At 42.3% G+C, this 43,938-nt stretch carries 39 protein-coding genes and 1 riboswitch; of the genes, 24 read left to right on the top strand and 15 right to left on the bottom strand.

What is annotated here, in order from left to right; translation table 11 throughout:
• The 3 genes from ABJL82_RS13395 to ABJL82_RS13385 all read right to left on the bottom strand — a co-directional run.
• On the bottom strand, positions 1-347 hold a 347-nt coding region (locus tag ABJL82_RS13395), incomplete at its 3' end, for a response regulator (RefSeq protein WP_347275201.1).
• A gap of 48 nt (positions 348-395) precedes the next feature.
• Complete coding sequence (locus ABJL82_RS13390) at positions 396-2,843, bottom strand: ATP-binding protein (RefSeq protein ID WP_347275200.1); 2,448 nt, start codon at positions 2,841-2,843, stop codon at positions 396-398.
• A 92-nt stretch (positions 2,844-2,935) separates the two neighbouring features.
• On the bottom strand, positions 2,936-3,640 hold the full coding sequence (locus ABJL82_RS13385) for a DUF3047 domain-containing protein (RefSeq protein WP_347275199.1): 705 nt from the start codon (positions 3,638-3,640) through the stop codon (positions 2,936-2,938).
• A gap of 692 nt (positions 3,641-4,332) precedes the next feature.
• Between ABJL82_RS13385 and ABJL82_RS13380 the strand changes: the two genes are divergently transcribed.
• From ABJL82_RS13380 to ABJL82_RS13370, 3 genes are all read left to right on the top strand, one after another.
• Positions 4,333-4,608 (top strand): OadG family protein, encoded by a 276-nt coding sequence (locus ABJL82_RS13380; RefSeq protein ID WP_347275198.1) that lies wholly within the window; start codon positions 4,333-4,335, stop codon positions 4,606-4,608.
• A gap of 57 nt (positions 4,609-4,665) precedes the next feature.
• Positions 4,666-5,793, top strand: coding sequence for a sodium ion-translocating decarboxylase subunit beta (locus ABJL82_RS13375; protein ID WP_347275197.1), 1,128 nt, complete (start codon positions 4,666-4,668; stop codon positions 5,791-5,793).
• Between the two features lie 239 nt (positions 5,794-6,032).
• The gene (locus ABJL82_RS13370; protein ID WP_347275196.1) at positions 6,033-7,850 is read left to right on the top strand and encodes a biotin/lipoyl-containing protein; all 1,818 of its coding nucleotides are present in this window, start codon (positions 6,033-6,035) and stop codon (positions 7,848-7,850) included.
• Between the two features lie 8 nt (positions 7,851-7,858).
• Here ABJL82_RS13370 and ABJL82_RS13365 read toward each other — a convergent pair whose 3' ends face one another.
• Positions 7,859-8,602, bottom strand: coding sequence for a biotin--[acetyl-CoA-carboxylase] ligase (locus ABJL82_RS13365; RefSeq protein ID WP_347275195.1), 744 nt, complete (start codon positions 8,600-8,602; stop codon positions 7,859-7,861).
• 380 nt (positions 8,603-8,982) lie between these two features.
• Between ABJL82_RS13365 and ABJL82_RS13360 the strand changes: the two genes are divergently transcribed.
• From ABJL82_RS13360 to ABJL82_RS13325, 8 genes are all read left to right on the top strand, one after another.
• Entirely contained in the window at positions 8,983-9,315 is a 333-nt protein-coding gene (locus tag ABJL82_RS13360) for a LysR family transcriptional regulator (RefSeq protein WP_347275194.1), read from the top strand.
• 2 nt (positions 9,316-9,317) lie between these two features.
• Positions 9,318-9,761 carry a TOBE domain-containing protein gene (locus tag ABJL82_RS13355; protein WP_347275193.1) on the top strand — a complete coding sequence of 148 codons (444 nt, stop codon included), beginning with the start codon at positions 9,318-9,320 and terminating at the stop codon, positions 9,759-9,761.
• Entirely contained in the window at positions 9,761-10,633 is an 873-nt protein-coding gene (locus ABJL82_RS13350) for an ATP-binding cassette domain-containing protein (protein ID WP_347275202.1), read from the top strand. The genes ABJL82_RS13355 and ABJL82_RS13350 overlap by 1 nt, the downstream gene beginning before the upstream one ends.
• Before the next feature lie 185 nt (positions 10,634-10,818).
• Positions 10,819-12,195 (top strand): porin, encoded by a 1,377-nt coding sequence (locus ABJL82_RS13345; protein ID WP_347275192.1) that lies wholly within the window; start codon positions 10,819-10,821, stop codon positions 12,193-12,195.
• Between the two features lie 77 nt (positions 12,196-12,272).
• Positions 12,273-13,133, top strand: coding sequence for a molybdate ABC transporter substrate-binding protein (modA, locus tag ABJL82_RS13340; RefSeq protein WP_347275191.1), 861 nt, complete (start codon positions 12,273-12,275; stop codon positions 13,131-13,133).
• A complete protein-coding gene (locus ABJL82_RS13335) occupies positions 13,070-13,912 on the top strand; it encodes an ABC transporter permease (protein ID WP_347275190.1) in 843 nt (280 codons plus the stop codon). The genes modA and ABJL82_RS13335 overlap by 64 nt, the downstream gene beginning before the upstream one ends.
• A 270-nt stretch (positions 13,913-14,182) precedes the next feature.
• Positions 14,183-14,422 carry a hypothetical protein gene (locus ABJL82_RS13330; RefSeq protein WP_347275189.1) on the top strand — a complete coding sequence of 80 codons (240 nt, stop codon included), beginning with the start codon at positions 14,183-14,185 and terminating at the stop codon, positions 14,420-14,422.
• 425 nt (positions 14,423-14,847) lie between these two features.
• Positions 14,848-15,942: a methyl-accepting chemotaxis protein gene (locus ABJL82_RS13325; protein ID WP_347275188.1), complete on the top strand. Its 1,095-nt coding sequence runs from the start codon at positions 14,848-14,850 to the stop codon at positions 15,940-15,942.
• Between the two features lie 524 nt (positions 15,943-16,466).
• On the opposite strand, the gene ABJL82_RS13320 is transcribed toward ABJL82_RS13325, so the two are convergent.
• The 3 genes from ABJL82_RS13320 to grpE form a co-directional block, all read right to left on the bottom strand.
• Positions 16,467-18,071 (bottom strand): PDZ domain-containing protein, encoded by a 1,605-nt coding sequence (locus tag ABJL82_RS13320; RefSeq protein ID WP_347275187.1) that lies wholly within the window; start codon positions 18,069-18,071, stop codon positions 16,467-16,469.
• Positions 18,072-18,103: 32 nt separating this feature from the next.
• Entirely contained in the window at positions 18,104-19,705 is a 1,602-nt protein-coding gene (locus ABJL82_RS13315) for an Hsp70 family protein (RefSeq protein WP_347275186.1), read from the bottom strand.
• A 98-nt stretch (positions 19,706-19,803) separates the two neighbouring features.
• A complete protein-coding gene (grpE, locus tag ABJL82_RS13310) occupies positions 19,804-20,454 on the bottom strand; it encodes a nucleotide exchange factor GrpE (RefSeq protein WP_347275185.1) in 651 nt (216 codons plus the stop codon).
• A gap of 982 nt (positions 20,455-21,436) precedes the next feature.
• Here grpE and proC point away from each other — a divergent pair.
• The 3 genes from proC to ABJL82_RS13295 all read left to right on the top strand — a co-directional run bounded on the left by proC (position 21,437) and on the right by ABJL82_RS13295 (position 24,841).
• Positions 21,437-22,252 carry a pyrroline-5-carboxylate reductase gene (gene proC / locus ABJL82_RS13305; RefSeq protein ID WP_347275184.1) on the top strand — a complete coding sequence of 272 codons (816 nt, stop codon included), beginning with the start codon at positions 21,437-21,439 and terminating at the stop codon, positions 22,250-22,252.
• A 1-nt stretch (position 22,253) separates the two neighbouring features.
• Positions 22,254-24,266, top strand: a complete 2,013-nt coding sequence (tkt, locus tag ABJL82_RS13300) for a transketolase (RefSeq protein WP_347275183.1) — start codon at positions 22,254-22,256, stop codon at positions 24,264-24,266.
• 92 nt (positions 24,267-24,358) lie between these two features.
• The gene (locus tag ABJL82_RS13295; protein ID WP_347275182.1) at positions 24,359-24,841 is read left to right on the top strand and encodes a hypothetical protein; all 483 of its coding nucleotides are present in this window, start codon (positions 24,359-24,361) and stop codon (positions 24,839-24,841) included.
• Positions 24,842-25,228: 387 nt separating this feature from the next.
• Here the strand turns inward: ABJL82_RS13295 and ABJL82_RS13290 are convergent, their stop codons facing one another.
• Entirely contained in the window at positions 25,229-26,059 is an 831-nt protein-coding gene (locus tag ABJL82_RS13290) for a hypothetical protein (protein WP_347275181.1), read from the bottom strand.
• Between the two features lie 35 nt (positions 26,060-26,094).
• Positions 26,095-27,570, bottom strand: coding sequence for a DHH family phosphoesterase (locus tag ABJL82_RS13285; protein WP_347275180.1), 1,476 nt, complete (start codon positions 27,568-27,570; stop codon positions 26,095-26,097).
• Between the two features lie 464 nt (positions 27,571-28,034).
• Between ABJL82_RS13285 and ABJL82_RS13280 the strand changes: the two genes are divergently transcribed.
• Entirely contained in the window at positions 28,035-29,159 is a 1,125-nt protein-coding gene (locus ABJL82_RS13280) for an RNA ligase (protein WP_347275179.1), read from the top strand.
• A 287-nt stretch (positions 29,160-29,446) separates the two neighbouring features.
• On the opposite strand, the gene xerC is transcribed toward ABJL82_RS13280, so the two are convergent.
• A complete protein-coding gene (xerC, locus tag ABJL82_RS13275) occupies positions 29,447-30,337 on the bottom strand; it encodes a tyrosine recombinase XerC (RefSeq protein ID WP_347275178.1) in 891 nt (296 codons plus the stop codon).
• Positions 30,338-30,714: 377 nt separating this feature from the next.
• Between xerC and pabB the strand changes: the two genes are divergently transcribed.
• The 3 genes from pabB (at position 30,715) to ABJL82_RS13260 (ending at position 33,881) form a co-directional block, all read left to right on the top strand.
• Positions 30,715-32,151: an aminodeoxychorismate synthase component I gene (gene pabB / locus ABJL82_RS13270; protein ID WP_347275177.1), complete on the top strand. Its 1,437-nt coding sequence runs from the start codon at positions 30,715-30,717 to the stop codon at positions 32,149-32,151.
• Positions 32,130-32,981 (top strand): aminodeoxychorismate lyase, encoded by an 852-nt coding sequence (gene pabC, locus ABJL82_RS13265; RefSeq protein ID WP_347275176.1) that lies wholly within the window; start codon positions 32,130-32,132, stop codon positions 32,979-32,981. The genes pabB and pabC overlap by 22 nt, the downstream gene beginning before the upstream one ends.
• A gap of 507 nt (positions 32,982-33,488) precedes the next feature.
• On the top strand, positions 33,489-33,881 hold the full coding sequence (locus ABJL82_RS13260; RefSeq protein WP_347275175.1) for a hypothetical protein: 393 nt from the start codon (positions 33,489-33,491) through the stop codon (positions 33,879-33,881).
• A gap of 192 nt (positions 33,882-34,073) precedes the next feature.
• Here ABJL82_RS13260 and ABJL82_RS13255 read toward each other — a convergent pair whose 3' ends face one another.
• Positions 34,074-34,529, bottom strand: coding sequence for a universal stress protein (locus ABJL82_RS13255; protein WP_347275174.1), 456 nt, complete (start codon positions 34,527-34,529; stop codon positions 34,074-34,076).
• Between the two features lie 126 nt (positions 34,530-34,655).
• Complete coding sequence (amrS, locus tag ABJL82_RS13250) at positions 34,656-35,666, bottom strand: AmmeMemoRadiSam system radical SAM enzyme (protein ID WP_347275173.1); 1,011 nt, start codon at positions 35,664-35,666, stop codon at positions 34,656-34,658.
• Positions 35,667-35,940: 274 nt separating this feature from the next.
• Positions 35,941-36,034, top strand: a riboswitch (cyclic di-GMP riboswitch).
• 290 nt (positions 36,035-36,324) lie between these two features.
• Between amrS and ABJL82_RS13245 the strand changes: the two genes are divergently transcribed.
• The 3 genes from ABJL82_RS13245 (at position 36,325) to ABJL82_RS13235 (ending at position 38,330) form a co-directional block, all read left to right on the top strand.
• Entirely contained in the window at positions 36,325-36,984 is a 660-nt protein-coding gene (locus ABJL82_RS13245; protein WP_347275172.1) for a DUF1559 domain-containing protein, read from the top strand.
• 133 nt (positions 36,985-37,117) lie between these two features.
• A complete protein-coding gene (locus tag ABJL82_RS13240) occupies positions 37,118-37,747 on the top strand; it encodes a DUF1559 domain-containing protein (RefSeq protein WP_347275171.1) in 630 nt (209 codons plus the stop codon).
• 184 nt (positions 37,748-37,931) lie between these two features.
• Complete coding sequence (locus tag ABJL82_RS13235; RefSeq protein ID WP_347275170.1) at positions 37,932-38,330, top strand: hypothetical protein; 399 nt, start codon at positions 37,932-37,934, stop codon at positions 38,328-38,330.
• A 201-nt stretch (positions 38,331-38,531) separates the two neighbouring features.
• On the opposite strand, the gene ABJL82_RS13230 is transcribed toward ABJL82_RS13235, so the two are convergent.
• The 3 genes from ABJL82_RS13230 to nadD are packed head-to-tail and all read right to left on the bottom strand — an operon-like array spanning position 38,532 to position 40,101.
• Positions 38,532-38,906 carry a DUF393 domain-containing protein gene (locus tag ABJL82_RS13230; RefSeq protein WP_347275169.1) on the bottom strand — a complete coding sequence of 125 codons (375 nt, stop codon included), beginning with the start codon at positions 38,904-38,906 and terminating at the stop codon, positions 38,532-38,534.
• Positions 38,907-38,937: 31 nt separating this feature from the next.
• Positions 38,938-39,459: a hypothetical protein gene (locus tag ABJL82_RS13225; RefSeq protein ID WP_347275168.1), complete on the bottom strand. Its 522-nt coding sequence runs from the start codon at positions 39,457-39,459 to the stop codon at positions 38,938-38,940.
• A 24-nt stretch (positions 39,460-39,483) separates the two neighbouring features.
• Positions 39,484-40,101, bottom strand: a complete 618-nt coding sequence (gene nadD, locus ABJL82_RS13220; protein WP_347275167.1) for a nicotinate-nucleotide adenylyltransferase — start codon at positions 40,099-40,101, stop codon at positions 39,484-39,486.
• A 134-nt stretch (positions 40,102-40,235) separates the two neighbouring features.
• Here nadD and larC point away from each other — a divergent pair, with 134 nt between their 5' ends.
• From larC to ABJL82_RS13205, 3 genes are all read left to right on the top strand, one after another.
• Positions 40,236-41,438: a nickel pincer cofactor biosynthesis protein LarC gene (larC, locus tag ABJL82_RS13215; RefSeq protein WP_347275166.1), complete on the top strand. Its 1,203-nt coding sequence runs from the start codon at positions 40,236-40,238 to the stop codon at positions 41,436-41,438.
• 5 nt (positions 41,439-41,443) lie between these two features.
• Complete coding sequence (locus tag ABJL82_RS13210; RefSeq protein ID WP_347275165.1) at positions 41,444-43,366, top strand: tetratricopeptide repeat protein; 1,923 nt, start codon at positions 41,444-41,446, stop codon at positions 43,364-43,366.
• A 178-nt stretch (positions 43,367-43,544) separates the two neighbouring features.
• Entirely contained in the window at positions 43,545-43,703 is a 159-nt protein-coding gene (locus ABJL82_RS13205) for a hypothetical protein (RefSeq protein WP_347275164.1), read from the top strand.
• Positions 43,704-43,938 lie beyond the last annotated feature (235 nt).

Raw genomic sequence — 43,938 nt, 5'->3', positions numbered from 1 at the left:
CCTAATATTTCGCTATTGTTCCATGGTTTTGTGAAGAAGCGGTATACACCGCCCTCGTTTTTTGCCCTCACGACAACATCCAGGTCGGCATATCCGGTTAGCATAAACTTGACCGCATCCGGCGATAGTATCGTAGCCCTTTTCAGCACCTGTAAGCCGTCCATACCCGGCATCCTGTAATTGGTGATTATCAGATGGATATTTTCACATCTAACAATCTCCAGTCCCTTTATTCCGCTATCTGCGAAAAATACCCTGTAGCCTTCCTTCTCTTCTTCCAGGATTCTTTTTAATGTTGCAAGAATGTTTTTTTCATCATCAACAATGAGTATTGTCTTTTGCTTCATGTGCTTACCTCAGAAAAAAAATTTACAATCCTCAGACTGCAGACTGTATTATACTGTAACAGGCAGCTTTACGGTAAATGTTGTTCCTTTGTTTACTTTGCTGTCAACCTCTATTGCACCATTGTGGCTTGTTATTATGTTGTAAGCAATGGAAAGTCCCAGGCCCGTTCCCATGCCTGCTTCTTTTGTGGTAAAAAAGGGTTCAAATATTTTTGGAAGATCTTGTTCCTGTATACCAGGGCCGTTATCGCTAATCACAATAAAGATGGAAAGGTCTTTTCTATACGTAGTTATTCTTATCTCCCCCATTTCCTTCAATGCCTGCGCCGCATTCAGGATGATATTCATGAAGGCCTGCCCTAATTGGCGCCGGTTGCAATGTATCGGGGGGATATTGCCGTAGGACTTTATCAATTTGGCTTTGTACTTAATCTCGTTCCTGATAATATTCAGGGAGTCCTCGATCTCCGCATTAATATTAGCCGGTTCCAGTTTATCTTCTGCCCTGTGGGAGAAAATCCGGAGGGAGTTAACAATACTTTGAATCCTCCTTGTGCCCTCCAGAGATTCGTTTATGCTTTTTTCCATTTGAGAGGCAATGTTTTTCCTGTTGCCCCGGGGGCGGGCTTGCGGCTTTGTTTCCATCTTCAACTCCTCAAGCATCGTCTTGATGACGACAAATTTATTTTGCATCCACTCCAGGTTGCTGGATATATAGCCAACCGGATTGTTTATTTCATGGGCAATACCCGCCGCCAATTGACCAAGAGAAGCCATTTTTTCGGATTGCAGCAACTGCATCTGCGTCCGTTCCAGTTCTGCCAGCAGGGATTGAAGGCGGGTGTTTGACTCTCCAAGTTTTTGTTTTTCTTCCAGTATCCTTTGCTCCAGCAATTTTCTCTTTGTTATGTTCCTGAAATGGGGCTGTATTCCAAATTGTGTCCGGTTTAAATCCAGTTCGCAAACCAGCGCATTTCCGTCCTTCTTCATAACTCCCACCTCAAACATAGGATATTTTTCTCCGGGATTTAACCGCCATGCGCTATCAAGGGCCTCTTCAACTATGGGAACATCTTCATTTCTGAAGATACTGACGATTTTCTTAGAGAGCAAATCTTTTTGCGTGTAGCCAAATAACTCAGAGACCCTGCTATTCATATTGTTGACCATATTGCCCTCTTTCAATGTGACCATAGGGTCGTTAGCCGCATCAAAAAGGTCCCGCAATTCATCACGCGCCTTTATCAAATCTGTAGTCATACGATTAAACCCCTTTGTGAGTTCTCCGATCTCATCCCTTGACGTAACGCGTATGTGATTTCCTATATCGCCTTTTGATATCTTGCCCATTGCCGCCATCAATGATTTTAAGGGATTGACAATCCTGCCGGATATGAGAAACGCTACGGCGGAAATAACAAACACGCTGGCCACTATAATAATGATAGAGTAGTTTCTTGCCCTGTATACAGGCTTAAATGCCTCTGCGACATCCGCTTCCACCAGCAATATCCATCCCATGGGTTTTATATATTTTGAAACGCCGATGACAGGTATTCCCCTGTAATCCTCATAGATGCCTGCCATCTCCCTGCCTTCGTTTATCAAAACATTAACGGGCAAGGTGTTCACCGCCTGTCTTAACATGACATTATCTATGAATCGGGAGGAGGTCAGCATGAGCCTCTGTTTATTGACAAGATACGCCTCGCTTGTTTCGCCGCGGCGTGTCAGTGTGGTTAATTCAAGAGGACGTCTTATCGTATGATTTCTTTTATATGAAGTATCAGCATCTTGCGTGTTAAAATAAGGTTTTTCCGGCACTATGTTTGTTTTTCCCTCACTATACGCCTCGGGCGTATGTTCAGGACGCAATAAGGCAGATGCCTCTTGTTTGGCGCCCACGGTGATATCCTCCAGTTCGGCGGCAAGTATGCGTATCCCGATCATGCCTAAAAATTCGTTTGTATCCTTATTTATAACGGAAGAGCAAAAGGTTAAACAGTATTCTCCCGTAATGTCACACAGATAAATATCCTTTGCGAACGTGCCGCCTTTTGTTGCTAAGGCAGAAAGGTCATGCGACATATCTTTGCCAACACGTTGCACGTTGCTGGATGCCACTGCTATGCCCTTTGTATTTGTCGTAAAGGTCTCGCGGAATCTTGGTTCGAGGCCGGTCTTGTATTGCAAATATTTACTCAGCGCCTGGGCAGCCGCAGTATTTTTCGTATCGTTGTTAATGCTTTCAAGATGTTCCCTGATAAAACCATCGGAGGCATAGTGTTTTGCCGAATTCTCGCCGTAAACTAAAAAGGCATTGATATGTTCCGACAGAGCTGCGCCCACCAGCGACATTTCATTAAACAACTCTGTCTCCAGCAGTTTTTTGCTATGCAGATAGTGAATGCAACATAACAGTGTTGCGGGAATAAGGGATATGCTTACAAAATACAGAAGCAGCTTTTTCCCTAAAACACCAAGTACATTTTTCATAAAAAACCTTGCCCTGTATGTGTAAAAATCTTACATAAAAAGGTTTTTACCCATGAATACCAGCTAAGGAAACATTTTTAAACGGGTAATAACTATGGGAATCGGTTCAGGGCGATATCTGAATACCACGCCTCCACCTTTCCATGTGTCCGGTCGGCATTGGTTTGGATCCCGACATAAACAATGCCGGGGGGTTCTTCTCCATACTCACGCAAATAATCCTGATGGTGATGTACCTTGTAATCAAGCCACCTGCCTGTAGCAGATTCTCCGCTCTGAACAATAATTATTCTTGCCCTGGCCTCGCATGGATTTTTATACCGCTCTCCGGTAGGAACATTGTTTCCAAACGCATAAATCAGTATTTTGTAATTATATGGAATGGAGAAAAAGGTCTTTCCGTACACAATGCATACTGCCGCAGGATAATCATCGCCGCCAGCTTCCTTTTCCCTGCTTTCGGGCAGAATGTTCGACGCCTTCCATCTCCAGCTTAAAAAAGGATATTCCACAGGATTAATACGAACGGGACGAAAAATAATTGTGCCGCTGTCGCTGGCATTTACATGAAGAATGCCTTTCCCCTCCACTTCAAGCAATTCAGGCATAAACCGGTTTCGTATTTTCCGGCAAATCCCCTTATGGCTTTTCCACCCAATTGGCTCGCCTTTATTAAATTCCTTTTTGGTGAAGGATGTTATGAGGAAAGAATCTTGTGTCGCCATTCCTGAACTATGGTCCATGAAAGAAAAGAGTACAATAATTATGGATATACCGTAAACGCAATATTTTATCATGAAAGGCAACAGTATATAAATGAATTTGTTGTGCAGGCAATAAACAGAAAAATTATACCTTGCCGAATAACACATTTCTACCGTTTTCCGGATACGCCAAAAGTAAAAACTACATAGCGCAGCAAAGCTGCAATCAAAATGTAGAGACGCACGGCTGTGCGTCTGTCCTTCAACCACAAAGAACATGAAGAAAAACTTTAAAAAAGGAGTTTTAACAGGTAATACTATTAATGATTTACCATAAACTAAAAACGAAGTAGGGGCGAAGCATTTGCTATAAATTGTTATAAATAAGTTTATACCTAAACGGGCAAATGCTTCGCCCCTACACTATGCGGCAAACATCGTTATTGTTGGAATTTTTCAAAAAACTAAAGTGTTACAAAATGAAACATCCACTTTTAAACAGAAAATATATAAAACCATCTGTTAAAAACCCTAAAAATGCAACGCCAAAGAGACCCCTATCGAAAGCGTAACCAATTAATATCATAAGCGATATGATTTTTGTGAGTCAAACCAGGGATAAAAGCAATCATAGTGTTAAAAGGAACTTTGTAACAGAAGATTTGGCAAATACTGGCAGGTAAACCGTAAAAAATAATTGCATCTTAATAAAAAAAAATATAGGATATTAAAATTTTAAAATCAACCCATAACATATCCGGAAAATAAGAACAGGGAAAGCAGTTATGAACTCAGGGGTTCAAAATATAGTCAACGGACAAGGAATTATGATCACAATCAGCGGCATGCTGATTGTGTTTGCCGCACTCGCGATAACCAGTTTTTTTATTTATCTCCTTCCTGTTTTTTTAAGAATATTTGCCAGCATACTTCCTGCGGAAGAAACTTCGCATCATATACCGGCATTTTACTCAACGCCTGAAGACGAGGCGCTTGCGGCAATCGGCTTTGCCCTGCATAGTGAAGCGTGCGGCAGTATGGTTGGCAAAGAATCATTTTAGTAAATTGCTTTATCTCAGGGTACAAGGGAACATGGTGTCTTTTTTTGTGAGGGCTTAATGGAGATTCTCTTCGAATTTCTTAAGACAACAGGATTTGCAATGATGACGTGGGGCAATGCCCTCATGATCATTGTCGGGATTTTTTTTGTAAGTCTGGCAATTATTAAAGATTATGAGCCATTACTGCTTTTGCCGATAGGATTTGGTGCGATAGTGGGAAATATTCCTTCCATTGACAGCATGGCGCTCAACGTATATCAGGAAGGGAGTGTTCTGAGTTTTCTTTACCTTGGGGTAAGCAAAGGAATATATCCGCCGCTTATTTTCCTTGGGATCGGCGCTATGACGGATTTTTCCGCCATGTTGTCAAATCCAAAGCTTGTGTTGCTTGGGGCGGCGGCGCAGATAGGCATTTTTCTTACCCTCATAGGCGCTCTCTATTTAGGGTTTAGCCCCTCTGAGTCGGGTGCTATTGGCATTATTGGCGGAGCGGATGGCCCGACGGCAATATTTTTATCGTCAAAGCTGGCACCGCATTTGTTGGGATCCATTGCGATTGCCGCCTATTCCTATATGGCCCTGGTTCCGGTTATTCAGCCTCCGATAATGAGATTGCTCACTACGAAAAAAGAGAGGCTCATTCGTATGAAAGAACCGCGGCATGTATCGCAGAGGGAAAAAATTATTTTCCCCATCGCCGTGTTTCTGATTTCCGCTTTGATTGCGCCAGGTTCAATAGTGCTTATCGGCATGCTTTGCCTTGGCAACCTTTTGAAGGAAAGTTGTGTAACAGAGCGATTGGCGAACACCGCACGCAACGCCATGATAGATACGGTGACGATTATTCTTGGATTTTCCGTGGGCGCAAGCGCGCAGGCACAAACCTTTTTAACAGCACAATCTCTTCTCGTTTTTGCATTGGGCGCCCTTTCTTTTAGCATAGCAACGGCAGGTGGCGTGGTTTTCGCAAAATGCATGAATCTTTTTCTAAGGGACAAGATAAACCCTCTCATTGGTGCAGCGGGCGTATCCGCCGTGCCTGACTCAGCACGCGTGGTACAGATGGTTGGCCAGAAGGAGGACCCGCATAATTTCCTCCTTATGCACGCAATGGCGCCAAATGTTGCAGGCGTGCTTGGGTCGGCGATTGCCGCCGGAATCTTGTGGTCGGTGTTTGTGAAATAATAACAATTTAGTTTTTTGAAAACGTAGGGGCGAGAGGTGAAGCACGAGAGACTACAGGCGACAGACGACAGGCGAAAGACGAAAGACGAAAGACGAAAGACGAGAGACGAGAGATGAGGGATGTCCATCGTCTTTTGTCCTTCGCTCCTATACCCTGCGGCAAACAACGTTGTTATTGGAATTTTTTCAAAAATTAAAGTGTTACGTGAAATAATCTTTTTCTGTTGCTAAGATACAAAATGACGAAAAAAGTTCAATTTATGTGTACGGCATTCAGGGACGGGTTTCAATCCGTGTATGGCGCCCGTGTTCTTACCAGGGATTTCCTTCCGGCTTTGGAGGCGGCAAGAGACGCCGGTATTTCTTATTTTGAAGCAGGCGGAGGCGCTCGTTTTCAATCGCTTTACTTCTATTGCAATGAAGATGCGTTTGCCATGATGGACACGTTCCGTGAAACCGCCGGCCATGGCGCTGACCTCCAGACTCTCTCCCGGGGCGTCAATGTCGTGGGGCTGGAGTCTCAGTCTGGCGACATTATACGGATGCATGCCCAACTCTTCAAAAAGCACGGTATTACAACGATCAGGAATTTCGATGCGCTCAATGATGTGAGAAATCTTATTTTCAGCGGCAAATGCATTGCTGAGGCGGGGCTGAAACACCAGATATGCATCACCATGATGGAATTGCCTCCGGGATGTACCGGCGCGCACGACCCGGATTTTTATATAAGAATACTGCGTCAGATATTGGACGAGGGAATACCATTTCACTCCTTGTGTTTTAAGGATGCTTCCGGCACAGCCGTGCCGTCAAAGGTATATGAGACCATAAAACGGGCGCGAAAAATACTTCCTGAAGAGATGTTTATTCATTTTCATACGCACGAAACGGCGGGTATCGGCGTAAGCGCCAACAAGGCGGCCCTGGATGGCGGCGCTGATGCTATCGACCTTTCCCTGTCGCCCTGTTCCGGCGGAACATGCCAGACCGATATTTTGGTTATGTGGCATGCACTGAGAGGTACCGGATATGAGCTTGACGTCGATATTGACAAAGTCCGCGAGGCGGAAGAGGTTTTTAAGGAATGTATGAAAGATTACTTTCTTCCCCCTGAGGCAACGTCCGTAGAGCCGCTTATTTTATGGAGTCCCATGCCTGGCGGCGCCCTTACGGCAAATACCCAGATGCTTCGCGATAACGGCATTATGGATAAATATCAGGAGCTGATCAAATCCATGAGTGAGGTGGTCAAGTTGGGCGGATACGGAACCTCGGTGACCCCCGTTTCCCAGTTTTACTTCCAACAGGCATTTAACAATGTTCTTTTTGGCCCCTGGCAGAAAATCGCTCCGGGCTATGGCAAAATGGTGTTGGGTTATTTCGGGAAGACCCCCGTGCCGCCAGATCCGGAAATAGTGAAAATAGCGGCAGAACAGCTCAAACTGGAACCAACCGTGCGTTCTCCGCTTGAAATAAACGACGTGGATACGAAAAAGAGCGTTAGACATGTCCGGGAAATACTTAAAAAGGAGGGCATTGCAGAGACGGATGAGAATATTTTCATCGTTGCCACATGCACGGATAAGGGGCTGAAATTCCTTAAAGGAAAAGCGGAGATTGGGATTCGCCTGGTGGAGAAAAAGGGTGGACAGATTGCGGTCAATGAGGAACAGAACCGGCAAGTCAGGTCGCAGGAATACCTGCTGACGGTGAACGGAAAAGATTATTCGGTTACGATTGAAGGAAACAAGGCAAAGGTAAATGATAAAATCTATCAGGTAGAAATTCGTAAAACGCCGGATACAGGAACAGCCTTAGGCGTAAAAAAAATTAAGGGAGAAGGCATTGCGGTAAAGGCTCAAATGCCTGGGAAGGTGGTTCGGTTTACCTCAAGGATTGGCGATTATCTTCATTCCGGGCAGTCAATGTTAGTTGTTGAGGCAATGAAAATGGAAATACACGTTTCAAGCCCTGCAGAGGGAACAGTAATTGATATAAAGGTAAAAGAAGGCGACCAGGTTGCCACCGGACAGGTGCTTGCGTTTATAAACTAAGAAGCAGTTTATTCTACTTCGCCCGCCCAAACATCACATAATGAACCATCATCACCGCGAAGGATGATTTGTCCTTTCTCCCCAAATCCCGTCAAAATACCTGATCTTTGTTCCTTTCCCTCTCCCACGGTTATATGCTCTCCAACGAAACAGCAGCGCGCAAGCCATTCATCACGTATGGCGGGGAACCCGCCTGCTTCCCAACGGTCGATCCTCTGAGGCAACATTTCAAGAATGGTACCGAGAACATCCTTGATAAGATGTTTTTTCCCGGTCTCAATGCGAAGAGAAGTTGCGGGTTTTTTCATAGAAGAAACCTGCGGCTCCTGCATATTCACATTGACCCCCACGCCAACAACGATGGTAGCATGTCCGTCCGGACGTTTCACGCTACTCTCCTCGGAAAGAATACCCCCGATTTTACGTCCCCTTACAAGAAGGTCGTTTGGCCACTTTGTTTGTGTCGTGAAACCGAAGGTATCCAGGGCGGAAGCGATTCCCAGTGAAATTGCCATGGAGAGTGAAGCAAGCCCCGAAAGGTCATGCCGGGTATACAAAAGAAAGGAAAAGGTGAGATCTTCTCCTGGCTGGGAAAGCCAGTGATGATTACTTCGTCCATGACCGGCAGTTTGCTCAAGGGCGGCCAATACAAATCCTGCGGGAATATCTTTTTCATCCTTAAGCCAGTCCAGAAGGACAGTGTTGGTAGATGATAATTTGTCGTGCCATTCAGGTTCCAGAAATTTTATCATGGTTTAGCAAGTGAAAAAATTGTCAACAATGGCAATTACAGGTGAAAATCCGTCCATAATCAAATTATTATAGTATTTGCCAGAGTATCTGCAATATCTATTTTCAAAACTGTGCAACGCATGTTACGCAGTAAGAAAAATATTCAATGCTCAATGCTCACTAAAAACAAATTATCATTGATATCGCTATGTCTATTATGGCATAATGCTTAATCAGATTTTATATACAGGAATTTCCATCTTGTGGGGTCAACTCAAGTAGTGCGACGAGCCTCATCGCACTACAAATGACAATTTCCCTTTGATCTCCTGGCGGGTTCAGGTTTTGCAATCTAATCGCGCAAAGGATATGTACGTGAAAGCCGCAGAAGGGGTAATGTATGAAAGTAAAAATAAAAATATGGCTGGAATGCGGGGATGGCGTTGCATTTGCGGAAGGCAGGAGATTGCTGCTGGAGGCGGTAGACCGGCTTGGTTCTTTAAATGCAGCGGCAAAGGAGATGGGGATGTCATATCGTGCGGCATGGGGGAAAATAAGGGCTACTGAAAAGGTGTTGGGGACTAAATTGTTAAAAGTTACCACGGGGGGGAAGGGCGGCGGCGGCGCGGTACTGACGGAGGACGCGAAAAGACTGATGATAAATTTTAATACCTATAAAAACAGGCTTAACACTTTAGCGGAAAAGGAATTTAAGCGCATTTTCGGAAAATAACTATGGCCTGCAAACTTAATGGCAAAATAATGAAAATCAATAAGGGCAGGATTCATACCCATATTCAAATCATGTGGAAAGACATCCCTCTGAGCGCCGTTATCACAACAGCTTCATGCGACGATATGAATCTTTTCGAGGGAGACGCTATCAGTGTGCTTATGAAAAGCACAGACCTGATACTGGCAAAGGCATTTCGAGGCATATTGAGCGCCAGAAATTTTATAACAGGAGTTGTTGTAACCATTCTCCGGGGCGATGTGCTGTCAAAGGTTATTTTTGAATCTCAGGGAGACACCCTCTGCGCAATTGTCACCAATGCTTCATTAGAAGAAATGAATATACAAACAGGCGAAGAAATAACAGCAATTGTCAAATCAACCGAATTGATTTTATTTAAAAATAAAAAGGGCATCTCAATGAATGGAGAAGGACGCAATTGTTAGTGGTCAACCTTCAGAAAAAATGGCATGCCTTTCAACTCGATGCTGCATTTAAAATACCCACGGGGGAGATTACCGTTTTATTTGGTCCGTCAGGTGCGGGAAAGTCGAGCATATTGCGATTTGTCTCCGGACTGTCAACGGCGGATAATGGCAGCATTCAAAACGGAAACGACGTCTGGTTTGACAAGCAAAACAATATAAATCTTCCCCCTCAATACCGGTCGGTTGGTTTTGTCTTTCAGGATTATGCGTTGTTCCCGCACCTGACGGTTGAAAAGAATGTATTATATGGGGCAAAAAAAAGACATGAGGGGGATAAGGTAAAAGACCTGCTTGCGCTTGTCGGGCTCTCCGGTTACGAGCGTTATTATCCGTCTCAATTGTCAGGCGGACAAAAACAAAGAATAGCGCTTATCAGGGCGCTGGCAAGAGAACCCGATATTTTGTTAATGGACGAACCGCTTTCCGCAGTGGATTGGCAGACGCGCAGGCAATTGCAGGATGATCTGAAGCGCATCCTGCGCCAGCTTAAGGTAACAACCCTGTATGTGACACATGATATTCCGGAAACCTATAAAATGGCCGACAACGTTGTTGTGATACATTCAGGCAGTGTAATAAAACAGGGGACTCCGGAAGAAGTTTTTTTGGGGAAAAGGCTTAGTACGCGTGTGCAGCTTGCAGGCAAAGTCATCAATATTGAATATGATACTATTATGGCAATTGTAACCATCCTGCATGCAGAGCAATATTTTAAGACGCTGATTGACAGGGAAGAAATAGAGGAAATGAATTTAAAGGAAGGCGACGATGTAATAATCGGCGCAAAATCTTCTGACGTGGTTATATTCAAGGCGCTGTCAATTATATAAATTTTTACCATCGTTATGCCAGATATGATATAACGTATTTTCAGAAGTGGCTGTATATTTATTTTCTAGTGTAGTTTTATTTTTGGAAAGGAGAGTTTTTTGTGTTTGGTAAGAAATTTAAGCATGTTCTTTGGCCTTTATTAACAGTATATAGTATATTTGTCGTTGGTACGATGCGGACTTGCATGGCATATGAGGGCGAATTGAATGAATTAAAAGGGCAGTTAAAACAGATGGAAGAGGCGTTTTTGTCTCAGCAAAAAATGATGAAGCAGATGGAGACATTAGCGTTAAGCCAGCAGGAGCAAATCAAAGAATTGAAAAATCGTGTCGAGACTATGAGTGAAAAACCAGTGACAGTTGCAAAAGAAGAAATTAAGGAAAATGTAAAGCAAGAGGTAGAGAACTACCTGGCATCGGATGAGGCGCGGGAAATACCGGGATTAGGTTTGTCAGGCGCTTCGCTAATGGAGTGGCGCAGGACAGAAGCTGACATCTGCGACGTCTCCTATACACCTGATGATAGCAGTTATGCATTGCACATAGGAACATCGGATGACAAGTATTCATTAAATATCGGCGGCAGATTGCAGATGCGGTATCAGTTTAACGACAAGGATGAAGATTTTGGAGGGGTAGATACGCAAAATATTGACGTACGCCGCGCCAGGGTCTATATGGGCGGAAACATCTATAGCAAAATGCTTCATTATTACTGGGCTATAGACGCAGACAGCTTTAATGTCAGCTTAAGGGATTTTTACGTATACTTTACCCCTTATAAAGAATTGAATGCAAAAATTGGATATTTTAAGGTGCCGTTCAACAGAGAAAGGGTTATATCCTCACAAAGACTGTTGTTTCAGGATAGAGCTATTGCCAGCGATACCTTTGATCAGGACCGTGATTATGGTCTGGATATTTACGGAAAACCTTTTGACGGACACATTGAATACCATGCCGCAATCTTTCAGGGCGCCGGAGAAAACCCGGCAAAAAGGATTACCGGAAAGGATGAAAATCTTGACAACGAACTTATGTACGTGCTAAGCCTGAGATATAATCCGCTTGGGAAATTTAATTATTACGACGGAACTGACCTGGGATATTCCGAGACCCTTAAGGCAACTATGGGAGCATCTGTTGCCTTTAATGGAAAGGAGAAAGATGTAAAACGTGATGATGCAGACGTAATAGTGGGTGTGGCTGATTTCGGGCTAAGGTACAGGGGCTTTTCATGGGATAGCGAATACTATATGATGACAGAAAATCCTGAGTCTAATAGTGGAGGAGATTCAATAGAATCAGACGGATTCTTTACACAGGCCGGTTACTTTGTTATACCCAAAAAACTCGAGATAGCCGCCCGCTATTCCATGGTTGACCCGGATGACGATGTATCAAACGATATTCAGAGGGAGTATACAGCGGGAGTAAATTATTATTTCCGAGGTCACCGGTCAAAGATACAGGCTGATTTTGGTACTTTCATCACTGAACAAGGCAGCGAGCAGGATAAAAGAGAAAACAAGTACAGATTACAGTACGAAATTGCATTTTAATATAATGGCTGTTATGTTCTACTGTTATGGAACAAAATTTATTATTCTCACTTAACAATATAATAAGGAGTTAATATATGGTTTTCAGATTATTTTTTACCTGTACTATTTTTTTAACGGCAATGTTTTTCATTGCAACAGATGTTAGGTCTGAAAACGAAGAAAGGCTTCTGCTCTTCGTAGGCGCGGCAAGCAAGCCTCCTGCTGAGGAGGCGGTGAAGCTGTTTGAAAAAAAGACGGGCGTCAGGGTCGAGGTAATATTTGGTGGTTCGGGATATGTTCTCTCGCAGATGATACTGGCAAAGAAAGGAGACATTTATTTCCCGGGTTCTTCAGATTATATGGAAAAGGCAAAAAGGGAAGGCTATGTATATCCTGAAACCGAAAGGATTGTTGTGTATCTTGTCCCTGCAATAAATGTACAAAAAGGCAACCCGAAGCATATTAAAGGCCTGGAAGATTTGGTGCGTCCCGGCATGAAAGTCGCCATAGCAAATCCGGAGGGCGTGTGTGTCGGAGCGTACGCGGTGGAAATAATTGAAAAGAATTTCACAAAAAAACAGAAAAAAGACTTTAAAAAAAACATTGTAAATTATACGGAGAGTTGCGCGAAAACACTGACGGTCGTCTCTTTAAAACAGGTGGATGCGGTAATAGGGTGGAGTGTTTTTCAGCACTGGAACCCGGAGACCGTTGAAACAATTCCCCTAAAGAGCAATGAAGTTGTGCGTGTGGGTTATATACCTATCGCGGTTTCAACCTTTACTCAAAAGAAAGTGCTTGCAGAGCAGTTTGTTGATTTCATCATTTCTGAAGAAGTACGGTCAATATACAAAAAATATCAATATTTTTCATCGGAACAGGAAGCCTTCGCATGGATAGGGCAGAAGCCCGTTGGCGGCGAATATGCCGTTCCGGCGGAGTGGACCATGAAATGAGATTTAAAAGACTTTGTATAATGTTTGCTTTCTGCTCGTTTTTCCTCTATGCCGGGCTTATTGTATCCCTTGCCTACTTTTTCAGGGGATCCCTTTTTGCAGAGACGCTTTTTAATGAGAGAACTTTTTATTCCATGCGCCTCAGCGTGTCGGCGGCCACCATCGCGACATTGATTTCTTTGTGCATTGCCATCCCCTCCGCCTATGCATTGTCGCGGTGTCATTTTCCAGGAAAAGGCATTATAGATACAATGCTCGAACTACCTATGATTGTTTCTCCTGCTGCGCTGGGCGCCATGCTTCTCATTTTTTTCAGCAACCCTGCCGGAAGCTGGCTGCAGCAACACGGAGTGCAATTCGTGTTTGCCTTCCCGGGGATTATACTCGCCCAATTTATCACTACTGCCGGAATTGCAACGCGGTTAATAAAGGCTGCAATGGACGAAATACCCGGCAAGTACGAGGATGTTGCCAGTTCGCTTGGCGCATCGCCGCTAAAGTCGTTTTTAACGGTCACGCTTCCCCTGAGCAAACGGGGCATTATTGCCGGTGCTATTTTAACATGGGCAAAGGCGCTTGGAGAATTTGGCGCAACTATCACCATTGCAGGCTCAATGGCAATGAAAACAGAAACAATTCCGATAGCAATATTTATGAGTCTTTCCAATGCAGATATCGAAAGAACCGTAATTCTAATTTTTATCCTTATTGGAATAGGCATAGGTGTGCTGTATGGCACAAGGTTATTGTTGGGAAGAATGCCCTATGATTGGAAATAGTATATTTTGTGTAACTATTCAGCGTACTTTCAATATGAGGCCTGAAAGAAACAATTCCTTTCGCCCTTTCAGTGCTAATAACGGTATTCTCCATTTTCAGGGGGCTTCACCCCCTGCTATACGCTTTCGCCCCTTTTGGGCTATGTTCGGTAATATTCCATCATCTACGCTGAATAGTCACAAAAAATGATTTGAAATTCTAAATAAAAGCATCTTTCGTATCTCACATTTAGTGCTACATTTTAATTCTTTTTAAAAAAAGGATCATTTATGGAAAATAAAAATGTATTACCCAAAAAACCGGGACGTTGTCCGGCAATTTCTGTTTGCGAGCACATAGGCAATCTCAGAAAAGATTGTGTTGATTTAAAACACCTCTCTTTTCTGGGCACAAAAGACATCGAGCCGTGCCTGGCAAGCATTGTAATACTTTTAGGCAAAAGCATTGGAATTGAAATAGGGCATCTCCCTTCAAAAAACCAGGGAAATGAGGGCGAGTTAATACCTTAGCAGCAATTTCTTTGCATTTTTCGGCAAAATATTTAATTATTCCTCCTGCCTCGGTAATCTACAGTCGGCGGTTGACCAATGACCAATGACCAATGACCAGTGACTGTCAAATGATGAAATAGGTCAGTTTACCGAAAAAGGTGGTTGATTATTGCCAAATAATGTGGGCTTCCTATCAAACCATAATGTTAAAAAAAAGCCTTCCGCCATTTTTTCCAACCGGTAAGTATATCACAATAGGCGCTTTTGCGGATCCGCCGTTCTTTATTTGGTATATTGATCAATCATGTGGTATAGTTATTGCTCCAAATTCGCTATATATAAATTATTTAGTATTTATAATTAGCTTGCGGCGAAAAAATATTGAAAAGACTTGTACCTTTAAGGTACAAAAAAATAATTATCTTTTCGTGGAGTCCCCCCCTATGATAGCCGAAAAAGAAATAGAAAAAGAATTGACCGCTTCGCCAAATGGCGATGAAAACTTCAGCCCTGAGCGTATTACCGGCCTTGCATTACAATTGTCTTCAAAGATGGACAGCGCAATCAAAGACATTCAGAGAATCACCTTCCAATCCAGAATTTTGTCGCTTAATGCAAAAGTTGAAGCTGCCCGTGTGGGAGAAGTCGGAGCGGCATTTTCTGTGGTAGCATCGGAAATGGGTTTTTTATCACAGGAAATTTCCAGTTTGGTGGAGAATTTGGAAGGCGAAGCCTCGAAAGATTTTAAGGAAATTGCAAAGATAAATGAGCATATTTCCACGAATTACCGGGGGCTGCGGTTATCGGATCTGGCATTGACAAATATAGACCTGATTGACCGGAATTTATATGAAAGATCGTGTGACGTCCGTTGGTGGGCTACGGACAACAGTCTTGTTGACGCCCTGACAAAAAAAACATCTGAGGCATACGATTACGCTTCAAAACGGATGGGCATTATCCTTGACTCTTACACGGTATATTTCGATCTGGTTTTGTGCGATGCAGAAGGCATGATTGTGGCAAACGGGAGGAGCGAACACTACAATTCCATCGGAGAATCTGTATCCCGGTCAAAATGGTTTATGGAGGCCATGAAATGCAGGACAGGGGATGATTTTGGCTGGGGAGTGGTTCACAGATCCCCGCTTGTGAATGACGAACGCGTCTTAATTTACACGACAGCCGTGCGTGAAAATGGCGATAAATACGGAAAGATTATTGGCGCCCTTGGCATTATATTCAAATTTGATGCACTTGCCCAAACGATTGTTGAAAACACGCCTTTGAGCAAAGAAGAAAAACAAAAAAGCCGCGTCTGCATCGTTGACGAAAAAGGGCTTGTCCTTGCAGATACACATTGCAGGAATCTGGAAGACACTATCGATTTCACCGGCAAATTCAAATTGTTTGAAGATAAAAAAGGATTTATTCTTGCGGAGTACAATGATTCAAAATGCTGTATTGCTCATGCCAAAGCCCCTGGATATGAAACGTATACAACAGCCTGGCATTCTTTAATTATACAGGCGATGTAATACCATAGATGAAGTATTTCAAAAATAAATGCCTTATTAATGAGTAAATCTGACAGGGAAAGACCTCTCCTTTTTGACAGTCCGTGACTGTCAAACACCTCCTAGTGTGTCAGAGACTGATGGTTTATTTGAGGCGGTAGCGTTGGAATACACTCACCTCCCCTTCCTACCGCCTCAAGAACCATCACTAATCTAACGTTTAGTACCTTATAAGTAATATTTTTGCATTTTTTGGCAAAATATTTAATAGTGAAATACGAAATTCGAAGTACGAAATACGAAACAAATTCTAATGACAAAATGACTTGAAATTCTAAACAAATACATCTTTTGTACCTCGCATTTCCTGCTTCATATTTGTTGCCTGCCCGTGCGTGATCGCACACAGACAGGGATGTTTTGAATTTTATGCTTTGTAATTCGGATTTGTTTCGTATTTCGTACTTCGAATTCGTATTTTTTATTTCCTGCTATGTCAGCTTAGGAATTTAGAATTCTGAAGTTTTCTTATCCTCCTTATACTCTTATTCAGCAGGATCGACGGTAAGATAAAGTGAGATATCGCCTTTTTTTATATGCAGGAGTATTTTTTCACCGGCATCTGCAGAGATCAATGCCCTTATAAATTCAGAGACATTAGAGATTTTATTTCTGTTTATTTCCGTAATGATATCCCCTTTTTCTATATTATATTTTGCCGCCGGGCTTTCCGGCCGCACATCAATAACCAATACTCCGTCACCCCCATTTCCATTTTCGGATACGTTTTGTACCATTATGCCAATGTTTTTTTCAGGAGGTATCGTTTCCGGCGTCGTGGCAGAAAATGGTTCAGTTGGTCGTTCGCCAAGAATCACATTTAGCCCCATTTCCTTACGGTCTCGTATGATTTTCATCGCAACATGCTTCCCTGCTCCTGCTTGTTCCACCATGAAATTCAGGTGATTCGCGTGCCGTAACTTCGCCCCGTCAAATTCAACGATGATATCTCCGCTCCGTAGTCCTGCGTATTCCGCGGGAGAGTTGCCCAGCGCCTCCGTCACTATGGCCCCTTCTGTAATGTCAACACCAAAAGCCTCCGCCAGTGCGGGGTCAATCTCCTGGATTGTTGCGCCCAGCCACCCCTTATAAAATGGAGATACTTCTTCCTGCACCGAAATATCATGCATTTCCTCGTTTTTGGGAATATACGGCTCGGGGGCAACTATTGCCGGAGGAAAATTCTTGCCTTTGTTTAAAGCAACAACAATCATCGCCGCTACAGTTACCATTGCCACACCGCCAAGGACAGCCGTTATTGTCTTGCTTTTTCCTTGCGACGCTTTCCCGACAGGCTTTCTCCCCTTGCCAAATAATTCATAGTCGTATTTCCTTCTCCGGTCATGATTGAGCAGTATATCAACGGCCTCCTGCAAGATATCTATTTTTCGCAGGGCAAAGTCTCTGAATTTTGGATTTGAACTCAGGCTTTCCCAAAGAGACATTTTCCTCTTATATGCCTCCCGTATTTCCTGATTTCCGGCAGTTGCGTCTATTTCCAAAAGAGCATAATAGTTTGGGAGCTCCGGTTGTTGATAAGCGCCGGACTGTCTGACGACAATAATTGGCTTTGAATGAGAAGATGATTGATGTTGCCTTACCCCCATCTTGTCTGTTTCTGTTGTTATCATATCGGAAGCTGTTGCCTGGCTAAGTCCCAGGGTATCAGCGTAATTAAGAAGTATCTTTTTCCCTTCCTGCGTGAGCGCGTTGTCGCTTGCAACAATATGAATCATTTTTTTAAATTCTTCTCCCGCCTTTTTACCGCTGTCGGTTGAGAGTTGTTTGTCGTATGCTGATTTTTTTGAAGGATTGGTCAATACTGCATACGCCTCCTGCAGTTTTCCCATTGCTTCGACAGAGGCAGGCCCGGTTTCTTTTGTTTTTGTGTTGGCGGGGTTTGTGTTGTATCGTTTGTTTACTTCGCGCCACCAGTCATATCTTTGCTGAAAAGATTTTGTTATATTTTGGGCGGAATAATTTTCGCCGAACCTTAATCCCAAACGCTCATAGTGGTTTTTAGATGGGTCGATGGCGCTTTTCCATTCATTGTTATGGAAATACTTATCAGGATCAAACGACGTAGCCATGGCTTGTTTTTCTGTTTGTTGAAAGTTCTGTATTAACTTGTTATTGTGGCCTTTTCAATGTTCATACTTGCGGCTTTTATTTCCTGGGCGGTCAGACCGCCGGTATGTTCCACCGTTATTACTACCTCTTTTCCTGATGGGAGATGAATACCGTGTACCTCCAGTATTCCAATATCATTGTATTTATAGGCCACCTCGATGGGACTGCCTTTTGGTGAAGGGGGAATATCCCGTATCGAACCTTGCGCAATCATATTGCAGTCCAGGGGATCGCAGGTATCGTTTTCTCCCATAATTCCGCCTTCCATAATCCGCAGAAGAATGGAAGTCTGGTTGTCGGTGAGTGTTTTAAAAATATCCTTTTTTTCAAACGGCAGGGGAGTAAACCTTGGTATCATTAGAAAATTCCGTTCGTTCCCGTCTCCGTCAAATGCGATGATGCCCAGATTGTGTGAAGCGACTTTTTGCACTTCCACTCCGGCAAGCCTCTTAACCACCTCACCGGGCATATCGCCGCTGGAAATAGTTAACATCGCGGCGTGCCAGGCTGCGCCAAGGGCTACGCATTCATCAGGGTTTAGTTCATCGCTAGGCGTTTTTCCGCTTATTTCTGCAATCATATTCCTTATCATGGGCATTCTTGTAGAACCGCCTACCAGGAGAACCGCCCCAACGTCTTGCCACGTCATGTTTGCATCGCTCAACGCTATTCCGCATAATACCCTGCAACGGTCAACGAGAGGTTTTGTAATTTCTTCAAACGTGTCTCTGGTCAATTCTACCAGGAGGGTATTTCCCGCGTGCACACACATAATTTTTGTCTTTTCGCGTTTTGTGAGTTCTTCTTTTGCCTTAATTGCGCGTAATTGCAAATCCTGATACGCTGAAAGGTCATCCAGTGGGTATGTTCCGTATTTTTCCTTAAAAATCTTTGATACATACCGGATGATTTCATCATCCCAGTCCTTGCCACCAAGCAAGTGGTCGCCATTAACCACCACTTCCCGTATTTTTCCACCTTTGATTTCAAGGATAACCACGTCAAATGTTCCACCGCCAAGGTCAAAGACAAAGACATTTTGATCCAGTTTGAGTTTATCGAGTCCATAAGAAAGCGCGGCGGCCACCGGTTCGTCAATTACTGCCAAAACGTTAAATCCCGCAATGACGCCAGCCTCTTTGGTTGCAGCCCTTTCGGGATCGCCAAAATAGGCCGGACATGTAATTACCGCGTCCGTTATCATTGTTCCCAGCCGCGCTTCGGCGTCATTTTTCAGTTTTTTCAGGATAAACGCTGAAATTTCCTGTGCGCTGTATTTTTTCTCCTCATGTTCAAAACACCAGCCCTTTACCAGTATATTCCCCTGTTCATCCTTTTTATCTTCTTTTGGTTTTCCCATTTGTCTTTTTATAAACTCAACGACCTTGTTTGGTTCCGCTACAGCATTCTGTTTTGCAATTTCTCCTACAATAATATCATTCGCCTTTTCAATAAGCACTACAGAAGGCGTGATACGGTCTTGTTCGGGACTGGGAATAATCTCTGCTTTGCCGGTGTCCTCATTAATGTGCGCAATGGCTGAAAAAGTAGTGCCCAGATCAATTCCCACTACGGTTGTTTTTTTAGGCGACATAGTTCTCTTCTCCTGTTTTTGTTTTTTTCGGAGCATCGTTTTTCAGAAAAACCGACACGGTTGCTTTTCACCGGCTAGGATGCGTGCCGCACGCGGCATCATTCTTTAAGATATTTCTTTATTATCACTTCCTCTGGCCTCAGCGTCTTATCGTTCAAGCAAAAACCCGGTTTTACAATCTTCACCACCTGGTTATTTTCGCTTTCTATGCTGGTTGGCACCGTACCTATCGTTTTGTGAAGTTTATAATCAAGAAAATCCGGGTGTTTGTGATACAGTTCTACCTCTCTACGATACAGAATTTCCAGAAGCCCTTCCTTTATCGTATGCAGATTATGCCTCATTGCGGCAATCTCTTCCTTTGTCATATCCTTCTTCTCATCGAGAACCGAGAGTACCTGCATAAAATCATCATAAAGCATAATCAAGTCAATGAAAATAGGTTTTTGCGACTGGAAAATGAAATTGTCACGATATAGTTTCAGTTCTTCGTGGAGTTTCTCAATGGTTTTTTCTTTTGTTTCATCGTAAGACAAGCGGGTTTCAATCAGTGATTTCACTTCTTCCAATAACGCGTTGTGGGATGCAAGCATTTCTGTAATGGTGGTTTGTTCTGTGCCATTTTTCAGCATTACGCTTTCCGGGTCAGAAGCCTCGTTTTTTCCGGAATGTTTCATATCACCCTGCTGTTTCACCGGATTGCTATTTTCTGTATCTTCAGACATAATCGGTTTTCCAATACCTTTCATTAACACCCCCTCTTTTCATGCATTTTATTTCATATCGCAGCAAAGCCGCAACCAAAATGTAGAGACGCACGACCGTGCGTCTGTCCTTTAGCCACAAAGGGCACAAAGAACATAGAACATAGAACACGAAGGAAAACTTACAAAAAAGAAGCTTTTACAGGGCAATACTATAGGGAACGGGAAGCCAAAAAAGAACGCCATTAAGCATTGGTTTATAAAGAGTTATATCACCTCAAAACGCATATATCAACAAGAAACCATGAAAAGGGTCAAGTCTTTAGTCCTGGCAGCGGCCTGCGCAAAATTATATCGTTAATGGTGTTACGAAGTTTTTTATCTGTGCTAATATTCGCGGGTTCACTTTGTAACCTGAACCAAACGTTTTATACTTTCAATCAAACCTTCTATTGGCAGAAGAAATGACAAATAAATTCCAAATTCCAAACAGGGATTTTGGTAACACTTTAGTTTTTTGAAAAATTCCAATAATAGCGATGTTTGTCGCATATTGTAGGGGCGAAGCATTTGCTATAAATTGTTATAAATAAGTTCATACCCAAACGGGCAAATGCTTCGCCCCTACTTTTCCAATTTTGTTATTTGAGCATTGGAGTTTTACCGCAGTACATGGCTCCATTATCCGCATAAACTCATCGGTTCAGGCTTCGTCGTGAGCTCAGCCGAACGGTTACACGCCTGAACCCGCCGGGAATCGTGTAATGTTTACGCTGAATAGTTACAATGTTTTGGGCATTCAAACATTTGAATTTGGGATTTGTTTCGAATTTCGAATTTCGAAATTTGAATTTGTTCTTACCCACGCAGTATCGGGCAATCCATCCTTGACCTTTTTTTATTCTGCGATATAATCCACGGGTGAAAATTAATCCCTTATTTTTTTTTCTTTAGAGAGCGGGAACAAAACATTCTCCTCAAAACACACTAAGGTGTTTCAAAAACTAAATTATTCAGGAAATGCATAATGTTAAAAGAAAAGTTTGGCTTTATCGGCGGCGGTAAGATGGCGGAGGCGCTTTGCAAAGGCATTATCAAGGCAGGCCTTAGCGCCGGCAGCAACATTATTGTTAGCGATATCCTTACAGAGCGACGCCGTTTATTAAAAGAAGAAATTGGCGTCCAAACCACACAAAACAATCATGATATTGCCGCCTTTGCAGACGTTATTATCCTCGCGGTGAAGCCGCAAATTATAGGTGAAGCGCTTGAGAATATAAAAAACGACATAACTCCCAATCATTTAATCATATCCATCGCCGCAGGCATTCCCCTGCGTTTTATTGAATCAAAACTCAGAGAAAACGTTCGTGTTATCAGAGTCATGCCTAATACACCATGCCTGATTGCTTCTTCGGCGACGGCCTTCGCACCAGGAAAACATACAACGGAAAGCGATACGAAATTGGCGCACGCGATATTTAATGCCGTCGGAAAGGTTTTTCAGCTTGAGGAAAAATATCTGGATGCAGTAACGGGGGTAAGCGGGAGCGGGCCTGCCTATGTGTATATGTTTATTGAGGCATTATCAGACGGCGGGGTAAAAATGGGGCTTCCAAGAGAAATAGCAACGGCCCTTGCGGCGCAGACAGCATTGGGCGCAGCGAAAATGGTGCTGGAAACCGGGCAACATCCCGCACAGTTAAAAGACGCCGTCACCTCGCCCGCAGGAACAACTATCGAAGGTGTGAGCAAATTAGAAGATGGCGGATTACGTGCCGCTGTCATAAACGCAGTAGAAGCCGCCGCTTTAAAATCTAAAAAATTGGGAGAATTGTTATAACATGAAAATAAGCGCCATACAAAAAGAAACAGCAGAACTTGCAGTCAATACATTAAAAATGCTTTCCGCCGACGCAGTTGAAAAGGCGCAATCAGGGCATCCGGGATTGCCTATGGGATGTGCGGATGTTGCGTTTGTTCTTTGGACACAGTTTTTACAATTTAATCCGGAAGTACCGAATTGGCCCAACCGGGACCGGTTTATCCTTTCCGCAGGCCATGGTTCTATGCTGCTCTACTCCTTATTGCACCTATTTGGATATGATCTGCCTCTGGATGAAATAAAACAATTCCGGCAGCTTAACAGCAAAACACCGGGACACCCGGAATATGGCCATACCCCCGGCGTGGAAGTCACTACAGGCCCTTTGGGGCAAGGATTTGCAAATGGCGTTGGAATGGCAATCGCAGAACGTTTGCTTGCGGCACGGTTTAATAAAGTTGGCAAAAAAATTATCGGTCACACCATTTACGGGGTGGTAAGCGATGGAGATCTGATGGAAGGAATTTCCTCCGAGGCAGCTTCCATTGCGGGGCATCTTGGACTTTCCAACATTATATACCTTTACGACAACAACCACATCACGATAGAGGGAAACACCTCCCTTGCTTTTACAGAAGACGTGGCAAAACGTTTTGAAGCATATTCATGGAAGGTTTTTAAGATTGACGGGCACAATCATAATGAAATTGCGAATGCCATACAGGCCGCGCAAAATGAAAAAGAAAGGCCCTCTCTTATTATCGCGACAACCCATATAGGAAAAGGGAGTCCGAATAAGCAGGACAATGCGTCCGTTCATGGGGAGCCGCTGGGAGAAAAAGAACTTGCATTAACAAAGGAAAATATCGGCTGGTCAAAAAACCCGGCTTTTTTCATTCCTGATGAAGTAAGGCAACTATGCGCTAACCGCGTAAAAGAGTTAAAAGAGGTTTATCAAAACTGGCAAAATGCCTTTCAAACCCGCTTAAAAGAAGATCCGGATTTTTCCGGCGAGTGGAATGCTTATATGAATAAAGCTATCCCGGACAACCTTGAATCTAAACTGCTTGAGACCATCAAAAAAGATTCCGTCGCAACAAGGGCTGCTTCCGGAGATATGATGCAGATAATTGCACAGCAAATGCCGTCCCTCATCGGCGGCTCTGCCGATCTTCACCCCTCCACTAAAACCTTTATTAAGGGGTCGCCTGCCATCAGCAAAAATTCATTTGCGGGGAAAAATATCCACTTCGGTATCAGAGAACATGCCATGGGCGCTATTCTCAACGGCATGGCGCTTTATGGCGGCATTATTCCCCATGGTTCCACATTTCTTACATTTTCCGACTACATGAGACCTTCTATCCGTCTTGCAGCGTTAATGAAGCTTCAGGTAATTTATGTATTTACCCATGACAGCATATTTCTCGGAGAAGACGGCCCAACGCATCAGCCGATTGAGCAGATACCATCCTTGAGGCTTATTCCAAACCTGCTGACAATACGCCCTTCCGACGCAACCGAAACGGCTGCGGCCTGGATAACGGCACTGAACCACAAAAACGGTCCAACAGCACTGATACTTACCCGCCAGAATATTCCGGTTATTGACCGCTCCGTGTATCCTTCGTCTGAGGGATTAAAAGACGGTGCTTACATATTAAAGGATTCCATGGGTACTCCGGACATAATCCTCATGGCGTCGGGGTCCGAGGTATCAATCGCCCTTGAAGCAACACTAAAACTGCAGGAAAAGGGCGTTGCTGCACGCCTCGTAAGCTTTCCTTGTTTCGAATTATTCAGGAACAACTCAGAGGCATATAAAGACAACATCCTTCCGCCGTCATGTACAAGGCGTGTCGCCATTGAAGCAGCGGCAAAGGGAATCTGGCATGAATTTACGGGTATCAATGGCCTTATCATCGGAATTGACCAATTTGGCGCATCTGCTCCCGCAAAGGCCCTGGCAGAACATTTTGGATTTACCACAAAAAATATTTTAAATGAGATTGAAAAAAAATGGGCTATATAGCAGGGACATGCCATGGCATGTCCCTACTATATGTGTAATTTAAACTGGCAGAGACTTTTTGAAATAGTGAAATTTTTTTTGGTTAATTGTTCATGCCCGCTGAAAATATAAAAATTTGCCCAAAATGCGAATCAGAATATTATGCGCATATTTCTTTATGCGCTGACTGCGGCGTTCTCCTGATAATGCCGGAAGAGGTTGAAAAAGAAAGAAAGAAAAAACCGGACATTCCCGTGTCTCACCACGATGAATTGGTCACCATCAGGGAAGAAGGGAGAGAAAGCGTTCGTGAGTTAGCGGATTTACTTTTAAGAAAAGGCATTTTTTCTAAAATTGTCTTAGCCCCTGGCTGTAGTACGGGAAAGTGTGGATGCAGGTATCTTCTCTTGACAGCAAAAGGGGATGCACTCGCCGCAAATAACTGTATTGAGGAATTCCATACACAAAAGTATCCTGAAATCAAGGCTTCTCAGGACTGGGAATCACAGGGAAGATGCCCTGCTTGCGGTTATAGTATTAGTGCTGATACGAAAGAATGCCCTGACTGCGGATTGCTACTCATCATTGAAAAGTGATTGCTTATCGGGGCAGGTTAATTGCGATTTGTCTATGAAAGGCGGCTGGATTGGATCGATGATTTGAGGAAGGGTTCCTCGTTCCTCATAAGCGCTAAGTTGAAATTACGGATTAATTTAATCGTGTTATGAAATTTCCATATGCGCGTTTATTCGCGTTCATTGGCGGTTATTTTATTAACCGCGAATACATGCAAATAGACGCTAATGAATAACGAATATCGAAAGATAAAAGAAAATTCATAATTCGAAATTCCTTGTTCGATATTCGTTATCGGACTCCTTCTAAAATATCAAAAACAACTTAGCGCTTCTGGGAGGGTACCTCCGTATTGCACTTAATGTATTAAGTGCAATACGGAGTCTCCGGAATCCATATATTTGTATTTATTCGTGCCTGTGGTCCTTACTTACTTCCTTTTCGCATTCGAAACAAAAATATGTTACACCGCACGTATGACCCTCTCCCACCTCTTCCTTGCATGCATAGCAGAAATGGGTAAGGCCGCAAATGTGTTCATCCCCGACTTCTTTTTCACACTCGTAACAATAATACGTTAAATCACAAATATGCCCAGCCCCTACTTCCTCCTCGCAGTTCAGACAAAGTGTTGTTACGTTGCAAATATGCCCATCTCCCACCTCTTTTTTGCAATCGGGACAAAAAAACGTCAAATCACAGATATGATTGGGTCCTACTTCTTCAACGCATTCATGGCAAAATTGCGTTGTGCCGCAAATGTGCCCGGAACCTGCTTCCCTTCCGCATTGACTGCAATAGCTAGTGATGCCGCATATATGCTGTTCTCCCGCGACTTTGCCACAGACGGAACAGGTGCTTGTTTTTGCAGCGGGCGCTTCCATTTTTGAGGCAGAAGGTGTTTCTGTCACGACTTCTTCTTCCGGTATTTCAACCCCTAAAGTCTCAGCCGCTTCTTCTATTGTTTCTGCTTCTACCGGTTCCGGAACAGCTTCTACTATTTCCTCCGCAGGAGCCACTTCCGCTATTTCTTCCTCTTCAACGACCTCTTCTGTTATTTCAATTTCAACTGGTTCAGCAACGGGTTCCACCGTTTCTACCGCAGGAGCGTCATAAGGCACAACTTCTATCTTTACTTCCGGCGCCTCTTCTTCTACCTGTGTTTGCGTGGAAACACAAGATGCGAGGGAAAACGACATGCCTATTAACGCGGCAACCGCTAAATAGCCCTTTTTCATTCCTTTTTTTCTCCTTTTTAACAAATTAAAGATAACTAGTCTTTCACGCTATAATTCATTATCGATTCCAGATCATCCGGTATTTCTCTCTTCTCTATATCTACTCCGGCGGCAGAGAAAAACTTCTTCCTGACAGCATCAAAAGTGATTTTTGAAAGCGATCTTTTATCTGTCACATCTCCAAATATGCCAAGTTCAATGCAACCTGCAGCCATGGTAGCATGCCCACCCGCGTTCATAAAGCCAAAAGCTTTTTGCAATAATGACGCGAGATTAATCCTGGAATCCACGCTCCTCGCCGATAACTGAACCTTGTCTTTGTCAATGCCGAAGACGAGCACCGTAGAAATGCCTTCCATTTGCAGCATCAGTTCGGCTGCCTGCGGTAGCGCATCACGGTCGGTTATGAATTCTACAAATGAGGTTAAGTATGCCCCTCGTACTTCGCGGTTTCTTATTGCTCTTCCAATGATATCCATCGTTTCTGCGCTCATGGGGGGATTTTCAATTTGGTTTAAGAGTCCTACATCTACCAATGGAGAAAGATAGGCTGCCGCGTCAAGGTCTTCGGTTGTTGTGTTCCTTGTAAATCCACTGGTATCTACCCTTATACCATAGCGAAGTGCGGTTGCAAGCGGAACGTCCGGCGCTATTCCCAAATACCTTAAATACCTTGTCATAATAGAAGAATTGGCGCCAATACCCGGCATTATTTCAACGAATTCCCCTTTTACAAGGCTAATATCCGTTTGGTGATGATCTATAATGACATGAACGTTCGTATCGGGCGGCAATATATTATTTTTCGAAGGGATAGAGGCTTCTATTAACGCTATTTTATCAACAGAGTTAATAATACTTAGCGATTCGTCGGGAGTATTGAGTCTGATAAGGTCTGTTTGCAGCAAATTGACCAGCGCCTTATTTTCCTGGTGGCCAATGTTCCCTCCATAATAAATCTTTGATTTAATGCCGTATTCCCCGGCAATACGTTTGAGTGCAAGCCCGGAAGCAATAGCGTCTGGGTCTGGGTTGTTCTGTAAAAAAATAGCCAATCCATTATTCGTGGCCTCCCGGAGAACTTTTACCAGTTTCGAGGCAGACCTTCTTAGTTTTGCAGATTCCAGTTCATTGAGAATTGCATCCGAGAGTATCCTGGCCGATTCAACAGCACGGTCGGCGCCGGCAGCCATTGATTCAGAGGATTCTTTATCGTCTGTCACTTGCGTTAAAACAAATTTGTCAGGGAATAATTCCTTGATGCGTTTTATTAAGGCAAGGTTTTCTTTAGGGTTTTTTTGTAAGATAATAAAGGCTACCGGGTCTTTCCCTGGCAAAGAACTAAAGTTGTAGGCATAAATATCTGCGGTTATCGTAGTGATATTAAATTCTTTTAAGGTATTTAAGGCCTGTTCATCCTTGTCTATTACAAGTATTTCCTCTTCACCGGATTTGCTTAAATTTTTGACCAATGCCATAGCAACACAATCGCAACCAAGGATTATATACATAACTTTATTTCCTTAAAAGATTAAAACCTATTCCATAACGCAGTAAGCAAGCAGCAAAATCCCTCGTAAGAAAGCCTGCCTCTATCCATGCCCGGCAGGCAGGCGTGAGTGAATAGGGGGGAGAATCAAGGGGATTGCAAAAAAAGCGAACATGGTAAAAATAAAATTTTTACCGGACACTATCCTTATAATTCAACAAAACGATTGGCAATTATACGATTATGTTTTTTTCAAGTCAACAGTAAAAACAAATGACCATAAATTTAACCTTATACAAATATTGAGGTTACAATAAAAAAAAGGGGGCAAAATACTTGTTTTGCTGAAATCATACACTAGTTTTGCCTTGAATAAAAGGCTTGGTGTTAAGTAACATCATGTATCGAATATTTTTAAGGTCTTTTTATCGGACGGGGGCTTCATCCCGCCACTATTTTTAAACCCCTTTTTTCGGATATTTCACTATGTCGTTAACCGAAGTTATCAAAAAAGCAGGCATTTCTGAAGACCGGTGGCAGGAATCTATTGATAAGCATGATGTTGTCAGAGAAGAATATGATGGCATCTCCTATTACCGGATAATGAGAAAGGTTGGCCCTCTGGAAAAAGGAGCAATAGTCACCTGTGCGGGCATTATTTTTGACTTTCCAAGGATTGCAAGGATATTGCATCTGGAGAACGGATTAAAGAATGCGTACACACAACCATTTTATGTTGAAGAAAAGGTTGATGGTTATAATGTGAGAATTGTTTGTATCCGGGGAAAAGTGCTCGCCTTCTCACGAGGTGGATACGTTTGCCCGTTTTCTACAGACAGGATAGCTGATTTTCTGGAGATACAAAAAATATTTGCCGACCACCCCAACCTAATTGTTTGCGGGGAATTCGCGGGACCTGATAATCCTTACAACATTGAATGTCCCCCTTACGTTAAGGAAGATATACGCTTTTTTGCCTTTGATTTAATGCTGAAAAATACTTCTCAAAACCTTCCTGTTGAAGAGCGGTTACGAATCTTCGATAAATATGGCATGCCTACCGTAAGGCGATTCGGGCGTTTTTCTTCTGCAGATATCCTTGCCCTAAAAGAGATTGTTAAAGAATTAGACGATGCAGGCAGCGAGGGCATTGTTTTCAAACCAACGTGTAAAGAAGAAAAAACCCTGAAATATGTTACTTTCGGGTCATGCCTGCGTGATATACGCTGCAACGCTCCGCTCATGGCGGAAATAGCGTCAGAATACTTTACTCATCGTATAATCCGGGCAGCTATGTATCGTTATGAGCAATCCAATGAATTAAGCACTAAAGATTTTACTGCCCTGGGTGAAGCATTATTAAAACCCATTTACGAAAGTGTTAAAAAGGCTGCGGTTGGAGAACTTATCAGGGAAGAATTTCTTCTCCGTTTTCGTGAAGAGGAAAACATTCAACGGATGATGGACCATTTGCAGAAACGCAAGGTACATTTTGAAATACAATCAAAGGAAAAGGCAGGCTTTTATTGGCAGGTACGTTTTGCCAGGAAATGTTACGCGTCGTATGACATCCTGCAAAGCCATTTAGGTGGGATGGCACATGTAGACTGATTTTTTGCAAGCTAGCATAGCGAGAGATAAAAATCCGAAACACGAAATACGAAATCCGAAACAAATTCTAATGACAAAATGATTTGAAATTCTAAACAAGTGCATCTTTCGTATTTCGTGTTTCGGATTTCACAACTAAAGGTACTATACTCAATCAGACTGGAATCACGGGTTTCTGACGTGCTCATTCATTACCTTCTATGCCCTTTTAATTGTGCTCAGATTGGGATTATACTCAATCAAACCGAAGCCAGTGGTTTCAGTCTGATTGAGTATATACATTATATTTATGCCCTTGGATGGGTTTTATCATACACCTGTTTCAGGCGTTCCGTGGTTACATGGGTGTAAATTTGTGTTGTGGAGAGGCTGCTGTGCCCTAAAAATTCCTGTACCGCCCGCAAGTCTGCGCCGTTATCCAGCAGATGGGTGGCAAAGCTGTGCCGGAAAGTATGAGGGGAAACGTGAAGGTGCATGGCGGCTTTTTTCATGTACTTTTCGATCATTCTTGCAACACTACGTTCTGTAAGACGTCCGTGAAATTTATTTAAAAACAATGCCTCGTTATCCGCCTTTCTTTTCTCCAAATACGATTGTATTGCATTTAAAGCATGATTCCCCATCGGGAGTATGCGTTCTTTCCTCCCCTTGCCGCACACCTTTACTATTCCGCTATGAAAGTCTACGTCTGCAATGTTAATTCCCACGAGTTCACTAACCCTCATCCCAGTGCTGTACAGGGTTTCCATGATTGCTTTGTCGCGCAGTCCCGGTAAATTGCCAGTGTCTGGCTGATTCAGGAGTATCTCCGTATCGTTAATGCTCATAAAACCGGGAAGTTTTTTATCCGTCTTTGGAGTCTTAATCTGTTCGACCGGATTATATTCTAAAATTCCGTGTTGACATAAAAATTTGTACAGAGAACGTATGGAGGCCAGTTTTCTTGCTACAGTAGTTTTGGAAGGATTCTGTTTTTTTAAAAAAGCAAGATACTTCCGCAATTGCAGGCGGGTAACACCGGCAAGGTCTGTACACCCCTCACCTTTAAGAAATGAAAGATATTGGCCAAGATCGTTTCGGTAAGCCCGCAGTGTTTGCGGTGAATAGTTCCTGTCATTTTCAATATAGGCAAGATATCTGTCGATAAATCCTTGTATGTTCTCGTTTGATGGCGACATTTTCATTTTTGCTTAAAAAAATTGTAACACTTTAGTTTTTTGAAAAAGTAGGGGGCGAAGCATTTCTCCGTTTGGGTATGAATGCATTTATGACAATATACAGCAAATGCTTTGCCCCTACACTGCGATTATTGGAATTTTTCAAAAAACTAAAGTGTTACAAAAAATTACGTATAAATACTTGTTAGAGATAGCGGCGATGTTAGCAAAGTCAGAATTGAATAACAAGGGCAAAAGTTGCAGCGTATTATGTCTGTGAATTGCCTTGACAAAAATTTCCAGCGCCCCTAGAATTGCCTTTCCGGGAAACGCCGCGCTGTCACCCGTATTCTGTAACGGCTGCAAAAAAATTACCATGAGGTTCAAGGATAATTATCATGAAGTTGGATACATGCGTTACTGGCAAAGTTACTGCCTTTGAGATGAAGGAGGCGTGCGCTCCCCTGGAAGCGTTTTGCCGGTTTTTAAAGAACCCAAATGTTTTCTTTCTCGACAGCGCACTGCCTAACGGTGAGATTTCAAGGTATTCCTTCCTTGGTTTTAGCCCGTTTTTAACAATAAAAACGAAACACAATAAAATACGTATAAAAGACAAAGACGGAAGTCAGGAATGCGAGGGAAATCCATTTGAATATCTTCGAAAAATATTGAACCGGTTTTCTTTGGAAAATACCAGTGACTCCCTGCCTTTTCAGGGTGGGGCTGTGGGATATTTTGGGTATGACCTATGTCATTATATAGAGAAATTGCCCAACAATGCCGTGGATGACCTTGAATTGCCTGATATATACATGGGGTTTTACGATATTATTATCTCCTATGACAATCTTCTGGAAAAGTGCTTTGTGGTGGGAGTTGACTTTGGAATGGATAATACATTGAATGACAGGATAGGGCAGATAACGGAAATATTGTGCGGAAAATCTGAAGAATCCGGAGGAATGTTTAATGACCGGGATACGGACAGGGCTGTTGATACGGAATTAAGGTCTAACTTTACGAAAGACGCCTATATGAAAGCCATCCGGCAAATAAAAAAGTATATTTCGGCAGGAGATGTGTATCAGGTAAACTTATCACAAAGGATTGAGGCGCATATAGACATGCCTGCGTATGAATTATACAAAAGATTGCGCAAAATCAACCCTGCTCCGTTTGCATGTTATCTTGGCTTTGATGACGTTTCTATAATCAGCTCCTCTCCGGAAAGGTTTCTTCGTGTTTCTAATCGTCAGGTACAAACACGTCCGATAAAAGGCACAAGGCCAAGAGGTAAGAACGCATTGGAAGACGAAGAGATGAAACAAGCCTTGCTGTCCAGCCAAAAAGACAATGCGGAGCTTACCATGATAACAGACCTTGAACGGAATGACCTCGGACGGGTCTGCAATTACGGATCTATTAAGGTCATAGAGGAAAAAGCTTTGGAAACATATCCTACGGTCCATCATCTGGTATCAACGGTAATAGGAGAATTGCACGAGAGATACGACATAATCGATCTGCTCAGGGCGACTTTTCCCGGGGGATCTATTACCGGAGCCCCTAAGATCCGCGCAATGCAAATTATTGATGATCTTGAACCCTGCCAGAGAAGTGTATATACAGGCTCGATAGGGTATATTGGGTTTAATGGAAATTTAGACCTTAATATTGCAATACGTACCTTTATTATGAAAGGGGAAACCGTGTATTTCCAGGTTGGCAGCGGCATTGTTGCAGACTCTGACGCAGAAGATGAATATGAAGAAACATTGCATAAGGCCAAAGCATTGATTGAATCACTTAACCCATGCCTGACGCTATCTTCTTAAACGATACAATAGTTGACGCGACGAAAGGGGTTCTCAGCACCTTTGACCGGGGTTTTCTTTACGGTGATGGTCTATTTGAGACCGTCAGGGCGTATAATAAAAACCCCTTTAAGCTGGAAGATCACATAGCCCGCCTTTCAGATTCGGCGCAATTTCTTTGCATACCTTTCCGATATACCTGCGATCAAATAAGGCATATTATCGGTCAGCTTCTTGCAAAAAATCATTTATCCGATGCGTATATACGCTTAACACTCTCCCGCGGTTATAATGCCAATGGATTTATCCCCGTGCGCGAGACCGACCCTACTTTTGTAATTCATACAAAACCCTTGGCCCCTTATCCGGAGCTATTGTATAAAACGGGGGTAAAACTCATTGTTTCTCAGACACGAAAAAGCGCCAGTTGCCCAATTTCCAGGCATAAAACACTCAATTATTTAACACCTTATCTCATCAAAAAAGAGGCATTGGAAGCGGGGGCGCATGATGCACTGATTTTAACCACAGAAGGCAACGTGGCGGAATGTTCCGTCAGCAATGTTTTTTGTGTCAAAGACCAGGCAGTCTTTACTCCGTCCCACGACGCAAATATTTTGTCTGGAATTACCAGGGGAGTTGTTATTGATTTGTGCAAGGAAAGCGACATTCCGTTAACAGAAAAACTCTTTGGTCTTCATGAAATAGCCACGGCAGATGAAGTCTTTATCACAAACTCTCTTATGGAGATTATGCCTGTTTCATCAATAACCGGAAATGCCTTAGGAGACGCGTTTCCCGGGAAAATCACCGGATTACTTTCGGCGAAATATAAAATGCTGACCCACTGAAGACAACCACGGCAAAACAACCTTTTAGCACCTTAATTGTTCTATCAATTGCAGTTACGACAATTTTCCGCAGTTGTTTTTTGTTATTTCTTCCTGTCTGTTGAGTTGACCGCACAAAATGCCGGTTTAACCGTCATAATAAATTGATTTTTCTGAAATCTTAAAAAAAATCGTAAGTCCCTGTTAAAAAAAAGCTTAATTTTTTCAATATATTGTACAATACCGAAAGCACAATACAATGTATTGTGTTTTTGCTTGACAAAGCCTTTTTTTCTTGTATAACTATCCATCTATCTGCCTGTGCAATATGACGGCAGAAAGATTCGGTATGCAATATAAAAGGGTTGTGCCGTATTTTTATTTCAGGAATCTTCAAATGAGAGGAGGTGTAGCGGATAAAACAGGAAGTTTGTTACTTTGGGGAATGGGGGGAATAAGTTCGTTTAAATGTATTGGCATGATTGGAAAACGAAAAATTCTGGCTATATACAAAAGAAAGAGGGATAAATGACTACAGCAGTATTAGAAATACCTGAAGCAAAGCATGTTATGTGCGATGTAGAAGAGGTACAATTAATAATAGAAGAAAAACTGAGTGCCTTTGATAAGGCAATTGAAGGGCATGACTTTCTGGAAATAGACGGTGATATAGAAGGCAATTCGCCAGAAGAACACTCGATAAAGATTATCAACCACAGGGCGGAATGCGCATATTCTATCAGTATCGATGCGGTTATCAGACAAGATTTAGACTATGTAATAGATTCGCTCGAAACAGGGAATACCACGCGCCTCTATGGGATAACAAGAATTGTGGGATATTACAGCCGTGTATCCAATTGGAATAAATCCAAAATCAGCGAATTACATGACAGGCATACCGGAAGATATTCTGTATAAGTATTATCCGGGCATTTGCATGCGTCGCCAAAACCGGAAGGAAATGGTTTAACAGCGTTAAGCAGCGGCGGTAAATCTTCCATTTCAAAGGACTCATTTTTAAAAAACCATTGCAGCAAAGAACGTATTCATGTTCATGTGCTGCAATGGTTTTTTTTATTCTCTGAATCCCGGAGCAGTGTGCATGCTTTTTCAGACAATGTTGGCGGAGGGAGGGATTCTTACGGTAAGCACAGGGCATGACGCCTTTCGCACAACCTTTTCCGCCACACTCCCCATCATAACTTGTGCGAGGCCGCTCCTGCCGTGTGTACCAATCACAATAATATCTACCCCCAGTTTTTCTCCTGCATTGACAATTTCGTTAAAAGGTATCCCCTTTTCAACAATTGTTTCTACTTCTAACAAATCTGTAGTACCCTCCGGAGCACTTTTTAACAGATCGGCATGGATTTTTGACATCGTTGCTTCGTCAAGGTTGTACGGGCTAAATTTGTATATTTCCGTATCATATGCACGGGTATCAATTACATGCATAATATACAACTTCGCTTCATCTTTTAATGCCAGAGAGGCTGCATATTTTAAAGCAAGGTAAGAACATTCGGAATGGTCTACAGGACATAATATTTTTTTGAACTTTATCATACAATCTCCTGTTCTGTTTGAAAAAAATAAGAAGCACAAAAAATGAGTAACATTTTTATAAAATAAAATATATTCACTATTTAAGGCATATACCGTATTGCCGTCAGGGATTTTTTGCGTAAAACATCACATGCCAATACCGTCAATAACCGCACCACATTTTGAACACTTTGAATTGGTAATATTATTTTCAAGGATTTGATAGCCATATCTTTTTATGAGTATTTTATTGCATTGATAGCAATACGTATTTTCTCCCCCTTCGCCGGGGACATTGCCTTCGTAAACGTAGCGCAGTCCCGCCTCCAAACCAATTGTACGCGCCTTTCTTAATGTTTCAACCGGAGTAGGCGGTGTATCGGGCAACCGGTATCTTGGATAAAAACGACTAACATGCCAGGGGATTTCGGGTCCGACACTCCTGATAAATCCGGCAATCTGTTTTAATTCCGAATCGGAGTCATTAATTCCGGGAATGACAAGGGTGGTTATTTCTATCCAGATGCCCAATTCTTTATAAGCACGGATACAATTCAGTACAGGTTCAAGTCTTGCCCCGCAAATCCTTTTATACGTTTCGTCGGAAAAACCTTTCAAATCGATATTTGCCGCATGAAGACAGGGCTGTATTGTTGACAAAGCCTCATATGTCGTGTATCCATTCGTTACGAACACGTTCAAAATTGACCTTGAAGAGGCCAATTTTGCAATTTCATAGGCATATTCAAAAAAGATAGTGGGTTCTGTATAGGTGTAGGCAATGCTTTTACAGTTATACTCCAGGGCGTCTTCAACAATCTTTTCCGGCGGTACTTCTTTGCCGGGTATCTTGTCTGAATCTTTGGGGAGTTGTGATATTTCATAATTTTGGCAATTAAGGCATCTGAAGTTACACCCGGCCGTTGCAACAGAGTAAGAAGCTGACCCTGGATAGAAGTGAAAGAGTGGTTTTTTTTCTATCGGGTCTATATTTTCTGAAATAAGTTTTCCATACACGAGAGAATATAACGTCCCCCCGAAGTTTTGCCTGACATGGCAAATGCCTCTTTTGCCATCAGTAATCACACAGGTATGATTACAAAGGTGGCATTTTACCTTACAATCGCCGAGTTTTTCATAAAACATTGCTTCACGCATGTTATATCAACCTCCCGTACTTTTTATAAGGAATGAACGACTCTTTGTTTATTTTTCAAAAAAAATAAACTGTAAAGTTTTTTCTTTATTCCGATAACAAAAGAAGCTGCTGCTTTCCACTCACTTTGCATAAAGTATAACAAAATTACTGTAATGATATGAATATAAAATTAAATTAGGTTGGGCTTTCGTCTTTTAAAACCCAACCTAATTCAAGATAAATAATAATTGACATTTATTTTGTTTGTGGTATAGTACCGCCGAATATTTCATCGTTTGAAAAAGGCAAACCAATCGCGAGGTTGGGACGCAAAGCCATGGGTCTTCAGCGTAAGTTATGCATACGGGAAGATTGCCAGGTTACCAAATATGCCGTTCGCGCTTTGTTAGAAGTATGAGAATTTTCGGGAAATCTTAACAAAGCGCATTTGGTGAACTTGCATGATAATAAAGACCCAAGCCTTTGCATTACTATGGTTTTGGGTCTTTTTTTTTTGAATAAAGGAGGTAAAAAACAGATTGAGATACATGAGCGAAGGCAATTTTAACACACAGATAAGGGATAAATATATTTTTTACGTTCAGGCGTCTATACGATGATACGATGTATTTTGTGATGATGTTGTCTTAAATAACTTTTTTTTATGGGAGAGTAAAAATGTTAAAATTTAGAAAGTGGAGGAATGCAGGTTTTACCTTGATTGAGTTGCTGGTGGTAATTGCCATTATCGGCATACTTGCCGGCATCTTGCTGCCGGTGCTGGGCAAGGCGCGTGAATCTGCCCGTAAGACGCAGTGCGCTTCAAATTTGAAACAGATTGGACTGGCGCTGAATATGTATTCAAATGACAATAGTGAGCAATTTCCTGGATATAGTCTTAACACTACTACACCGGTTGCGGAATTAAATTCGCTCGGATTGCTTTATAACCAATATATAACTGATAGGAAAATTTTTAGATGCCCAAGCGATGGCGCCGTCACTGAAACATCCAACTTAAGTTTGGTTGGTAGCAGTACTTGTATGGCGAGTACGTGTAGTTACGGATATGACGATAACCATTTATCATCAGATGATGCCGGTGTTGTGTTGGCGGCCGATGCCAGAGGTACGTCTACCTCGAATTATCTTTCAGATAATCATAATACTAATGGACAAAATGTCCTTTATTTAGATGGTCATGTTGAATGGAAAGGCACAACAACGTGTGGGTATTATGATGATAATACAAGTTCATATGACAATATTTATGCTTTTGGTAGTACTTATGGCGGCAATAACATAACAAAAGGAACAGAAACAGCCATAATGCAGTAATTTAAATATTTTATGTTTTTTAATATAAAAAGGGGTAATATTCAAAAGGGATATTGCCCTTTTTTTATTATCTGTTCAACGAAGCGTGTTCATTATAATTCATCTCCACCTTCATCTTCATGAGATACTTACCATGTCCAAATTAAAACCCAGGAGCATTTCCGGTTTTACATTAATCGAATTACTGGTGGTAATTGCAATTATCGGCATTCTTGCATCCATCCTCTTGCCTGTTTTGGGAAAGGCGCGGGAATCCGCACGTAAAACACAGTGTGCATCAAATCTGAAGCATATTGGCCTGGCGCTTCGAATGTATGCCAATGATCAGGAGGGTGCATTTCCTGCCGGAGGAAGCACAGGCATGGAATCGCTCGGCGCGTTGTACAATAAATATATAAGCGAGCGAAAAATATTTCGTTGCCCAAGCGATAGCAGCGTGAGCGAAGCGAATAATCTGAATCTGACGGCGGTATCTGACATTTTGTCCCCAAATACTTCATTTACCACTGCCAGTTGCAGTTACGGCTATGACGATACCCACATACTGGACGATGACCCGGGCGTAATCATAGCCGCAGACGCTCAGGGAACAAGCACTACCGGACTTTCAGACAATCATAATGAGACGGGACAGAATGTGTTATATTTAGATGGACATGTGGAATGGAAAGGCACGACAACCTGCGGATATTACAACGGTTCTACGTATGATGATATCTATTCCGGTACAGGAGATGGTACAGATACCTACATAGCGCCGTAACGATTTTCCTGATTTTTCAGGTGAAAAAAGAACAGTATGCAATATTCTTTTTGAATAGTACGCCCCTTTTTTGTTATAAAGTAGGGACGATGCATTTGCCAGTTTGGGTGTGAACGTATTTATGAGAATTTGTAGAAAATGCTTCGCCCCTACTTTAAATTTGATTATCAAGAAAGGAGAAACGATGATACTTAATCCTGAAAAACATCTAAAAGACGCTAGACAGAGATTTTACAATTATATAGAGGAAGATGTTATCCTTTGGCTTAATGAAAGAGGGATAAAGGTCAGGCTCGATGAGGTCGAATTTGTTTATGGCACAAAGGAACATTTTAATTCCCTGGGATATACCGAGGGCTATTTTGCCGAATATTCAACAAAAGGGTGGAATAAGGTACAGGAGAATGAATTATCCGAAGAAGGGTTAAAGGAATTTAAAAAATCAGGGGGATTGCTCTGGCCAAATGTGTGGTATGCAGTACGGCTCAAAGAAATAGATGAAATACTTCCGCTGGAAACCGGAGCAATCGAAGAAGCCATTTTAAGCGGTGGAATCCCGGAAAAATACCGGGTTCAACATTAACGGGAAAATTAAAAAAACGACAGGATAGTAGAAAAAATGTAACAGTTTAGTTTTTTGAAAAAACCCCGGCGGGTTCAGGTTTGTAACCTGAACCCGCGATTCAATGTTCAATTCTCAAATTGTTGCTCATTTGCCTTTATTCTTTTACATTGAGCATTGAGTATTGAACATTTTTTAGTTTTTAAAACGTAGGGGCGTAATTTACTCCGGGATCAGGGGTTTTATAAATTGTGAAACGACATACCTGTTATCAGCAAGTTTTCGATAGAGAGCAAATAAAACTGATTTTATAACGGGCAGTTTGAATAATACACTCAATATCCTGTAACCTCTTAAACGGCTAATAATTTCCGGTATTGCTGCGTCTCCCTCCAACGTCTGCCCATCGGGAAATATCAATTGCAAAGATTGCATGCATCTCTCTTCTGCAAGCCAGGGAAAGCGAAGTCTTCGTTCCTCAGACTGACACGGAACGAATTCAAAGATGCCTTTTCTTATTGCATGCAATTCAATCCACTTCATACTTCCCCGGCATAAACTACATTTATCGTCATAAATGAGCGCAACGTTCTTCATTGCCTGCGTCGATACTTTTTATTATGAATCCTCATTGTTTCTCCGGAATCTCTATCTCGCATAACCTGATGCCGGATAAATTCGAAATATCTTTCACCGGCAAGCTTCCGTCATAGAGGCTTTCCAAAATCGCATTACCGTTATTGTAGACTGTGACGGGAACATCGTTAATATTCCTCTGGAGTAAAAATGTATAATGAAACCTTGTTCTGTCCCCGGCATTTCTTGCCATGACGGCCACGATCCTGTTGTTTCCCTTTCTCAATTTATCCGATGCATCACAAAAACCTCTTTGCTGAAACGTTTCAGACTTTTTTGTGTCGATAAAAACCAATGCCACTTTGTCGCCTTCGGATATTTCCTTGAGTTCAAACCCCAGCCCATCCATTCCGTCCGCTACAACAATTTTTAAAGGAGTCGTATGGGTGACTCTCTTCGTATCCTCCCATGCGTTGGGGTTGTTTAAGAAATAGTCTACAATATTTTCACGTGCATAAGTGTCATTGCTTCCCGGGAAAGAAAGCATCAGTATAACCATAAATAAAATTGCCATTTTCAAAAAGCCCATATTTGTCATTTACCTCTTTGCATAAAGTGAATGTGTCCTGATATAGTTTTCCACGCGCTCGGGAACTAAATATTTTATACTCAATCCTTTGCTTAACTTTTTCCTTATTTCCGTTGAAGATATGTCCAGAGAAGGAATCCGAACCATCAATTTTTCAATTTCTGCCTTCTTTTTGCCGCAAATAGCGCTTTTCTTTATCATTTCGCTATTCAGCGTAATAGGAAACCTGTTGACAACGATAAAATGACACATGTCAGAAAGCGCCTCAATATCCTTCCATGTGTTGATTTCATTTATCATATCTGTGCCCAGGATGAGGAATAAATTATGCTCCGGTCCGTATGTCTTCCGGAGTATTTTAATCGTGTCAATGGTGTATGATTTTCCGGGACGCTTTATCTCGATATCCGATACCTCAAAATGCTTATTATCCCCGATTGCTTGTTTTACCATTTCATACCGGTGAAACGAGTCTATCAGACCGCCTGATTCCTTATGCGGAGAAATGCCTGTGGGGATAAATAGTATTTTGGACAAGTTTCTCTGCTGAAATACCTCTTCCGCAACAATTAAATGCCCAATGTGAATCGGATTAAATGATCCGCCAAATATGCCTATATCCATCATGTGTTTTTAGCTTGATATTTACAGTGTTTCAATGGTAAAAGTTTGATAACATATAACAAATTAAATATCAGAACTATAGCAATTATTTCTTTGGGATAAAAGCATATTGCATAATTTTAGAGGGGCAGACGTAATTGAAGATTGCATATTTTGATTGTTTTTCCGGCGTTAGCGGAGATATGATCCTCGGGGCATTCGTGGATGCGGGACTCGATATTCATTTGTTAAGAACCGAACTGGAAAAACTCCATCTTCATGGATATGAACTCGCCTGTGAAAAGGTGAAACGCGCCGGGATCGCCGGCACAAAGGTGTATGTGAATATTCCCGAACGGCATGAACATTCGCATACCGCGGGCCACACGCACCATCTTACCTTTCCCGATATTCGTTTGATTATTGAAAACAGCCGGCTTCATCAGCAGATTAAGGATAATGGCGTTAAAATATTTCATCGACTTGCTACCGTTGAAGCAGAGATCCATGGTACTTCCATCGAGGATGTGCATTTTCATGAAGTGGGCGCTGTAGACTCAATTGTTGACATTGTTGGTTCTGCCATTGGCCTGCATTTGCTTGGCATTGAAAAACTATATTTCTCGCCTGTTCCCACCGGCAGCGGATACGTAAAATGCGAACATGGCGTATTGCCGGTTCCCGCCCCCGCAACTGCCGGGCTTCTGAAAAATCAACTACTGAAATCCGTGGCAATAGAAAAGGAATTAACCACCCCCACCGGCGCGGCGATTATAACAACCCTGGGAGAAGGGCTTAAGACCATGCCGGAAATGAAGGTTCTTACCATCGGGTATGGCGCCGGCAGCAATGATAATCCCGAAGTCCCGAATTTGTTGCGTATAGTAATCGGCGAAGATACGCAACGCCAGGAGTCTGATGAGGTATGGGTAGTCGAGACCAATATTGACGATATGCCGGGGGAAATCCTGGGGTATGTAATGGATAAATTATTCAGCGCCGGGGCAGTTGACGCACATTTTACTACGGTGCAAATGAAAAAAGGAAGGCCGGGGATAATCATCAGCGCGATAGTGCCGGAAAAACACCTTTTGTCCGTAGAGGCGGTCTTGTTTAATCAAACCACCACCTTCGGAATACGAAAATATAAGGTGGTTCGCAGCATATTATCAAGAGAGGTAAAAGAATACGAAAGCTCATTGGGGAAAATAAGGATGAAGATTGGCTCGCTTAACGGCGATATTAAAAATATTTCTCCAGAATATGAAGATTGCAAACGAATAGCGGAAGAAAGGCATATTCCCCTAAAACACGTTTATTCTATTATTAACAAAGAACTTGATGCATTTAATCACTTTTAAAAAAAATGATACGGGGAATTTCAGGGACAAGAACCTCTTTTCATCTTATCATACCGATTTTTATTATTGTATGTTTGTCACAATTTGTTTATTTAAATGCGTTATCAAATCAGTTTGTATATGATGACGAATTTATTATTACCAACAACTCCTTCATAAAAACATGGGACAATTTTCCCAAGCTTTTCAATAGGGAATATTTTGAACATTCCGGAGAATTAAGCTACAGGCCTGTCGTTACGGCTACGTATTTTATTGATTACGCCTTGTGGAGGCTTGCACCCGCCGGTTATCACTTCACCAACAACTGTCTGCACTCATTAAACGCGGTGCTGCTTTTTTTTTTGCTTCTGCATTTGTTCAGACACACGGGGGGCGCTTTTGCCGGAGCGCTCCTTTTTGCGTGTCACCCTGTTTTATCCGAAACGGTAAATGCCGTTTGTTTTCGGGAGGATTTATTGGCATGCGCTTTCTTCCTCTCCTCTTTTCTGCTTTATTGTAAAACAAACGCACGTCGTTCGTATTTCCTCTATGCCGCCTCCTTAATATGCTATTTCTTTGGTATATTTTCGAAGGAAATAGCAATTACACTTCCGTTGCTCATTTTTCTCTACGATATGCTCTTTACCGGAACGTGCAAAAAAAACCTGCGTTATTATTCAGGATATGTCTTCGTGACGCTATTTTATCTGATAATTAGATTTGTCCTCCTGCATAATCCTGTGGAGTCAACCGTATCATATCCGGAAAACAGTATTTGTGTAAATTGCCTAACAATGTCAAAGGTATGTGCTTATTACATAAAACTCCTTTTTCTTCCGGTAAAGCTTTGTTCAGACTACGTTATCCCGCGTTCTTTTTCCCTCCGCGAACCTGCCGTTGCGGTATCATTATTTCTTATCGTCTCTGTTGCAGCCGTTGGTTGCAAATTATTTACTTACCATAAGCGCCTGGTATTTTCACCGGTATGGTTTTTTATCACGCTGCTGCCGGTTTTAAATATCATACCCATAGAAAATATCATGGCGGAGAGATACCTTTATCTGCCTGCGGTAAGTTTCTGTATACTATGTGCGGGTTTGATGGTGCATTGCAGGCATACGAGTGTTTTTTGGGGAAAACAGTATGTAATTGCCGCCATTTTAATTGGCACAGTAATATTGTTTTCAATAAAAACTTTCAACAGAAATAAAGTGTGGGAAAGCCAGTCTGCCCTATGGGAGAATACCGCAAAGACGTCGCCGGACAGCTTTAAGGCGCATAATAATCTGGGGAATTTTTACCGGGACTCTGGCAGGCTGGACGAGGCAATTGACGAATTTCACCATGCGCTGAGACTCTTTGAAAATTACGCGGAAGCGCATAACAATCTTGGCATAACGTACCGGAAAAAAGGCATGCATGAGGAAGCATACAATGAATACCAAAAGGCGTTGCAGCTTAATCCTGATTATCCCGATGTGCATAATAACCTCGGCGTTTTATATACAAAGATAAACAGATTTGACCTGGCAATGGAGGAATTTAAACGAGCCATAGAAAGCAAACAGATGTATTCCGACGCACATAATAATCTGGGCATACTGTACGCTTATTCCGGAGAACTGGACTCAGCCATCGAGTCATTTAAAAATGCGATTTCCAGCAGGCCTGACCATCCTGACGCCTATGCGAACCTTGGAACCGCATATTTAAAAAAGGGTATGTACGATGAGGCGATACAACAATTTCTTAAAGCAATCTCATATGACAGCCGGTATGTAAAAGCGTATTATCATCTAAGCACGGCATATTGGAATAAGGGACAATATGAGAAAGCCGCGGAAACGTGCAAAAGGATATTGTCTATCGACCCAACTCACGAGGACACGCTGACGTTGCTCAATACAATCGAACAAAGGCAGGGACGGACGCAGACAGCGCAGTAGCATGGAGATTTGTGTATAGCGTGTTGCAGACATACGGATATGTGTGTTTATTTGTCGCGAATGTAATTTGATTTTAACATTTTATTGTTTTTATAATCAAAGAGCATTTTGTTTCATCTTCTTATTTTTACCGCTTTTTTAGAGGAATTTAAATGATACATTATTACCGGAGGGAAAAATGGCAACTACAAAAGACATAAAGAAGCTTGAAAAAAACGCCTTGATTAAATATGAGGATCTTCTTGATACCCTTCTGGTTTTAGAAGCCATGAAGGCTCAGGCAAAGCCAGGGAAAGAATGGAAGGAACAGAAAGAGAAGCTGATGAAAAATGTTTAAACTCATTATTAGTAACTATTCTGCGTAATCTATTAAGCTACCGAAGCACAACTCGTTTCCAAATTCATGTTCATGTTTGGGAACGTAATGGCACTGGAAACTACATTCGCGGGTTCAGGTTTGCAACCCAATGTCATTAAGTTAAGAAATTGGTTTATAAGGGAAAGCAAATATTTTTTTGCGTGGTTGAATATTTCTTGGAAATTTTCTTCCATTTCTTATAGCAGAATTGTTT

It is taken from the genome of Candidatus Kuenenia sp. (assembly GCF_039794105.1).
Lineage (GTDB): Bacteria > Planctomycetota > Brocadiia > Brocadiales > Brocadiaceae > Kuenenia.
Note: the sequence above shows the minus strand (reverse complement) of the source record. Positions and strands in the feature narration are given on the sequence as shown.

Excerpts from the sequence above, each read along its gene's own strand:
- ABJL82_RS13320 (WP_347275187.1), bottom strand. The coding sequence starts at position 18,071 with ATGGCTACGTCGTTTGATCCTGATAAGTATTTCCATAACAATGAATGG.
- xerC (WP_347275178.1), bottom strand. The coding sequence starts at position 30,337 with ATGTCGCCATCAAACGAGAACATACAAGGATTTATCGACAGATATCTT.
- ABJL82_RS13375 (WP_347275197.1), top strand. The coding sequence starts at position 4,666 with ATGGAGATTCTCTTCGAATTTCTTAAGACAACAGGATTTGCAATGATG.
- ABJL82_RS13240 (WP_347275171.1), top strand. The coding sequence starts at position 37,118 with ATGTCCAAATTAAAACCCAGGAGCATTTCCGGTTTTACATTAATCGAA.
- proC (WP_347275184.1), top strand. The coding sequence starts at position 21,437 with ATGTTAAAAGAAAAGTTTGGCTTTATCGGCGGCGGTAAGATGGCGGAG.
- ABJL82_RS13380 (WP_347275198.1), top strand. The coding sequence starts at position 4,333 with ATGAACTCAGGGGTTCAAAATATAGTCAACGGACAAGGAATTATGATC.
- ABJL82_RS13245 (WP_347275172.1), top strand. The coding sequence starts at position 36,325 with ATGTTAAAATTTAGAAAGTGGAGGAATGCAGGTTTTACCTTGATTGAG.
- ABJL82_RS13255 (WP_347275174.1), bottom strand. The coding sequence starts at position 34,529 with ATGATAAAGTTCAAAAAAATATTATGTCCTGTAGACCATTCCGAATGT.
- ABJL82_RS13315 (WP_347275186.1), bottom strand. The coding sequence starts at position 19,705 with ATGTCGCCTAAAAAAACAACCGTAGTGGGAATTGATCTGGGCACTACT.
- ABJL82_RS13290 (WP_347275181.1), bottom strand. The coding sequence starts at position 26,059 with ATGAAAAAGGGCTATTTAGCGGTTGCCGCGTTAATAGGCATGTCGTTT.
- ABJL82_RS13210 (WP_347275165.1), top strand. The coding sequence starts at position 41,444 with ATGATACGGGGAATTTCAGGGACAAGAACCTCTTTTCATCTTATCATA.
- grpE (WP_347275185.1), bottom strand. The coding sequence starts at position 20,454 with ATGAAAGGTATTGGAAAACCGATTATGTCTGAAGATACAGAAAATAGC.
- ABJL82_RS13330 (WP_347275189.1), top strand. The coding sequence starts at position 14,183 with ATGGAAAATAAAAATGTATTACCCAAAAAACCGGGACGTTGTCCGGCA.
- pabC (WP_347275176.1), top strand. The coding sequence starts at position 32,130 with ATGCCTGACGCTATCTTCTTAAACGATACAATAGTTGACGCGACGAAA.
- ABJL82_RS13295 (WP_347275182.1), top strand. The coding sequence starts at position 24,359 with ATGCCCGCTGAAAATATAAAAATTTGCCCAAAATGCGAATCAGAATAT.
- ABJL82_RS13230 (WP_347275169.1), bottom strand. The coding sequence starts at position 38,906 with ATGAAGAACGTTGCGCTCATTTATGACGATAAATGTAGTTTATGCCGG.
- pabB (WP_347275177.1), top strand. The coding sequence starts at position 30,715 with ATGAAGTTGGATACATGCGTTACTGGCAAAGTTACTGCCTTTGAGATG.
- ABJL82_RS13205 (WP_347275164.1), top strand. The coding sequence starts at position 43,545 with ATGGCAACTACAAAAGACATAAAGAAGCTTGAAAAAAACGCCTTGATT.
- ABJL82_RS13345 (WP_347275192.1), top strand. The coding sequence starts at position 10,819 with ATGGCATATGAGGGCGAATTGAATGAATTAAAAGGGCAGTTAAAACAG.
- ABJL82_RS13390 (WP_347275200.1), bottom strand. The coding sequence starts at position 2,843 with ATGAAAAATGTACTTGGTGTTTTAGGGAAAAAGCTGCTTCTGTATTTT.
- ABJL82_RS13365 (WP_347275195.1), bottom strand. The coding sequence starts at position 8,602 with ATGATAAAATTTCTGGAACCTGAATGGCACGACAAATTATCATCTACC.
- tkt (WP_347275183.1), top strand. The coding sequence starts at position 22,254 with ATGAAAATAAGCGCCATACAAAAAGAAACAGCAGAACTTGCAGTCAAT.
- ABJL82_RS13335 (WP_347275190.1), top strand. The coding sequence starts at position 13,070 with ATGGATAGGGCAGAAGCCCGTTGGCGGCGAATATGCCGTTCCGGCGGA.
- ABJL82_RS13235 (WP_347275170.1), top strand. The coding sequence starts at position 37,932 with ATGATACTTAATCCTGAAAAACATCTAAAAGACGCTAGACAGAGATTT.
- ABJL82_RS13260 (WP_347275175.1), top strand. The coding sequence starts at position 33,489 with ATGACTACAGCAGTATTAGAAATACCTGAAGCAAAGCATGTTATGTGC.
- nadD (WP_347275167.1), bottom strand. The coding sequence starts at position 40,101 with ATGATGGATATAGGCATATTTGGCGGATCATTTAATCCGATTCACATT.
- ABJL82_RS13360 (WP_347275194.1), top strand. The coding sequence starts at position 8,983 with ATGAAAGTAAAAATAAAAATATGGCTGGAATGCGGGGATGGCGTTGCA.
- ABJL82_RS13285 (WP_347275180.1), bottom strand. The coding sequence starts at position 27,570 with ATGTATATAATCCTTGGTTGCGATTGTGTTGCTATGGCATTGGTCAAA.
- ABJL82_RS13370 (WP_347275196.1), top strand. The coding sequence starts at position 6,033 with ATGACGAAAAAAGTTCAATTTATGTGTACGGCATTCAGGGACGGGTTT.
- ABJL82_RS13355 (WP_347275193.1), top strand. The coding sequence starts at position 9,318 with ATGGCCTGCAAACTTAATGGCAAAATAATGAAAATCAATAAGGGCAGG.
- ABJL82_RS13225 (WP_347275168.1), bottom strand. The coding sequence starts at position 39,459 with ATGGCAATTTTATTTATGGTTATACTGATGCTTTCTTTCCCGGGAAGC.
- modA (WP_347275191.1), top strand. The coding sequence starts at position 12,273 with ATGGTTTTCAGATTATTTTTTACCTGTACTATTTTTTTAACGGCAATG.
- ABJL82_RS13325 (WP_347275188.1), top strand. The coding sequence starts at position 14,848 with ATGATAGCCGAAAAAGAAATAGAAAAAGAATTGACCGCTTCGCCAAAT.
- ABJL82_RS13280 (WP_347275179.1), top strand. The coding sequence starts at position 28,035 with ATGTCGTTAACCGAAGTTATCAAAAAAGCAGGCATTTCTGAAGACCGG.
- amrS (WP_347275173.1), bottom strand. The coding sequence starts at position 35,666 with ATGCGTGAAGCAATGTTTTATGAAAAACTCGGCGATTGTAAGGTAAAA.
- ABJL82_RS13385 (WP_347275199.1), bottom strand. The coding sequence starts at position 3,640 with ATGATAAAATATTGCGTTTACGGTATATCCATAATTATTGTACTCTTT.